Raw genomic sequence first — 57,671 nt, forward strand, 5'->3', positions numbered from 1 at the left:
GCTGCCCACGACAGCAGTCTGCGCTCAGATCCCGCCACCGGCGACCCCAGCGACCCCCATCGGTCCGGGCGGCTCCTGCGGGCCGTCGTAGCGGACGACGAGGACTGCGGCATCGTCGCGGTGTCCCGTCAGATCGGCCACTTTGACGACGGCGGAGGCCAGCACGTCGGGATCGGCGTCGAACCCCGCGCGCACCAGTTTGGCCACCTCGGCCAGACCGGACTCCATGGGGTAGTGCGGGCCCTCCACCACTCCGTCGGTGAGCAGCACGAGCACCCCTGCCTCTGTCAGACGCCGGTGGGTCACCGGATACCGCTCGCCCGACACGATGCCGAGCGGCGGCCCGCCGCGGTCGAGTGCAATGCCGTGACGGCCTCCGGCTGTGGCCCAGACCATCGGGACATGGCCGGCCCTGGAGACCGTCAGATCGCGGCTGACCGGGTCGAAACGAAGGAAACAGCACGTCGCGAAGAGGCCGCACCCCATGGCGATCAGCAGATCGTTGGCGCGGCCGAGTACCTCTCGGGTGTCGCTCGTCGTCTGCGCGAGGGCGCGCAGGCTGGTACGCACCTGCCCCATGAAGGCGATGGCCTCCACATCATGACCCTGCACATCGCCGACCGTGAGCCCCAGTGACCCGTCGTGCATGACGAAGGCGTCGTACCAGTCCCCGCCCACCTCCAGACCGCCTCGTGAGGGCGCGTACCGGGCGGCCAGGTGCAGCCCGGGCAACTCCGGCAGCCCGGGTGGGAGCATGTGGCGCTGCAGGGCCACGGCGAGCTCGACCCTGGCCCGCTGGTACTCGATCCGGTCCAGGGCCTGATCGACGAGCTGCCCGAGAGCGACCAGAAGTCCCTGCACGTCGTCGGGCTGCTCGGGACGGTGTCCGCGCATCACGGCTCCTGGCTCTCCCACAGCCTCCTCACCTCACGGTAGCCGCTGCTGCCGCATGCCTCCACAGGGGTGGACCGGCAGGCCGGGCGACGGATGTCGGCAACCGGGGCCCGTCGCGGTCCACCGGGCGCCTCCAAGGTGATCTCAGGGCCCGATCTCGAACTCAGGTGCCTTGAGGCTGTTGAGGCATGCGGTCTTCGGCGCGGCGGGGTTGTCGAAGAACGAGACGGTGATCTCCTGGGCGCACTTCGAGGTCGCGAACACCACGTGCGGCTCGTAGGGAACCGTGACGACCTTGGCCTTGCTCAGCGTACGGGCGACGTACGGCCCGTTGTCCGCCCCGGTCTGGGAGTCGAACCCGCCCGACAGGGCCAGGGTCGGGATGTCACCGCGCGTGACGTCCCGGATCGAGCGCGGCGCCGCCGGGACGTTCCAGACGTCGCAGTCCGGACGGAGGGAGGTGAGCTGCGGAGCCTGGGCCTGTACCGAGCGGGGGAAGGTCGGGAACGTTTCCTGTCCGCCCCGGAGCGCCTGCTCCTGGCTCTCGTACGGCGTCCACTCGCTGCAGAAGACGCCGTAGACGAGACCGTGCGCAATCCTTCCCATGGCCTGGGGACTGATCTTGCCGCCCGCCCACTGCCGGGCGATCCGCTGCGGCTTGCCGTGCGCCAGCTCGTCGAGGGCGGCGGGTACCTGGGGCGCCACGTGGGTGGCGGAGGTCATCCAGTTCACCAGGGCTCCGCCGTCCAGTACGACCTTCACCGGCTTGTCGCTGCCGGGGAGCGTGACCGTGGTGGTGACCGGCTTGGCTTCGAGCTCCCGGACGAGCCGGTCGAAGGTGGCCGACAGGTTCGGATAGCGCTTGTTGCACGCCGGCTGGTCCGCGCAGGCCTTGAACAGGCCGTCGAAGCCCTGCCGGGCGCTGCTCCAGGTCGCTGCCGACCCGGCCTTGGACGGCGGCAGTATGCCGTCGATGCCCACCGAGCGGAGCCCCTCGGGGTGCAGGCGCATGTAGACCAGCGCGAGGTGGGTGCCGTAGGAGATCCCGTACAGGTTCCACTGCTTGATGCCCAGCGCGGCGCGCAGGTCCTCGTAGTCGGCGGCGCTCTCGGTGTCGTTGTAGGCGCTGAGGTCCAGCCCGCGGCCCGCCAGTTGGTCGCGGCAGGCCTTCGTGGCCGCGACGTGCAGGCGTTCGGTGGACGGAGCGTCGTAGGCGAGGCCGACCGCGCGTGCGTTGAACTCGTCGATGTTGGGGCACAGGGCCGTCGGCTCGGCCGAGTACGTACCGCGCTGGGACATGAAGATCACGTCACGGTCGCGGTTCAGGCCGCCGTCGATCGCCATCTTCGCCTCGCCCACGGCGTCGTCGCCGGGTCCGCCCGCGAGCCACACGATGGGGTCGGGTTTCGGTTTGCCGGTCGCGGCGGGCACGATCGCGACACCGAGTTTGATCGTCCGACTGCCGGGTTTGGCGCGGTTCTCGGGCACGGTGAGCGTTCCGCAGCGGGCCTCTTCGAGCGCCTCGATCGGTTCCGGCGTCTTCGGGCAGGGGCCCGGTTCGAAGCGGGCGTCGCCCACCGTCCGTGCGGCCGTGCCGATCGGCGCCTCGGGGCCGGTACTGGTGTCGGTGCGGGACTGCGCCGCGGCGGGCGCTGCGAGCAGTCCGGTGACGAGGAGACCGGTCGCCATTCCGGCCGACGCGGCCTGCAGTCGTCGTACGGTGCGGCGACGACGGGGCGGTTGCTGGCGTGTCATCTGGCCTCCCGGTCACTTCGGTACGTGAGGGCCGGGTCGGTGCCGTAGGAGTAGACGAACGGCATGTCGTCGAACCATGTGGTCTCGTTCCTCTGCCGACATCGGCGGCTGCCCCGCCGGGCCGGGCCGGGCCGGGCCGGGCCGCAGCGGTTTGTACGGAACGCTCCCCCTCGACGCTACAAGGTGGGCCGTACGCGCGCACTCGGAGCGGGATCCCGGTCCGGGGAGGGCGTTCGCCCCGGACGGGCCGTCCGGCAGGGTGCCTTCGAGGCGGACGGGGAACGGGCGAATCGGGCTGTCCGGTCGGCGCCGGCACGCCGCCCGGATGCAGTGGATCGTCGACCCGGTCGACGAGGATCGGACCGCTCCCGGCATCGGGCCGGACGACCCCGTTGCCCTCCTACCTCGCCGGAGTCACCATGGCCCCAACCTGGGACCCGACTCGCCCACGCCGCCACCGGGCGTCGATCCTGCCGGTCCTGCTACCCATCGCGGTCCTGATCGTGGTGGCGGTGGCCGTGGGGTCGTGGCTGCAGTTCACCGAGCGGCAGGCCATCGACGCGGTCCACGCGGTCGGTTCCGGAGCCGCGGACCGGGTGGACGTGGAGGCCACCGTCCAACACGTCGACGCAGCGGCCAGAGAGCTGCTCCTGCGGGTCCGGGTCACCCCGCGCGGGACCCTCGGCGAGGGGGAGGGGATCGCCCCGGTGGCCGATCTCAGCCTCCAGACCTCCGCGGCGACCCTCGGCGACCTGGTGTTCAAGGCGCACGAGCGGCTCGCGACCAGGGACGTGCAGGTCGCCATCGCGGATGGCTCGATCAGTGACTACCCGTTCGACACCTACGAGACCGACATCGGCTTCTGGGCACAGCTGGGCGGCAAGGAGGTGCCGGTGCGGATGCTGTTCTCCAACAACGACACGCTCTTCTCGGTCTCCGCGACACCCGCGCCCTCCCGGCAAGAGGCCGTCGTGGGGCTGGGGCTGTCCCGATCGGGCAGCCTGCTCGTCTTCTCGGTCTTCATGATGGTCGTGATGTGGGCGCTGGCGGCGTCCGTGCTCCTCGGGACCTGGTACCTGACGACCCGCGGCGAGGGCCTGGTGTGGCCCGCACTCGCCTGGATGGCCGCCACGCTGTTCGCTCTCTCGGCGTTCCGCAACACCGCCCCCGGCACGCCCCCGATCGGCTGCGTGATCGACTGGTTCGCCTTCCTGTGGGCCGAAACCGTCATCGCCCTCTGCCTGATCGCCGTGGTCATCACCGGCGTCCGCACCGCTCTCCAACCGGACGACACCCCGCACCCCCTGTGAGGTCGCTGCGCCCACCATGCCCGGCGCCGGTGCCGTACTTCGGGGCCGCCACCCCCGCTACGGCGAGCCGGGAAGCCGGACCGTGACGAGGAGACCGCCGACGACGGCGAGGAACCCGGCGTAGCTGAGGGTGAGTTTCAGCCGGGCGCTGAGCCCTGGGCGTATATGCCTGCGTACTGCCGGGGCCGGTGTCGTCCCTGCCAGTGGTGATGGTGTCCGTACGGGTGTCGATCCGGTAGCCGACGCCGGGCACCGTGGCGATGATCCATGGCTCGCCCAGCCGTTTGCGCAGTGCGGAGACGGTGATGCGCACGGCGTCGGTGAGGGGGTCGGCGTTCTCGTCCCAGGCCGCGTTGCGGTGGCGTATGCGATTTCCGATACGCCACCGCTACACGGGATCCCCGGCCCGAGGAGGGCTCAGCGCTTGAGCGTGAACGTGAAGTCGCCGGAGAGCTTGCCGCTCAGCCGGACTGCCGAAACGAGCTTCCCCTCCGCGATCAGTCTCTCCGCCTCGGCCCGCGGAAGACCGCAGCCTTCAGCGATCAGTCGCACCGGCCGGACGGGGATCCGCGCCGCGAAGCGGACCGACACGTCGATCACCTCGCGGTCCAGGTGACCCGATCCGCCGGTGTCGAGGCGCCAGGCGTCGTCCCAGTCGAGGGCGATGCGGTTACGGCGCCGCACGACCGGATCTTGGAGGAGCTCGGCCGTCAGGCCAAGGTCGTTGTCGTGCAGCCGGTCCAGCAGTTCAGGTCGTACGGAGCGCACATTGACCCGCTCCAGGACCGTGAGCTTCGCCGTTTCCCCGCAACCGGTACAGAGTACGAGGAGCCAGGCGTCGAGGAGCTTGTGGTTTGCGTTGACGCGAAATTTGCCGTTCGCCCGGAAGCGCTCGGACGCGCACGTGTGGCAGCGGCGGCGAACGAGCGGCAGGCAGGTGGGTATGACAACCCAGTTGTCGAGCACAGAAATACACCGGTTCCAGTGAGAAGTCCGCAGCAAAAAGCAGCGCGGCGCAACAAGCGCGACGCGCGACGAATCAGCACTCGGGGGGTCTCACACGGTGTACAACGGGGCGTCCTTGCCTGGGCGACTTGGTCCGGCAGGACGGTAGTGGCATGCAGCGGCGCTGTTCCACTGGTTTTCCGGGGCACACGATCGGGTTGCCCGGTCGAACGCGTCGGAGCGCTTCGCGGGCCGTGGGGCGGGTGGGAGGCAGGATGCCGCCATGGACCGCCGACAGATCAGCTCCATCGCCCACACCGACCACCCCATCGCCGCTCCGCTGAGCGACGACTCCGTACGCACGCTCCTCGACCGGGCCCTGCCGCGCGGCGACGCCCGGCTCCTCGACCTCGGGTGCGGATCGGGCACCTGGCTGATGCGCGCACAAGCCGCTCGCGCGGACCTCCGTGCCGACGGTGTCGACAACGACGCAGCGGCCATCGCCGCCGCCGGTCGCGCCGTGGACGAAGCGGGGCTCGGTGGCCGGATCGCCTTCCACGCCCAGGACGCCGCGGAGTTCACTTCCCCGCACCGGTACGGCCTGGTTCTCAGCATCGGCGCCACACACGCCTTCGGCGGCCTCCTGCCCACTTTGAAGGCCGCCGACAGCCACCTCGCCCCGGGTGGAAGCCTGCTCCTCGGCGAGTGCTTCTGGGAACGCGAACCCGGCCGCAAGACCCTCGACGCCGGTTTCGCAGTCGATGACTACGACGACCTCGCGACGACGGTCGACCGCATCACGGCCGACGGCTGGGTGCCCGTCCACGGGCACGTCAGTACCCTCCAGGAGTGGGACGACTACGAGTGGTCCTGGACCGGATCGCTCTCCCGCTGGGCCCTCGACAATCCGGAGCACCCGGACCATGGCCAGGCCCTCGAGGCTGCGGCCGGACACCGCAAGGCCTGGCTCCACGGCTACCGGGGCACGCTCGGCTTCGTCACCCTGCTCCTGCGCCGCGCGACCCGGCTCTAGGCGGTGTCCGCCCCGAGGCCCGGCCGTGCGGTTCCTGGTGTCGCGCCTCTGTTCAGCCGTCGGTCCGCTGGTACAGCTTCCCGTCGCTCCAGATCCGGGCGACCCTGCCCCACTCGGCGGCGGAGGCCACGTCGGGGAAGAAGCCGTGCCCGTTGAGGTTGGCGCTCGTGTTGCACAGCACGGGGACGCCGCTGAGCCGTTGATAGGCGGACAGCAGGGTGAAGAGCAGGTCGTCGTCCGCCGGGCCGACCGTCTGGAGCCGCGCGGTGCCGTCCAGGTGGATGACCGCGGGGATCCGGTCCGCCCATTCCGCCCGTACCTCGTGGTCGAAGAGCATGTGCGGGTCCGGCGTGCCGGGTGCGAAGATCTCCGGTGCGTCGGCCTCGAGACAGATGGGGGCGACCGGCCGGTAGGGTTCGCGGTCCTTCACCCGGTTCAGCTCGTCCTTCATCGACGCGCTGACCGGGGCCGCCAGGATGCTGCGGCCGCCGAGTGCGCGAGGGCCGAGTTCGGCCCGTCCGTGCAGGACCACCACGGGCTCCCCGGACTCGTGGAGGATTGCGGCGAGTTCCTCCGGAGCGCACGGCGACGCCGACCAGCCGGCAGGCAGCTCGGGCGACGGTGTCAGCGCCGGGCCCAGCCGGGGGTTCCACGCGAGCGGGGCCAGGCCGTCGTGCTGCGCCCGGCCCAGAGCGGCCGCTCCGATGGCGGAACCCGAGTCGTTGGGGAACGGCGGGACCCATACGTCACGGAAGTCCGGCGCCTCGCGCAGCGCACTGTTCCACTTGATGTTGAGCGCGCAGCCGCCGGCGAAGCACAGGTTCCACGGGCCATCGCCCTTGCCGGCGGCCCGGACCTTGGCGGTGATCCGTTCGACGAGGAGGCCCTCGAAGAAGTCGTGCACGCTCGCCAGGACGTCCTCGTCGCTGATCCCGTTCTCCGACACGCGGGCGCGGACCGCGGAGAAGAACTCGTGCACGGGGGGCACGGACCGCTCGAAGAGACTGCCGTATCCGCCGACCGTCGCGCGGTACTCCACGGCGGCCGGCTCATCGCTCTCGAAGACCCGGTGGAACTCCTCCCGCAGAACCGTGATGACGCTCTCGTCCGCCCGGCCCAGCGCGATGTACGCCATGAGCTTGCCGGCGACCGAGAGGTCGTCGACCGTGGGTGACTGGACGGTTTTGCGGAAGGGCCCGAAGTGGTGTCCCGCGATGGCGTACGCATGGCCGAGGACGGGGAAGAGTCCGCCCAGGTTCTCCACGCCGCCGCGCGGGTCCGCCCAGTAGAGACGGGGGAAGAGTCCGCCGTCCCAGACCAGGACGAAGGAGCCTTCGTCGCGCTGGGCGAAGGGGCTGGACACGTAGGCGCTCGCCACGTGTCCCGCCGCGTGCGGGTAACTGGTGTACGGGTAGGTCTGGCCGTCCATCGGGAACGTGCCCGAGACGCTGGGGGAATCGAGCGCCGGGCATGCCGCCGACTCCCGGTAGGGGCCGACCACGATCTCCGTGGGCGCCCCCTGGTCGAGGAGGGCCACGGTTCCGGAGACGTCCCCGTCCCAGCCGTCGACGACCCACTGGTCGACGTCCTCCGGCTTGTAGCCGAAGTCGGAGAGGACTCCGGGGATCAGGCTGAAGTCGGCAACGGTGCTGTAGCGCAGGCCGTTCCCCAGCTTCTCCATCTCAACACTGAACACGAGACGGTCGTCGTCGAGCAGGGCGACGGCACCATCATGCGTGAGTTTCAACCCGCAGATTATCAACTGTGTCACTCCTTGGTCTGCTTGAGTCGGCACATGGGCGTGCTTCGGTCTCCGGACGGTTCGGAGGTGAGTCTCAACTGGTAGAGGCTGGATCTTCGGCCCGGACGGAAGAGAGCGCGCCATTCATCACGGGCCTCGCTGTCCGGGACTTCTCTGAACCCCAGCTTCCCGAACCATTCCCCGCCGTACCGGGTCAGGGCCAGCAGAGAGCCGTAGCCCAGGTCTCTGCCGATGGTCTCGGCCATACCGACCAGATGCCGGCCGATTCCCCTGCTCTGCCAGTCGACCGCGATGCACAGGTTGTAGACGACCAGGCTGCCCCCGAAGGGTGCCACCCCGGCGCAGCCGACCAGTCGGTCCCCTTCGCAGGCGACCACGAATTCCTGTGATGTTTGCGCCAGTTCGGCCAGCGGGCGGGCGACCAGCAGGCCCTGCTCGACGAACGGGGCGGAGAGCAGGGCGATCTGCTCCGCGTCCTCGGGGCGCGCGGGTCTTGCAACGAGCAGGTCCGGCGCGCTCAGGCGCCGGGAGGCGGTCTGCACGGACTCACGCACCCTCCGCACCACCCGGCGCGGCGGGCGGGCTGCCGGCTACGCCCAGCCCGAAGTGCTGCTCGGCCGACATCAGTTCGATCATGTTGACGTTGACACGGGCGGGCTGCGAGAGACACCAGGCCACCGCCTCGGCCACGTCGTCGGGGGTGAGCGGCTCGATTCCCCGGTAGAGCGCGTCGGCGCGCTCCTCGTCCCCGTCGTAGCGGACCTTGGCGAACTCGGTCTTCGCCATACCCGGCGCCACACAGCTCACCCTGACGCCCGTTCCCTGGAGGTCGACGCGCATGTTCAGCGACAGCTGGTGGACGAACGCCTTCGTGGCGGCATAGACGTTCCCGCCCATGTACGGGTAACTCGCCGCGATCGAGCCGATGTTCACCACGTGGCCGGACCCGCGGGAGACGAGCCGGGGAAGCACCAGGCCGCTGAGGTTCAACAGGCCGGAAATATTCGTGTCGATCATTTCGCGCCAGGAATCGTCACTGCCCGACTGAATGGGGTCGAACCCTCGTGAGAGGCCGGCGTTGTTGACGAGCACCGAGATGTCACGGAATTCCGGAGGCAGCTCGTCGAGGGCCCGGGCCAGCCCCTCTCGGTCACGGACATCGGCGACCACCGGCAGAATCGCTCCCGTGGAGTCCTCATCCGCCAAGACCTTCAGACGGTCCGCTCTACGAGCCAGGGCCACCACGGAGTATCCGTGCCGGCACAGCACCTGTGCAATTCTCCTGCCGAATCCCGATGATGCACCCGAGACGACGGCTACGCCACGCTTCTCCTGCGCCATGCACACACCCCCTCGGCTTCGTTGCGCTGTATCGCGACGAAGCCTTCACGCGTTCATCCCACACCCCCGTCAGGGGCGGGGTTCTGGACACCTGCTTCAGCGGCATCGGGGTCTCCTTGCACGCCGACCGGCCAGAGGTACGCCTCGTTACGTCGAAACACCCTCGCCGACAAGGCTCCAGGTCGACCGACCTCTTACCCGTAGATTCCTCGCCAGTGAATCACGGGCGGATGCGGCGGTGGAGGTTCTTCCATTTCACTTCCAGCCGATCGGAAGCGGAGCTCGAGGCAGACTCCACCGGGCTCGCGATATAACTAGTTGGGTGAAGGAGGTCGCGGAGAGACTGCCGTGATGCGACTGTATGGCATCCGTTGACATTCCAAGTCCACTCCGTGATAGGAATGTTGGCGAAGATGCAGGGGGCCGTGCATTTCGAATCGAGCCTCACTCGAGGGGCAGTACATGACGACGGTACCCCCGACCTCTCATACCGCGTCCACCGTTGAAGTCATTTCCGGTCGCCGAGTACGGACCGTTCGCGACGGCTGAACTCCACCTTCGACTGACAAGGGAAACAGTGTGCCTCCATTCAGAAGCGTCGCATTCACGTGTCCGGCTTAGCCCGGCCACTGCAGAACCGATGCTGCCCGACCGGACCCGCGCACGCGTGGGCCGAGCGCGCGTGGTCCTGAGATCCGCGCCCGGCCCCCGCCCCCTGCTGCGCACCGCCCCGCGGCCGGAAGTACACACCGCCGTGCTCGACATGCGGGGGCGGCTGTGATGCCGGAGCCCCTCGTGGAGTGGGACCCCCCGCGCAACGCGAAGGCAGTGCTGGTGTGCCTGCCCCACGCGGGTTCCGGAGCCTTTCAGTTCCGCACCTGGCAGGAACTGCTCGGCCCGGACATCGCGCTGCTGGCCGTACAGCTGCCGGGCCGCGAGAACCGGTGGCGCGAGGAGCCCGCGACCGGCATGACGGAGGTGCTCGACGAGCTGGCGCCGGCACTCGCCGCCCGGCTCGATCTGCCCTACTTCGTGTTCGGCCACAGCATGGGAGCGCTGGTGGGGTACGAGCTCGCCCGCGTCCTGGGCCGAGAGCACGGCCGGTGGCCCTGCGGATTCGTCGCCTCGGCCTGCCGGGCACCGGACGACCAGGGCGAGCCCTCCGGCTCATCTGGGCTGACCGACCGGCAGCTCGTCGCCGAACTGGTCGCGGAAGGCGTCGTGCCCGCGGCCGTGGGCGCCAACAGCCGCCTGGCCGCGGCGGTGGCGCGACCCCTGCGCGGCGACAACGCCATCTGCGACTCCTACACGCCCCCCGACGAGGACACTCTCCTGCCCTGCCCGCTCGGCGCATGGCGGGGGCAGGACGATGCGGGCGTGACGGACGACCACATCCGCAAGTGGCCCGCCTGGTCCGCCGGTGCCGCCGCCGTGCGGACCTTCCCCGGAGACCACTTCTACCACCTCGCCGATCCACACCGCGTGACCGCCGAACTGAGGGCGTTCGTCCTGGGTCTGCTGTCACCGCACGGCTGACCGGGGACGCTCCCGGGCGTCCCCCGACGGCAGAACCGCTCAGTACCCCTCAGTCCCCCTGACCGCCCCGGCCGCCCGGGACGGGACAACCCCGAAGGAATTCGCATTGCCAAGCAACAATCCGCTGCCCGAACTGGGGGATCCGGACCTCCGGTCGCCCCGGAGCTATCTTCGATGGCTGATCGGCAGGCAGTCGAGCACACTGTTCCTCGGGGTGTTGTGGGGCTGCCTGTGGATGGCCAGCATGGGCCTGACCCCCTTCGCCATCGGCCGGGCCATCGACGCCATGTCGGAGAAGGACACCGACCGGCTGCTGGTCTGGACCGGCGTCATCGTCGGGCTCGCCCTGGTGACCACCGCCGGCAGCGTCCTGCGCCACCGCTGTGACACGATCGGCCGGCTCAAGGCCAACTACCTGACGTTCCGTCTCGTGGCCGCGCACGCGGCACGCCTGGGCGCGACCCTGCCCAAGCGCATCTCCACCGGCGAGGTCGTGGCCATCGGCACGTCGGACATCTCCCGCATCGGCGCCCTGCCCGGAGCCCTCGCCCGCGGCATCGGCAGCGCGGTCACCGTCGTGCTCGTCGCCATGGTGCTGCTCTCCACCTCGGTCACCCTCGGCCTGCTCGTCCTCATCGGCGTCCCCGTCCTGCTCGCGGGCACGGGCCCGCTGCTCAGGCCGCTGCACAAGCGGATCGGCAGCTACCGTGACCTGCAGGGTGACTTGACGGACCGGGCCGGCGACATCGTGTCCGGTCTGCGCGTCCTGCGCGGCATCGGCGGCGAGGCCGCGTTCGGCGAGCGCTACCGCAAGGACTCCCAGCGGCTGCGGCAGGCGGGCGTCCACGTGGCGAAGGTCGAATCGGTGCTGCCCGCCGCCGAGGTCCTGCTCCCCGGGATCTTCGTCGTGGCGGTCGTCTGGATCGGTGCCCGCCTCGCCGTCGGAGGCAGTCTGTCCGCCGGTGAACTCGTCGCCGCCTACGGGTACGCCGCGTTCCTCATGCTGCCGATGCGCACCGCGACTTCGGCGGTGCAGTCGTTCGTCGGCGCCGATGTGGCGGCGCAGCGCGTCGTGCGGGTACTGGCCCTCGAGCCCGACGCCGCCTCCGACGTCGCACGGGCCGACCTCTCCGAGGCGCCCGACCTGTACGACGCGGCATCGGGGCTGCGGGTCCGGCCGGGGCTGATGACCGTGATCGCCGCCTCCACTCCGGAGGAGGGTGCCGAGATCGCCGAACGGCTCGGGCGCTACGCCCCGGGTGAGGTCACCGTGGGCGGCATACCACTGGACTCGCTGCCGCTGGAGCAGGTGCGCGACCTCGTCCTGGTGGCCCGCAACGACGACACCCTCTTCTCCGGTGTCCTGGCGGACGATCTGGGCGGACGCTCGGACCAGGTACGGGCCCAGGCCCTGCACAACGCCAACGCGGAGGACATCGTCGAGGCTCTGCCGGACGGTCTGTCCACCGTCGTCACCGCAGGGGGCTCCGCCTTCTCGGGCGGCCAGCAGCAGCGGCTCCGGCTGGCGCGCGCGCTGGCAGCGCAGCCCCAGGTCCTCGTCCTGGTCGATCCGACCAGTGCCGTGGACGCGCACACCGAATCGGTGATCGCCGAACGGCTCCACAGGTCCAGGGCGGAGCTCACGACCGTGGTCGTGAGCAACAGCCCGCTGCTGCTCGACCAGGCCGACGAGGTCGCCTACGTGGAGGACGGCAAGGTCGTCGCGACCGGCACGCACCGTGAACTCGCCACCGGTGCGTCCCAGTACGCCGCCGTCGTCATGCGGGAGGAGGCGTGACCGTCATCGTCCCCCGCCCTTCCGACAGCCGCCCTCAGAGGAGTGCCCAGTGAGTCTTCCGGTAGCCGACGCGAAGACGGTCCGCCGTCACGTACGGGGCCTGGTGCGCAGCCATACCGGCCTGCTGACCCGCACCGTGCTCTGGTTCGTCCTCGCCACGGTCTGCGGTCTGGTCGTGCCCGCCCTGCTCGGCCGTCTGGTCGGGCAGGTGGAGAAGGGCATCACCACCGACCAGGTGGACGTCACCGTGGCGACGATCGCCGGACTCCTCCTGCTCCAGGGCGTGTTCACCCGCACCGCCCGCCTCCAGGGGGCCCGGCTCGGTGAGCTGGTCCTGGCCGACATCCGCGAGGGGTTCGTGCGGCGGGTCCTGACCCTGCCCCTGCACACGGTGGAGAAGGCCGGGGCCGGCGATCTGCTGACCCGCAGCACCCGCGACGTGGATTCACTGTCCAACGCCGTGCGCATGGGGGCGCCGTCGATCCTGGTGGCGAGCCTCTCGGTGGTACTGACGCTGGTGGCGCTGGTCGTGACCAGCCCGATCATGGTCCTGCCGTGCCTCGTCGCCGTCCCGCTCATCGTCTGGTCGACCCGCTGGTACCTGGCACGTGCCCGGGAGGCCTACCTGGCCGAGGCGGCCGGCTACTCCGACCTCGCCCAGGGCCTCTCCGAGACGGTGACCGGCGCCCGCACCGTGGAGTCGCTGCACCGGTCCGGCTCGCGCATCCGCCGCACGGACGAGGACATCGAGCGGGCGAACGGCGCGGAGCGGCGGACGCTGTTCCTGCGCAGCGTCTGGTTCCCGCTGATGGACTTCGGCTACGTGCTGCCGGTCGCCGCCACCCTGCTGTTCGGCGGCCTCTTCTACATCGAGGGCTGGGTGAGCCTCGGTGAGGTGACCGCCGCGACCCTCTACACCCGGGCCGTGATCGACCCGCTGGACGAACTCCTCGGCTGGCTCGAAGAGCTGCAGGTCGGCGACGCCTCGCTGGCCCGCCTGATCGGCATCGAGGCCGAGGCCGGCCCGGCGGGCGACTCCGGCCGGCGGCCCGAGGGCGACCGGCTGGCCGCGGAGGACATCGCCTACGCCTACCGGGCCGGTCACGACGTGATCGAGGACGTCAGTCTCAGCGTCGGAGCCGGTGAGCGCATCGCCATCGTCGGCCCGTCCGGGGCCGGGAAGTCGACCCTCGGCCGTATCCTCGCGGGGATCCACGAGCCGCGTACCGGATCGGTCACGCTGGGCGGAGTGCCGCTCCGCGAACTGCCGTTGGAAGAACTGCGCCGCCACGTCGCACTGGTCACACAGGAACACCACGTGTTCCTCGGAACGGTGCGCGAGAACGTCGCACTGGCCGCGCCGGACGCCACGGACGAGCAGGTGACGGCGGCCCTGGCGGCCGTGGCCGCCGAGGCCTGGGTCCAGGCCCTTCCGGACGGTCTCGACACGGAGCTGGGCACCGACGAGAACCCCGTGTCGCCCGGCCAGGCACAGCAACTGGCCCTGGCCCGGCTCGTCCTGGCCGATCCGCACACCCTGGTACTTGACGAGGCCACCTCGCTGCTCGACCCGCGGGCCGCCCGCGACCTCGAGCGTTCGCTCGCCGGGGTGCTGCGCGGGCGCACCGTCATCGCCATCGCCCACCGGCTGCACACCGCCCATGACGCCGACCGTGTGGTCGTGATGGAGGCCGGCCGCATCACCGAGCAAGGGGCTCATGACGAGCTCGTCTCGGCGGGGGGCGCGTACGCCGGACTGTGGGAGTCCTGGCACGGGCGCGGCCCCTCGGCCTCTTCGAAATCCTCTGTTCCTTCCCCTTCTTCGGACCAGCCCGAACACTGAGCGCCAGGAGAGACCGTTGCAAGCTGAGCGCACGCGCATAGTCGACGCCGAAGCCATTGCCACCATCGTCACGAAGGTGGGGCTGGGGCAACTCTACGATCTGACGATCGACCGTTTGGAGACCGTTCTCGCCACCGGCCGCGACGCACCGGTGGAGATGAAGCAGCGGGACGGATTCCTCATCGAGACACCACATTTGGGACTGCTGGAGTGGATGCCCGCGCTCCGGCACGGCGCCACGGTGTCCATGAAGATGGTCGGCTACAACCCGCACAATCCGGTCAAGAACCAGCTGCCCACCATTTTGTCCACCCTGTGCTCCTTCGATGCGGACAGCGGCCACCTGCGGACGGTCATCGACGGAACCTTCGCCACCGCCATCCGTACGGGCGCAGCGTCCGCGCTGGCCAGCCGGGTGCTGGCGCGTCCGGACTCCGCGGTGCTCGGTCTCGTGGGCTGCGGCGCGCAGGCCGTGACACAACTGCACGCCCTGTCCCGGGTCTTCTCCTTCTCCGAGATCCTGGTGTGCGACGAGGACGTGCAGGCGGAGAACTCCTTCGCGGCCAGGTCCCGGCTGCCTGCCGGGGCCGTACGGATCGCGCCGCTGGCGGAGGTCGAGGAGCGGGCCGACGTGCTGTGCACCGCCACCTCGGTCGCGCCGTACGCGGGCCCGGTCATCCAGGGGACCAACCTCAAGCCCTGGGTGCACATCAACGCCATCGGCTCCGACATGCCGGGGAAGACCGAGCTGCCGCTGGAGCTGCTGCGCAAGGCGGTCGTCTGCCCCGACCACGTGGCGCAGGCGCGAGCCGAGGGCGACTGCCAGCAGCTCACTCCCGAGGAGATCGGGCCCTCGCTCACCGAGATCCTCCGGGACCCGGAGGCCCACCGGAAGCTGTCCCCGGTCACCACCGTGTACGACTCGACGGGCCTGGCGCTCCAGGACCTCGTCATGGTCGAGGTGTTCGAGGAGCTCGCACGGGACCTCGGCGTCGGTCACCACATCGCCATCGAGGCGACTGCCGACGACCCGCAGGACCCCTACTCGTTCCTGCCGGGGTCGGTCACCCGGTCCTGGGAGGGGCAGCAGGGGGCGCGGCGATGACCGCGGCGTCCCCTCCCCCGGGGCACGCCGGGCCGGTGGTGGACACCGGCGTGGCCACGGTCCTGGAGCTGATCGACCGCGAGGTGGCCGCGCACCCGGGGGCGCCCGCGGTGCGCGAGCCCGGCCGGGAGGTGACGTACGCGGAACTCGACCGTCTCGCGGACACCGTCGCGGGCCGGCTCGGGCGGGAGTTCGGCATCGCGCGCGGTGACACGGTACTCATCGCCGCGCGGGCGGGAGCCGACTTCACCGCGGCGGTCCTGGGCACGCTGCGAGCCGGGGCCGCCTATCTGCCGGTGGACACGACGTACCCGCCCGAGCGCATCGAGCAGATCCTGCGGGCGAGCAGCGCGGCACTGCTGGTCGCGGCCGATCCAGGGGCGCTGGACACCGGTGCCTCGGGGATGCGAGCGACCGCTCTGGCGGATCTGGTGGCACCGGATCCGGCGGGCGGCGCGGCGGCGGTCCGTCGGCCTCCTGCGCCGGAGGATCCCGCGTACGTCATCTTCTCCTCCGGATCCACCGGCAACCCCAAGGGCATCGTCCAGACCCACCGCTGCCTGGCCAACTTCATCTCCTGGCAGGTGGACGGCTCGGGGCTCGGGCGCGGGCGGCGGGTCCTCCAGGTGGCGCCGCTGACCTTCGACGTGTCGGTCCAGGAGATGTTCTACACGCTCGCCTCGGGCGGGTGCCTGCATGTGCCGGAGCCCCATGTGCGGCGCGATCCACGGGATCTGATCGACTTCGTCATCGACGAACGGATCGAGGTCGTGGACTTCCCGCAGTCGCTCATCGACGTGGTCATGACGCTGCCGACGAACCTCGAGCACGCCGCGGACCTGCGCCACATCATCAGCGCGGGCGAGACGGTCAAGGTCACGGAGGCGCTGGAGGGACTGCTGACGCGCCGGCCGGAGATCACCCTGCACAACCACTACGGGCCGGCCGAGAACCACATGGTGGCCAGCCACTCGATGAGCGGCGCGGCCGGCAATCTCGAACCGAGGCCGCCGGTCGGGTCACTGGTGTGGAACACCTACGTCTACGTCCTGGACGAGCACGGCGTGCCGGTGCCCGACGGGGAGGTCGGGGAGGTGTACATCGGCGGTGTGGGGGTGGCCCTGGGGTACACCGATCCCGAGCTGAGCCGCACCGCGTTCGTGCCCGATCCGTTCCGTCCGGGCAAGCGGCTGTACCGCACCCGGGACCGGGGGGTGTGGCGGGCCGACCAGACGCTCCAGTTGCTGGGCCGGATGGACGACCTGATCAAGATCCGGGGCAATGCCGTGGAACCCCGGGAGGTGGAGGCGCGCCTCACGGACTTCGCCGGGGTCAAGGACGCCGCGGCGTTCGCGGTGGTGCGGACCGGCGGGGCGGTGGAGCTGCACGCTGCTCTCACCGGTGATCCGCCGCCGGCCCCGGAACTGCGCCGGGCGCTGCTCGCGGTCCTGCCCGACTACATGGTGCCGGTGCGCTGGTGGCTGGTGGACGGCCTGCCCGTCTCACCCAACGGCAAGCTCGACCGCAAGGCCCTGCCCGGCGATGGGGCGCAGCCCCTGTCCCTGGTGCCTCACCAGGCGAACGCCTCGCGGTAGCCGCGCTTCTCGATGCAGTACGTCCGGAACGCCTTGGCCTTCTCGACCAGTGCGTTGTCCCCGGTGCGCACGGCGGCTTCGACGAACCAGTCGAACGCCGCCGTCGCATCGGCCTGGCGCGTGAAGTGGACCGCGGCGAACTTCCGGAAGGAGGCGCGCAGGTTGGTGTCGTTCATATCGGCGGCGGAGGACAGCAGCTCTGCCACGTCGGCGTCCGAGACCTCAGGACGCGAAATGATTCGGACGGGCAGCTCCGATTGGATTGCGTTCTTGATTTCGATGGGTGCGTCGGCATCCGAGAAATCAAGGCAGAGGGACAGTCTGGCGAGCGGTGAGACGCTCCGGGCCGAGTGCGGAACAGTGGTGTGGATTTTCCATACCTCGCCACGGCGGAGGTGGTAGACGATGTCGTTCTCGGAATGCAGGGAGTCCTCGTCCGTGCGCAGGGGTATCTGAAGCCTCGTGCCCGGCTCGGAGAATTCTAGAAAATCGACGTGTGGCGCGAGAATTCCGTCACTGAGGCTGAATACACGCACCCACTGAAGCCGCTCGAGAGGGAAGTTGTCGGTGACGAGCGACATGATCCCGGGAAGCTTCTTGCCCAGCTCAGTGAGGGTGAGCTGGCCATCGTAGGGCCGGAAGGCCGTGTCCTTGCCGCTTCCTCCGGAGTTCGCGAGAACATGCGCGGACCAGAATCCGAAGGAAAATGCGTCGTACTCGCCTCCGGCATCGTTTGAATCGATGACCGAAAGATCTTCGGCCAGGTCGTAGGAATCGATCGGAAGCGTGGCGAGCCTTTGCGATTTGAGCATGCGAGATCCCGTCGGTTGGTGAGTTCATCGTGGTGCCGGACGTCGATGATCGGCAATCATAACGACCGGAGGAAGTGAGGGCAATGGTCGACTGTAGGCATCGGATTCACGATTGACAAGACTCATTTCCCTTGCGCAGGATCTTAAGGTGCCGTCAAGTTCTTCAGAACCATCGAAGGTATTGGGTGAGCGTACAAAATGCTGAGTGACAATGCCCTGAGTGAATCCTGGCTCGCCCGGTTGGCGGCCGGCCGCGGAGTTCCGTTCCTGGATGTCGTTTCCCCGGACGCAGACGCGCCGGAGTACGTCCTGGAACCCGCGGTCACCGAGCGGCTGGACGCCCTGACGGGCGGCGACGCGACCGGCCTCCTGCTGCTGACCGTCGCGGCCACCCGGTTCGCACTGGCCGCGCTCGACGAGGAATCCCGGCACGTCATCCTGGTGCCGGTGCCCACCGCGTCGCCCGGGGCGGGCCCGGGGACCGGCACGGACACGGCGCCACACGAGCTCGCGCTCTGCGCTCCCCTCGACCGCGAGGCGCCGGCCTCGGCCTTCCTGATGGCGCTGCACGCCGAACTCGAATCCGCCCTGCCCCTCGCCTGGCGCGACCGTGAGGCGATCGCCTCCCGCCTGCAGCTCGCCGACGTGCCCGTGGGCCCTGCTCTCGGCCGGCTCGGCGTCGTGTGCGAGGAGGCGGGCGGCAAGCTGCTGCAGCCGGTCGGCCTGCGCCTGACCCTGCGTCGGGCCGACGGCCGGCTGACCCTGACCGCCGAGGCGGACGGCGAGGTGCCGGTGGCCGCGCCGGCCCTTCTGCGCTGCACGGCGGCCGCCCTCGCGGAACTCGGCCGCTCACCTCGGCGGCCGGTCGCGGAGCTGGACGTCCTCGGTCCCGCACAGCGCGCCGAACTCGAGCGGTGGTCGGGCCTGCCCGTCGCGGCCGACTTCGCCGACGCGACCCTCACCGGCATCGTCGACGACGCCGCGCACCGCTTCCCGGATCGCGAGGCGGTGTCCGACGACACCGTGGTGTGGAGCCACCGCGAGCTGGCGCTGCGCTCGTCGCGCGCCGCGCGTTCGCTCACCCTCGACCACGGTGTGAAGCCGGGCGACCGGGTCGCACTGCTGCTGCCCAAGAGCCCCGAACTCGTGCTGGCGGTACTGGCGGTACTGCGGGCGGGCGCCTCGATGGTTCCGCTCGACCCCTCGCACCCGCCGGAGCGGGTCGCCCGTCAGCTGCGCCTGAGCGGGGCCGTCTGCGTCATCTCCGCAGAGGACGAACTGCCCGGACACGTGGCCATCCCGGTGGTGTCCCCCCAGGCCCTGGCCACCGCCGACGGCCCCGGGGCGGTGGCCGGACCGGGTCCCGACGACGAAGCCATCCTCTTCTTCACCTCCGGATCGACCGGCCTCCCCCGCCCGGTGGCGCTCACCCACCGCCAGCTCGCCCACAAGACCCTCACCTCGGGGCGGCTGCTCGGTTTCGACGAGGAGAGCCGGTGCGCCCTGCTGTCGGCGGTGACCTCCGACGCCCTGACGTACCAGATCTTCACCACGCTCGCCGCGGGCGGCTGCGTGGTGGTCATGGGCTCACCCCAGACGCTCTCGCCCGCGGAGTTCTGGGCGGCGACGCGGCGCCTGCGCGTGAACGTCATCAACTGTGTTCCCTCCCTGCTCGCGGTGATGGCCGAAGGGCTGCCCGCCGGAGCCGCCGAAGAAGTCCGCATCTGCCTGCTGGGCGGCGACGAGATCCCGGCGGGGTTCCTGCCCCGGCTGGCGGACCGACTGCGCGTGGGCACCTTCGGCAACCTGTACGGGCCCACCGAGGCCACCATCGAGGCGACCACCTTCACCTGCCCCGGATCGGCCTTCCCCGAGTTGACCACCGTCCCGGTCGGCAGGCCCGCCGAGGGCTTCGGCGTGCTGGTGCTCACCCCCCACGGAGACCACGCACCGCCCGGCATCCCGGGCGAGATCCACGTGCTCGGCCCCGGCGTGGCCCGTGGCTACGCCGATGACGAACCGACCGGCCCCGGGCGGTTCTGCGAGCTCCCCGCGCACCCCGGCGTCCGGGTGTTCCGGACCGGCGACTTCGGCCGCTGGAACCGTCAGGGCGAGCTGGTCTTCCTGGGCCGCCGGGACAACCAGATCCAGATCCACGGCAACCGGGTCGAGCTCGGCGAGGTGGAGGCGTCCCTCAGCTCCGTCGCGGGCATCGTCGCCGCCACGGTCCTTCCCTTCACCGCCCCCTCGGGACCGCCGGCCGTCGTGGCCGTCTACACCTCGGACCGGGATCTCGAACCGGCCGACGTGCGCCGGCAATTGGAGCTGCGCCTGCCCGGCTACATGGTCCCGGGCCGCATCGTGCGACTCGACGAGCTGCCCGTCACCCTGCACGGCAAGATCGACCGCGTGGCCATCCTGGCCCATGTGGCGAGCCTGGACGGGCAGGTCTGGCAGCCTGACGACGAAGCCGACCGCACCGCCGCCCGGATCTGGGCCGATGTGCTCGGCGCCGCGCCGCGCGCGGGGGACGAGGACCTCTTCGCGGCGGGCGGCCACAGCCTCACCGCCGCCCTCCTCGCGGGCTGGCTCAGCGCGGCTGCCGACGGCGGTGTGATCACCGTCCGCGACGTGCTCATCGCCCGCACTCCCGAGGGGCTCGGCGCGCTGCTGCGCCGCGCCGCGGCCGAGGGGTGTGCGGATCCCGCCGTCGGGACACCGTGGCCCGAGACCCCGGACCCCGTCCCCGCGAGCAACGCCCAGCGCCGGATGTGGTTCCTCGAACAGTACGAGGGCGGGGAAGTCCGCCCGTACAACATGGTGGAAGCCTTCCGGCTGCCCGGCTCCCCCGAGGCGGCCGACGTGGCGGACGCGCTGGAGCGGACGGTGCGCAGGCACCAGGCGCTGCGCACCGTGTTCCGCACCGCCCCCGACGGCCTGCACCAGATCGTGCTGGCTCCCGACCGGGCCCGGCCCGAACTGCGGGTCCACCGGACGGGCACCGGGGGCGCCGACGATCTGCTGCGGCGCATCGCGGATGCGGAACAGCGCCACGTGTTCGACCCGGCCGAGGGTCCCCTGCTGCGCGCCCACTGGCTCGTCGAGGACGGGCGCCCCGGCGGCACACTCCTGCTGTCGATCCATCACAGCGTCTGCGACGGCTGGTCCTTCGCGGTGATCCTGCGCGACCTCCAGCGGTTCCTGAACGGCAGGGAACAGGTACCGGAGCCCACGCAGTACGGTGCGTACGCGCTCGGTCAGCAGGACCTCCCGGACGACTCACGGAGCAGCGCGTTCTGGCGGCGCACCCTGGACGGCGCGCCGAGCGTCGACCTGCCGCTCGACCGCCACCGGCCGACGGAGCGCAGCTCTGCGGCGGGCACCGTCCGGCTGACGCTCGGCGAAGGCACGACCCGGTCCGTGCAGGACCTGTGCCGGCAGCTCGGCACCACCTCGTTCACGGCGATGGTGGCCGCCGTCCGTGTCCTCCTGCTGCGCTGGAGCGGGGCTGACGACATCGTGCTCGGCACGGTCGTCTCGGGCCGCGACCGTCCCGAACTGGCCAACTCGGTGGGACTGTTCGTCAACACCGTGGCGCTGCGCACCCCGGTCGGGCCGGAGCTCGGTTTCACCGATGTGGTGGCGGCGGTGGCGGCGCACGCGCGGGAGGTCCGCGCCCATGAGGAGTACCCCTTCGAGCACCTCGTGGAGGCCATGGGGCGCGAGCGGATCACGGGACGCAATCCTCTCTTCGACGTGCTGGTCGAAGCCGCCGTCTCCGGTGCGGACCCGCTGGGCACCGAGGAGGGCCCGGCGGCCGAACACATCCGCCTGGACAGCGGCGCGGAGGGGTTCGACCTCGCCTTCAGCTTCAGCGAACCCGGCCCGGCCCGTCCGATCGAGGTGGCGGTCACCTACCGCGAGGACGTACTGGACGCGGCGACCGCGCACCGGCTCGCCGGTCAGCTGGACCACCTCCTGACCGCTCTGGCGGACGCCCCCGAGGCCCCCGTCGGCGCAGCCCCCCTGCTGCCCGGTGCACAGCGCGCCGCGCTCATCGCGGCCGGTACCGGGGAGAGCGCCTCTGCCGCGCGCACCGCGGGTACCCTCCTCGACCTCGTACGCGAGCAGGTGCAGCGCGCGCCCGAGGGCCGGGCCGTCGTCTGCGGCGACCGTGTCCTGACCTACCGCGCACTGGACCGCCGGGCCGATGCCCTGGCCGCCCGGATCGCCGCGGTGGCGCCGACCGGGCCCGACCGCGTGGTCGCGGTGCTGTGCGAGCGCTCCGAGTGGATGCCGGTCGCGTTGCTCGCCGTCCTCAAGACCGGTTCGGCGTTCCTTCCCCTCGATCCGCAGCAGTCACCGGCCCGGCTGGCGCGGGTGCTCCGCGACAGCGGCGCGGTCGCCGCCGTCACGTCGGCGGAGTTCACGCAGACCACGGCCGCCGAGGGCCTGCCCACGGTGACCGTCGGCGAAGCGGCCGAGGCCGCTGCGGTCCGGGACGAGCCACGGCCGCTCCACCCCGCCGGCCCCGCCGACCTCGCATACGTCGTGTACACCTCCGGCTCCACCGGAACACCCAAGGGCGTCATGGTGGAGCACCGCGGCATAGTCAACTCCGTCCGGTTCCGCATCGACCACTACGGTCTCGACGCCGACGGGGCGGTCCTCCAGGTCGATCCGATCCATGCCGACGCCGGCATCGCCGACGTGTTCAGCGCGCTCGGTTCGGGCGCGCCCATGGTGATCGTCACCCGGGAGCAACTGCTCACGCCGGAGGATGTGGCCGCGGTCATGCGGCAGCACCCGATCCGCCACGTGATGCTCGTGCCGAGTCTCTACCAGATGCTGCTCGACGAGGTCGGCCCGGCGTTCCGCGAGGTGCGCGAGGTCGTGCTCGGCGGGGAGCGGGTCACCCGGGCGCTCGCCGCCCGGCATGCCGAACTCCTTCCCGGCGTCCGGCTGTTCAACGAGTACGGCCCGGCCGAGGACAGTGTGGTGACCACGGTGGAGCCGGTGGACACCACAGGGGCCCCCCGCACGCCGGACATGCGGTCCGGAACGGCTTCCGGCGACGCCTCGATCGGCCGACCGCTGCCCGGCAAGTGGGTGGACCTGCTCGACGAGCGGGGCGGGCTGGTGCCCCTGGGGGCCCCGGGCGAACTGTGCATCGGCGGAGCGGGCCTGGCCCGCGGCTACCTCGGCGACGCGGGGCTGACGTCCGCCCGCTTCGTGACCAGCCGGGTACGCCCGGGAGAGCGCATGTACCGCACCGGCGACCTGGCCCGCCGACTGCCCGACGGCCGCCTGGAGTACCTGGGCCGGGCCGACGACCAGCTCAAGATCCGGGGTAACCGGGTCGAGCCGAACGAGGTGGCCGCGGTCCTCGCCGAAGCCCCCGGCCTGCGCAACGCCGCCGTGCTCCCGACGACCGGCGCCGAACCACGGCTGGTCGCCTACGTGGTCGGCGAGGCGGACCCGGCGGCGCTCCGCCGGCACCTCGCGGGGCGGCTGCCCGCCTACATGATGCCCGCCGCCTTCGTTCGCCTGCCCGCCCTCCCGGTGGCCGCGGGCGGCAAACTCGACCGCCGGGCGCTGCCCGCGCCCGACGAGGCCCTGGCCGCCGCGGAATCCCCCGCAGCGGCCCGGCCGTTCACCCCGGCCGAGCAGCGGGTCGCCGACGTGTGGACGCAGATTCTGGAGCGTCCCGTAACGGACCCGGACGCGAACCTGTTCGAGATGGGCGGCCACAGTCTGGCCGCCGCGCGCATCGCGCACGCCCTGCACGTCAAGGTGCACGCCGTCTTCACGTTCCCTTCCGTGGCAGCGCTCACCACGGCGCTGGAAGGGGAGTCGGCGAAGGCCGCAGCGGAGCGCGGCCCGGTCGCGGGGGCGTCCTCGGAGAGCGGGTTCCTGCCGCTGTCCCGGGCACAGCACCGCGTCTGGCTGACCTCGCGGTGGGCGGGCTCGGACACCTTCATCATCTCCGACCTCGTACGGCTGGGCCGCCGGATCGATGCCGGCGCGCTCCGCAGCGCCCTCGGTGCCGTCGTCGAGCGCCAGGACATGCTGCGCGCGCAGGTTCTGCCCCGGGGAACGGATGCGGAGCTGACCGTCCTGGACCGACTGCCGGACGGCGCACCGCTGGTCGTCGTGGATCTGCCCGGCGCGGACCCCTCGGGGCCGGAAGTCGCGGCCGCGCTGAACGACGCCCGACGGGTCAGCTTCGCCCTCGACAAGGCGCCGCTGTTCGAAGTGCGGCTGCTCGCGGGGCCCGTCGGCGGTGATCTGCTCACCGTCACCGCCCACCACCTGATCTACGACGGCGCGAGCGTCGACGTGCTGCTGGACGACCTGTTCACGGCGTACGAGCAGGCCGTCGCGGGCGAAGCGCCGCGACTGCCCCGGCTCCCGTACACCTACCAGGACTGGGTCCGTGAGGAGCAGGAGTGGCTGGCCGGGCCCGAGGCGGAGCGCGAGGTGGAGTTCTGGCGGGAGCAGCTGCGCGGCGTCGCGGAAGGGCCCGATCCGGTGGACCCGGCCCGCCGCCGCAGCCGCCGGGGCCGGACCGCACTGGTTCACCGGTCCCTTCCCGCTGCCGTGCTCCGCGGCGCCCCCGCGACCCCGTTCGCGCAGGTGGTCACCGCTTTCGCCGTCACCGTGCACCAGCGCACCCGGGCCACCGACCTCGTCGTCGGTTTCGCCGCGGGACTCCGCCACCGGCCCGAGGCCGACGCGCTGATCGGCTACCTGGTCAACGCGGTGCCCCTACGGGTCACGGTGGACGACGCGGTGACCGGGGGCGAGTTGCTGTCCCGGGTCCAGACCGGGATCTTCGAGGCCTACGACCACTCCCGGCTGCCGTTCGACGTGCTCGCGCAGCGGCTGGCGCTGCGCGCGGCGCCGGGCCGCAGCCTGCTGCTCGATCTGGGCGTGAGCTGGGAGAACGCGGGCCTGCGCCCCGAGAGCTACGTGGTCGAGGACCTGCTGGTGAACGATCTGCCCGCCACCAGTGACCTCTGGCTGTACGCACGCGTCAAGGGCGACGCACTGCACCTCGACCTCACCTACGACGACAACCTCCTCGACGAGGCGGAGGCCGGCGGCTATGTCGATCACGTCGCCGCGGTGCTGCGCACCTTGGCCACCGGCCAGTCCGCGCCGCCCGCCGGCCCCCCGTCACCGACCCTGCCCCCGACCCCGGAGCCGTCCGCACCCGGCTCTGTTTGGAGCGACACACACTATGACTTCTGACACCGCCCGCAGCCGTACGGGATGGGGCGACCATGCCTGAACCCGACCTGACGCAGCGGCTGTGCAAGCTGTTCGCCGCGGCACTTGAACTGGACGACGTCACTGCGGACACCGACTTCTTCGTCGCCGGCGGACACAGTCTGTCCGCGCTGGAGCTCGCCGTGGCCGTGGAAATGGCCATCGGCGTGCGGGTCCGCGTGCGGGACATCTTCGACGCCGCCTCGCCCGAACTGCTCGCGGCCCGGCTGGCCGGCCTCGTCCCCGGAGCCGTGGAACCGTCCGAGCCGGCCGCCTCGCGGCAACGGCCCGCCGCTGCCCTCCCCGGAGCCGAAGTCGCCGAAGCCACGCGCTGGCTGTGGCTCGAACGGCAGCGCGGGGACGGCGACTCCGCGGCCTACACGGTGCCCTGCCTGCTGGACGGCGAGGGTGCCGTGGACGTCGACAGGCTGGCGGCGGCGCTGGACGGCCTCACGCGGCGCCACCCGGCGCTGCGGACCGTCTTCGTCGAGGCCCAGGGCGAACCGCGGGCGGTGGTCACCGACGACGTGCCGCCGTTGGAGGTCGTCGACCTGCGCGGGCACGACCAGGACGACACCCGGTTCGACACCTTGGTGGAAGAGCGCCTCGCGGTGCCGTTCGACCCGTCGACCGGCCCGCTCGTACGGACCACGCTGTTCCTGCGCCCCGACGCCCGGTGGTCGTTCCTGCTGCTCGCGGACCACCTCGTGTGCGACGGACGCAGCCTGGAGATCCTCGCCACGCAACTCGTGGCGGCCTACGCGGACCCGGCTGCGGCCGGGCCGCCCGAGGACCGGCCCGCTCACCGCTCGTCCGATCAGGAGGCCGCGCTCGACCACTGGCGTCGCGTGCTCCTCCCCCCTCCGGCGCCGCTGCCCCTCCCGGTGCGCGGTCCGCGGACGCAGCCGGCCGGCATCGCCACCGGCATCGCCGTGCGGGAGATCGGTCCGGACGTGATGCGCCGGCTGACGGACCTGGGCCGGCGGCACCACGCGGGCCTGTTCGTGCCGCTGGCCGCCGCCGTCGCCCGTACCCTGGCCGGGATCACGGGCAGCACGGACATCTGTCTGGGCACCCCCGTGGACCGGCGGGCCCGGCTCGGTGCGAACGACGCGGTCGGCTTCCACGTCGCGACCGTCCCGCTGCGACTGCAGGTCCGGGACGAGGATTCGGCGGACCACCTCGTCGATCAGGTCGCACAGCGCACGGTGGACGCGGTGGACCACAGCGGAGTGGCCTTCGACACGCTCGTGGCGGCGCTCGCTCCACCGCGGTCCCCCGGACGGATGCCGTTCTTCGACGTGTGGGTGGCCCTGTATCCCCGCATCGACACCGGACCGTGTCAGCCGGGCGGGATCGCCCTGCGCGGCGGGCCGGTCCCCCGGCGCGTCGGCATGTTCGAGCTGTCCTTCCAGTTCGTGGAACACGCGGACGGCATGCGGCTGTGGCTCCAGTACGACACCGCACGCTACGCCGCGGACACCGCCGAGCGGATGGCCCGGCGGCTCGTCGACGAAGTGGCGCGCCTCCTGCGGGACCCCGCGGAGCCCGGACCCGAAGCGGCGCTGACGCACCGTGCCTTCAGCGGCTTCCGGTTCGACGCCTGAACCGACCAGTTGCCCCTGCACATGAGGAGATGAACCATGACGACGTCCATCAGGCCCCGGACCGGGACGGAGCTGCGGCTGACCGCGGCCGAGGCCCGGCAGGTGTCCGAACTGACACTGCGCCTGGCCGGGCAGTACCTCGCCGCCGACGACGAACGGCTGCTCCAGGACCTGCCGTTGCTCGCCGGCGAACTGCCCGTCCGGGTCCGGCGCTTTCTGCGTGCCTTCTCCCTCGACCAGGCACGCGGTTTCTGCGTGGTCAACGGCCATCTCGTGGACGACGAGCGCATCGGGCCCACGCCCGCGCACTGGAAGGACGAGACCCGGATCCACCGCGAACTGCCCGAGGAGATCCTCGTCCTCCTCTACGGTTCGCTGCTCGGCGAACCGTTCGGCTGGGCCAGCCAGCAGGACGGGCACTTGGTCAACGACGTGTTCCCGATCCGCCAGTACGAGCGCGAGCTGCTCGGTACGGGCAGCAAGACACCGCTGACCCTGCACACCGAGGACGCCTTCCATCCCTACCGCGCCGACTACATCATCCTGTCGGCACTGCGCAACCCGGACGCCGTACCGGTGACCGTCGCGGAGGCGGACTTCTCGGTACTGCCGCAGGACGTCCTCGACGTCCTGTTCCAGAGCCGGTTCCGCATCGTTCCCGACAAGTCGCACCTGCCGGAGAACAACACGGTGCGCACCGACGAGGACCGGCTGGTCTTCGAGAACATCGCGCGCCTCATCGACGGGCTCGGCCTGGTGCCCATGCTCACCGGCTCCCGGTCCCACCCTCTGCTGTGCTTCGACGCGACGCACATGTCGGCGCCGGAGGAGGACACCGAGGCCGTACGGGCCTTCGCGGCGGCGGCGGAGCTGCTCGACGCCGGCCTGGCCGACTGCCCGCTCGAGGCCGGCAGTTGTGTCTTCATGAACAACCACCGGGTGGTGCACAGCCGTAGTGCCTTCCAGGCGCGCTACGACGGCACGGACCGCTGGCTCAAGCGGGTCAACGTCACCCACGACCTCCGCAAGTCCCGTGCCATGCGCCGGTCCGTCGGCTCCCGCCTGATCGGCTAGCCGACGACCGCACACCGCAACGCCACGCACTGTGCCCGGGGCAGGAATGCCCCGGGCACAGTGCGTGGCGTCTCCGCGCGGCTACGCCTCGTGGTCCGGCGTGGCCTTCCGGATCAGTGCGGAGACCTCGCGGACCGTGGGGGTGTCGAAGAAGTCACCCAGGTCGATGCTCACGCCCAGCTGCTTCTCGATGGCGTCGATCACGGAGATCGCGAGCAGGCTGTGCCCGCCCTCGTCGAAGAAGTCCCCGTCGGGATCGATCGGGCCGGAGGCGAGGACCTCCTCGAAGATGGCCCCGACCTTCGCCTCCAGATCGTCGCCTCCCGCTCCCGTCCGCGACGGGGAGGACTCGGGTGCCGCGGCGGCTCCGGTCTCGGCGAGGCGCACCAGGGCACCCCGGTCGATCTTGCCGCTCACCATCCGGGGCAGCTCGTCGATCAGCGTGATGAAGGTCGGCACCATCGCGGGCGGCAGTGCGGCATTGGCCCGTGCCCTGACCTCCTCCACCGTGGTGTCCACGGCTTCCAGCCAGGCCGCCAGCGCCGGAGCGCCGTCGGGGCCGCTGACCACGGCGACCGCCGTCTGGCGAACTCCCGGCAGCAGTCCCAGCACGCTCTCCACTTCACCGGGCTCCACCCGGTGGCCGCGTATCTTCACCTGGTCGTCGGCCCGCCCGGTGAACTCCAGCATTCCGTCCGGGCGCCACCAGACGAGGTCCCCCGTGCGGTAGCTCCGCCCTCCGGGCGCCTCGGCATCGGCCACGAACGCCGCCGCCGTCAGCTCCGGCCGGTTGCGGTATCCGTCCGCGAGGCCGTGTCCCGCCAGCCTGAGCTCTCCGACGAATCCGATCGGCAGGGCCCGGCCGTCGCCGCCGGTCACCTTGGCGACGGTGTTGCCGATGGGCCACCCGATCGGGAGGCCGGGTCCGGCGGCCGTGCCGTGGTCGAACGCGGTCGCGCCCACCGAGCTCTCCGTCGGGCCGTACTCGTTGATCAGCCTGACTCCGGGCAGCAGTTCGTGGTGGCGGTGCACCAGATCGGGCGTCGTGGCCTCGCCGGCGACCGTGACGGCGCGCAGTGAGGCCGCGGCAGGCGGGAGTTCGCCCAGCAGGACCCGGTAGAGGCTCGGGACGGTCGTGAGGTGGGTGATGCGGTGCTGCTGCGCCAGCTCGGCCAGCTGACGCGGCAGCAGCTGGTGCGTGTCCGCGAGGACGAGGCGCCCGCCGGAGGCCAGCACCGGGAACAGGTCGGCGACCGAGCTGTCGAAGGCCAGCGACGGCAGCTGCAGCAGCCTGGTGTCGAGGTCCAGCCCGTGGTTGCCCCGCTTCCAGTGCACGTAGCTGGCGATGGCACGGTGCCGGATCTCCACGCCCTTGGGCCTGCCGGTCGACCCCGAGGTGTACACCACGTACGCGAGGTCGTCCGGGAGCGGCCCGGGCCGGTCGGTCCCGGGCTCGGCGGCGGGGCCGACGACCGCGGCCTCGATGTCGATCACCGGGGTGGTGAGGCCGACGGGCAGCCCGCCCTGCAGGTCGGGCGCGGCGAGGACGGCTGCGCATTCGGCGTCGTCGAGGATCTCGGCCAGCCTCGCGGCCGGTGACCTGGGGTCGAGCGGCACGTAGGCCGCGCCCGCGAGCAGGGTGCCGGTGATCGCCGGCACGGCGTGGATCGTCTTGCCGGTGAGCACGCCCACCCGGTGTCCCCGTCCGATGCCCGCCGCCTGCAGACGAGCGGCCACGGCCTGCGCGGCCTGCCAGAACTCGCGGTACGTCAGGGACTCGGCACCGGCGACGACTGCCGTACGGTCCGGGTACGCACGGACCGCTTCCTCGATCGGCGCCGTCAACGTCGTGGTGACGCCCTGCGGTTCGAAGCCGCGTCGGCCGAGCGCAATGGCCGCCGCGGCATCGTCGGCTGCGGCCGGCGGCAGCGCGGCGGCGGGGCCGTGCGGATCGACGAATCCGGCCAGGACACGGGACACCGACCGCAGCAGGACGTCCAGGAACCAGGCCTCGGCGCGTTCCGGTCCGGACTCGGCCACGAGTTCGCGTACGCCGTCCGCACCGGACTCGGTCAGTCTCAGCTCGATGGCGTCCTGCTGGGACGCAAGGCCGGCGAGGCCGGCACCGACCCGGGCCGAGCGGACCATCACCGCGCCGGCGAGCGCCGCCTCGTCGGTCACCACGGGCGCCGACCGCAGTGACGAGTCGGCGGCCCGGACCAGATCGCCGACGGTGGAGGGGGCGGCGAGCCCGATCCCGGCAAGCACCGGCCCGGCCGGGCCGGACACGGCCACCACCGGCTCGTCGGTGTGCTCCGCCGCGCCGACCACCACTGCCGTCGCCGCGGTGAGGGCGACCAGTTCTTCCAGGGGGCGCCCGCCGGAGACCTTGGCCAGGCCGTCGACGGCTGCCGTGGTCAGCGCAAGCCTGGCGTGGGCCCGCGCTGACTGCGCGGCGCCCGTGCGTCGGGGGCGGATCGTGGTGGCGGGCACCACAGTGTCGGATGTCATGGACACATTCCCTTGCTCGGGGACGAATGAAGACAACTGCCCGTTGGCCAAGCGGCGTTCTCCACGGCGTGTGAGCCGCCATGGGTTCGAACACCGCATCGGGCACGTGCGGGCACACCCGTCACCGAGGTGGGACGCGAACGGACCGCGCACCGCCGGGCCGTGGCCCAGCCGGTACGCGGTCACCGCTGACACCACAGGGGGTGCCCATGCACTTGTCGGGTCGGAGTACCGGGCGGCCCGCAACCCGGGCGCCCGGTACTCCGGCCTGGCCGTTGCCTCGCGTCAGCCGCGCTTCGCGATCATGTTGGCCATGCCTTCCTTGCCCTGCGTCTTCAGGGCCTTGAGGCGATCCTGGCGCAGGCGGGCATCGCTCCGCGAGGCGATCCACTGGTTCTCGCGCAGCAGCTTGTGGTAGCTGTCCAGGCGGCGCTGCTGCAGCATGCCGTCCTCGATGGCCTCGCGTACCGCACAGCCGGGTTCCGCGACGTGATCGCAGTCCCGGAACCGGCAGTCCTCGGCGAGCTGCTCGATCTCCGAGAACGTCTGCTGCAGGCCGTCGGCGGCGTCGTACAGGCCCACGCCGCGGATACCGGGAGTGTCGATCAGCACACCGCCGCCCGGCAGGGGCATCAGCTCACGGGTCGTCGTGGTGTGGCGGCCCTTGCCGTCGCTCCTGGTCTGCTGGGTCTCCATCACGGAGCGGCCCAGCAGCACGTTGGCGATGGTGGACTTGCCCGCGCCCGACTGTCCGACCAGGACGCTCGTCCCCGTCAGAACGGCCGCGAGGATGTCCATGCCGTCGTCGGTGGTGGCGCTGACGACCAGGACGTCCACCCCGGGCGAGGCCTGCTCGACCGTCTCCCGGACGCTGTCCGCGTCCTCCGCGAGGTCGGACTTGGTGAGGATCATCACCGGCTGCGCTCCGCTCTCCCACGCGAGGGCGAGGAACCGCTCGATCCGGCCGAGGTCCGGCTCCGTGTCCAGGGCCACGACGACACCGATGGTGTCGATGTTGGCGGCGAGCACCTGGCCCTCGGAGCGCTGGGAGGCGCTGGAGCGGACCATCGCCGTGCGACGCGGCAGCAGCGCCTGGACGTAGGTGCCGGCCGCGCCGACCCGGACCGCCGCCCAGTCGCCCGTGCAGGGCATCTTCGTCGGGTCGGGGTCCGCGACCGGACCGGTGTCGGCATGGACGACGGTCACCTCGGAGTCGCCGTCGGCGATCACGACGTCGCAACGGCCCCGGTCGACACGGATGACCCGACCGGGCACCCACGAGGCGTCGGCAACGGAGGCGAATTGGTCGTCGAGCTCAGGGGACCATCCATAGGCCTCGAGCGGCCGCGGGTAGATCGAATCAGCCGAAGTCGATGAGTGACGCAACGCGATGAGCCCTTCGGGAGGCGTTTCCGGCCGGTGCACGCAAATCGGGTTGCACCGGCTCCTGGACAAGGGGCGGTGGGGTGTGGGCTGCTCTCGGGCGCCGCTGCGGCGGTGGTGACATGAAAGTCGCCGACCCCGGCTGACTCCGACGCACCGGGCATTCAATGCATTTGACGCTACGACAGCTCCGAGCGGCCCGCAATACCGCTCAAGCGTCAGTGGATTGAGACTCCAGATCAGAGAACGGAGGGGTATCGAGGAGACGGTGCTCGCCCACTCACCCGGGATCCCGGGTGAGTGGGCGGTGGTCTAGCGTCCGGCGGACGCCGAGGTGCGGTACAGGGCCCGCATCTCCTTTTCCAGCGCGTTGAGCTCGTCCAGCCTCGGCCGGCTCCTGGGCGCGAACAGCCCGTCCTGCTCCCAGCGTTCCGGGTCCAGGCTCAGTGCCGAGACGTTGAGCCAGCCGCGCGAGCGGATCTCTTCGAGGCGCTCGGGAAGGGCGTCCTCGAGGGCGAGGTAGAAGACGACGTGGGCCAGCTCCTCGATGCGGTCCAGACCGTCGCGCACGCTCGTGAGCACCGTGCCGAAGGCGGGTACCTCGTCACCCGGCAGGTTCTGCTCGAAGAGCCGGGCGAGCGTCGGCACGTCGTCGTAGTAGTCGATGTAGTCGAATTCGAAGACGCCGCGGTAGTTGCGCGCCCAGGCCTGGAAGAGGTTCATGATGGTGCCCTGGGTCGCCACCGCGTGCGCGCCGAGGGCGCTGAGCGTCGTGCTCGCCGACTCGTCCAGGAAGGTCTTCCCGTAGAACTGCGGGTCGGAGAAGGACCATCCGACGTAGTAGTCCCAGATCGTCTTCAACGACATGATCACGGCGTTGTCGTGGAAGGCGTAGGAGCCCTGGATGTTCATGGTGAGCCCCTCGGCGAGCGAGAGGAACCAGCGGTTGGCGTACCGCACGAAGCCCTCGTCGAAGGACTCCTTCACGTCGCGGCCGACCATCTCGGTCACGAAGCTGTTGGCGTAGCCGATCAGGTTCGACCCCACGGAGTAGTAGGGGTCGGCGAAGACCGCGGCGTCGCCGACGCACGCCCAGCGGTCCTGCGAGAAGACCTGCTGCGAGGAGTGGCTGTAGTTCTTCAGTACGCGGAAATCGAGGACCGGCAGCTCGCGGATGGCGGGGTCGAAGCCCGGAACGCGCTCCGCGACGAAGTCGATGGCCTTCTCGATCCGGTTGAACTTGGTGACCGGGTGGAGCTCGTCGGACACGACGATGCCCACGCTGGTGTGGTTGGGGGCCAGCGGGATGGCCCACACCCAGCCGCCCTCGAACATGAAGTGGTTGGTCGACTGCCAGCGCGGTTCGGTGATGCGGTCGTGCCAGCCGGTGTGCTCCGCGCCGACCGCCTCGTCGGTGTCGAGCCGGCCTTCGAGCCGGAACCAGACCGAGTTGTGGGGCTTGGGGTACCTCTTGGTGAGGTCGAGCTTGCGCTGCAGCAGCCGGTGCCGGCCCGTGGCGTCGACGACCCACCGGCAGGTGACGCTGGTCGGCTGCGCGCCGTCCTCGTCGACGGCCTGGTACGTCACCCGGTGCGGGGCGTCCTGCTCGCCGAGCTCGATGTCGAGCACCTTGACGCCCTGCGTCAGCTCCGCACCGGCATCCGTCGCCACCACGCGCAGGTGCTCCTCCAGGGAGCCGCGGTTGAGCTGGTAGGACTTCGCCGGGAGGAAGCGGTTGACGCCGAACTCGGCTTCCTCGTGGAGGCCCGAGCCGCCGCCGTAGAAGTACCGGAGCCCCAGCTTCTCCAGGTGCTGTTCCTCCAGGTAGTCGTACAGGCCGATGACGTGGTGGAAGTAGTACGCGCCCACCTCGACCGAGGACTCGCCGACCTTGTGTGCGGACAGCGGGATCGGTGAGCGCTCGCGCTCGCAGACGAGGACGGAGAGCTCGGGCTGCGCGTCCTTGAGCTGCTTGGCCAGGCAGAGCCCGGCGAGGCCGCCGCCCGCGATGACCACGTCGTAGTCGACACCGCCGAACACGGAGTCAGTACCGCTTTGCCTGCTCACTTTGTACCCACCTTGTCGTTCTGTCGGTTCTCGATGTTGAGGGCCAGGCTCCGGACGGTCCGGTCCGTGTAGGGGTCCGAGACGTCGAGCTGGACCCCGATCCGCATCTCCACGCGGGAGAGCAGGTCCATCACGCTGAGGGAGTCCCCGCCGAGGGCCACGAAGTCGTCGTCCAGGCCGATGCGCAGGGGCGCGAACAGCTCCCGCCAGATCTCCAGGAGCGCGGCCTCGGCCTCTGTCGTCGGCTCCGGGCCCGCCGCTCCCTGGCCGACGGCATCCTCGTACAGGGCCACCAGGGCCGTGTTGTCGACCTTGCCGTGGCGGGTGAGCGGCACGCTGTCGACCGGGATGATCGCCGAAGGGACCATGTACTCCGGCAGGTTCTCCTGGGCCAGGGCGTGCAGCCGGTCGACGTCCTCGACGGAGGGCCCCTGGACGAAGGCGATCAGGAGCGGCGTATCGGAGTCGGTGGCGTGGCGCAGCAGGTGGACGTGGCCGACCGCGGCGTCCTGCGAGAGGACCTGGGCCACGTGGCCCAACTCGATGCGGCGGCCCCGGATCTTCACCTGGCCGTCCCGGCGCTCGATGAACTCGAGGTCGCCGTTCCCGTGCTGCCGGACGATGTCGCCGGTGCGGTAGACGCGCTTGCCGGCGATCGAGGGCGAGTCCGGCGTGAAGAACCGCTCCGCGGTCAGCGCGGGATCGCCCAGGTAGCCCCGGGCCAGGCCCGCGCCGGCCAGGTGGAGCTCCCCGATTCCGCCCGGCGCCACGGGCGCGCCGTCCTCGTCCAGGACGAACGCCTCGGTGTGCTCGATCGGCTTGCCGATGAGCACACGCTCGTCGGTGGCCGCGAGGCGGTGGACAGTGGAGCAGACCGCATTTTCGGAGGGTCCGTACTCGTTGTACAGATGCACCTCCGGGATACGCAGGAAATGCTCCTGGGTCAGACTCGAGGCGAACCATTCACCGGCGATCGTGACGCACCGCAGGGACTTCACCTGCTGCGCTTCCATGCCTTCCAGGAGGCGCTTGTACAGCATGGGGGTGATCAGGAAATGGGTGACGTTCCGGTGCTCCATCAGACCGGTCAGATAACGCCGGTCCGTGATGCGGTCCCGGCGCGGCAAAACCAGACGCGCACCGGAGGTGAGGGCGGAGAAGGTGTCCACCACAGCGCTGTCGAAAGACGGCCGCGGAATGGCCAGAGTCACGTCTTCCGGACCGAACCCGTAATAGGAATTGCGCCAGGTCAGCGTGTTGACGATCGCGCGGTGTTCGACGGCCACGCCCTTGGGGGTCCCGGTCGTTCCCGATGTGTACACCACATAGGCGAGGTCGGACGGCGTGGCCACCGGCTCGGGGTCGGAGTCCGCCGTATCGAGGGCGCCGCCCATGACGTCCAGAACGAAGAGCTCGCCGTCGAAGAACATCGCACCGGCGGCCGCCGACGACTCGATCACCATGGCCCTGGGTGCCACGTTCTCGACGATCCGCTGGGTCACCGCGGGCGGGTTGTCGGGGTCCAGGGGGACATAGGCACCGCCGGCCTTGAGGGTGGCCAGCATGGCGATGATCACGTCCGGCGGGTTCCGGACCAGAATCGCCACCCGGTCGTCGGGGCGGACTCCGCCGGTGTCCCGTAGGTGGTGGGCCAGCCTGTTTGCCCGGCGGTTCAGCTCGCCGTAGCTCAAAAATTCGCCTTCGAATTCCAGGGCAATATGACCCGGCAATCTTCTGGCGCATTCCTCAAAAAGGGAAGTCAGGGTCTTCGGATCGCCATGGTTCACAAACAAACGCCCCCTGCCGAATTCTTGTCAGTTCTCGATACGAATAGCCTAACCGCCGCCGATAGAAGGGCCCTCTATTGGCGCTCGAGGCGCGGACGAGTGCGCCGGTCTTCGCGGCCCGCTCCGGCTACGGAAAGAAGTGACCGCTCTGGCCTACGGCTTCGCCGGGTCTACGGCGGGCCAGGTGCGCTCGGCCCGGTCGCGCAGGAGCTCGGCGGTGATGCCGCGTTCGGCGCTCAGTTGGGTGAGGACGCCGGCCTGCTGGACCTGTTCGGCTTCGGGGTCGTACTCGGAGCCGGTGAGGTGCTTGAGCCAGGGTTCGAGGCCCATGGCGTAGGCGTAGACGTGACGGGCGCCCAGCTGCTGGGCGAGCTCGTCGGCCTGGGCGGCGTTGCTGCCCTTGAGCCGGCGCCCGGTGTTGTGCTCACGGGAGAGCTTCCCCTCCAGCATCGGCCCGTACAGCCACTTCAGAGGGGCTCCGACGCACTCGAGGCCGATGAAGAGCGCGTCGAGAGGAGTCTCGGTGAGGCCGGGGATGTTGGTGAACAGCGCGGGCTCGAGCGGCGTGATGTCGGTGGCGAAGAGGAACCTGCGGCCGCCGGCCTGGACGAGGGGCACCATCTTGGTGCGGATGTCGAGGTCGGCGTGCTCGCCCACGAAGGGGAGGGCGGTGACTTCGACGTGGTCGGCCACGCGGTGGGTCTCGAGTTCGGCCAGCTCCTGGACGTTGGAGAAGCCGAGGGCCTGGAGCATGGTCTTGAGGCTGGGATCGGGCAGCGATCCGCCGGAGGCGCGGGGAACGATGATCGTGCCGATGCGGGTGCGGAGTTGGAGCAGGGTCTCGAGCGAGAAGTGGTCGGAGTGGAAATGGCTGATGACGACGGCATCGATGTGCCGGGGGAGGTCTTCGAGGGTGTAGTGCTCGTAGCCGTCGTCGGTGTAGCCGATGAGCGGGTCGAGGAGTACGGACGTGGTCCCGGTCTCGATCAGCACGGTTGCGTGATTGATGTACCGCGTCCGGACGTCTCCGGGCGGGGGCGGGGTGTGCTGTGCCGGCGGCGCTTCGTGGAACAGCTCGGTGAACGCCGGGAGGTCGGCATCGGCGACGCCGAGGCGTTCCGCGAGGTGCGGGACGTCGACGGGGTCGAGGCGCGCCGCGAACAGTTCGTCCCACAGCGGGGAGTCGAAGGGCAGATCGATGTCCAGGCGGTCGGGGCGCGGGAGGACGGGGCTGCTGTACACGAAGGGCTGGGGGCTCGCTGCGGCGGTGAGAGAGACGCACTGGCCGTGGCGCTCGTACGCCGGCGAGCTGTACATCAGCGCTTCGAAGAAGCGGAAGTTGGGGCGATGGGCCGTGTCGTAGACGAGTTCCACCCGCCCGCGGAGGGAGTGGGGGACCAGAGGATAGAGGGGTTCCATCGGCCCGCCGAGTGCCTTCTCCCGTAGCAGGGCCCGGAGTTCGGTTATGTCGTCGGCGAGCTGGAGCTTGGCCTGGCCTTCCTTGACCATGGTCTCGCGGGCCGCCTGGACTTCATCGTGGGTGGCGCCTTCGGGGTCGAGGAAGGGCGCGCCGTAGCGGTGCGGGTCCGCGATGACCGCATCGTGGAGGTGAGGCGCCTTCAAGTAGCTGTCCACGATGGGCAGCAGACGGTCCCTCAGGTTGAGTGCGCCGGTGTGGGGCGCCAGGAGATAGGGCCACGCGTACCAGCGGTGCAGCAGGGGCTGGGCAACCACGGACGGGCGAAGGTAGAGCTTCTGGTGTGCCGGCACGACAATTCCCTCACTGTCGATGATGTCGGTGGGTGGGTTCGCGGCTTGCGCATGCGTACACACGTCAACGGGAGGCTCGGGGCTGTCCGGCCGGGTCCCGGAGGAGACGTGGGTGCGGCGGGGTCTCGGAGCGGTCGCGTCAGTCCCTTTGCCTCGCATATTCGTTCATGTCTATCACGAACAACAGTTCATGAATCCGACAATTTAGCAGTCGCGTTATCTGACTATCACGCTGCTCATGCGTCTCTCAATTTGATTCCGAGAGCGACTCAAGGGGAACTCGAGGTGACGTGGATTACCTGGAGCCGGACCCTGACCTGGCCCAATTCGGTGGGCCCTGGCAGAGAATCATCGGGCTGCGGCAGACGTGATTGCGGGGTGGTATTTCAGCCGACGTCATTTGCCCTGGCCTCACCCGGGTGGAGGTCGGCGATCCGCCGCACCGTCAGTCCGGGCAGATGGGCGACCGGGCAGCCCATGTCCCGGGCCACCGCCGGCGGCAGAGCGCCGATGGAGGCCGGCTGGTCGACCACGACGAGCACGGTCCCGTCCCTGGCCGAGCCTCCCGGCCTAGGAGACCGGGCGCCCCATTGCGGGGCCGCCGAAACGGGAAAGGGGGGATCCCGTGGATCCCCCCTCCGTGCGGCACCCGGGTCAGGACGGCAGCCAGGCCCGCCAGGTGGCCTCGTTCTCCTTCACCCAGCGGCCCGCCGCCTCCTGCGGCGACAGCTTCTGATCCGCGATCATCAGGGCGACGTCGTTCTGCATCTCGGTCGTCCACCGGAACTTCTTCAGGAAGGCGGCGGCATCGCCCCCGCCGTCCGCGAAGCGGGCGTTGAGGAACTTCTGCAGCGGCGTGTGCGGGTACGCGCAGGCCACCTTCTCCGGGTCGGCGTCACAGCCCTCCTGGTAGGCGGGCAGTTCCACCTCCGTCATCGGGACCTTCTCGAACAGCCACTGGGGCTTGTACCAGTAACTCAGGAACGGCTTCTTCTCCTTGGCGAACTGCCTGATCTGCGTGATCTGCGCCGCCTCCGAGCCCGCGAACACGACCTGGTAGTCGAGGCCCAGGCTGTTCACGAGTGCCTTGTCGTTCGTCACGTAGGACGGGGAGCCGTCCAGCAACTGGCCCTTGCCGCCGCTCTCCGCGGTACGGAACTGGTCGGCGTACTTGTTCAGGTTCTTCCAGTCGGTGACGTCCGGGTGTTCCTCGGCGAAGTACGTCGGCACGAACCAGCCGATGTGGCCGGTCACCCCGAGATCGCCACCCCGCTTGATCGTCCCCTTGTCGTCGACGTACCGCTTCTCCTGCTCCGGGTGGCCCCAGTCCTCCAGGATGGCGTCCACCCGGCCCTGGCTGAGCGCGTCCCAGGCGGGTACCTCGTCGATCTGGACGGTGTCCACCCGGTAGCGGAGCTCGTGCTCCAGCAGGTACTGGGCGACGGCGACGTTGGCCTGCGCGCCCACCCACGACTGCACGGACAGCGTCACCGTGCGGGAGCCCTTCGCGTCGGCGTACGGGGAGGCCTGGCGGGTCATGTCGGCGGCGCCGCAGCCCGTGAGGGCCGTCAGGGCGACGGCGAGGCCGGCCGCGAGTGCGGCGGATCGTGTGCGAGCCATGTCAGGCCCCCTTTCCGGCGAGGTCGCGGCGCTGTGTCGGCTGGGTGACGCGGTCGAGCATCAGGCCGAGGCAGACGATCGCCGCGCCGGCGACCAGACCGGTCGCCAGGTCGCCCTGGGCGAGACCGAAGACCGCGTCGTAGCCGAGCGCGCCGCCGCCCACGAGGCCGCCGATGACGACCACGGCGAGGACCAGCACCACGCCCTGGTTGACGGCCAGCAGCAGCGCGGGCCGTGCCAGCGGCAGCTGGACCTGGAACAGCTGCTGCCGCCCGGTCGCGCCCATCGAGCGCGAGGACTCCAGAGCGGCCGGATCCACCGCGCGCACGCCCTGGGCCGTGATCCGCACCACCGCGGGCAGCGCGTAGACCACGGCGGCCGCGACCGCCGGGGCGCGGCCCACACCGAACAGGGCGACCACGGGAATCAGGTACACGAACTGCGGCATCGTCTGGAAGACGTCGAGGACCGGGCGCAGCACACGCCCCAGGCGGGTGCTGCGTGCCGCGGCGACCCCGAGGGCGAAGCCGAGCAGCAGCGTCACGGCGACGGCGGCCAGCACCTGGGACAGCGTGTCGAGCGCCGGGTCCCAGACACCCAGGACGCCGATCGCGGCCATCGCCAGGACGGCGGTCGCGGCGGTGCGCCAGGTGCCGATGAGCAGGGCGAGTGCGCCGACGGCCAGCAGGACCGCCCACCAGGGCAGCCACTGCAGTGCGTCGCGCAGGGGGTTCAGGACCCACGTGGTGAAGTGCCCCGCCCAGTCGGCGGTGCCGCCGACGAGGGGCACGCCGGAATAGAGGTGGGCGGTCATCCAGTCGACCGCCCCGTTGACGGGCTCCGCGATGTCCAGCGTCCACCCGGCGGGCCAGGAGAGTCCGTCGACGAGGCGGCCGCCGACGGCGACCGCGGCGGTCAGCAGGGCGGCGACGTTCCGGACGAGCCCGCTCCGGGGGGTCACAGGGGCGCCGATCCGCTCCCCCGCCGCGGCGGTGACCCGGTCCAGGACGATGGCGAGCAGCACGATCGGCACGCCGGCGGCGAGCGCGGCGCCGACGTCGACGGAGGCCAGCGCCTGGTAGACGCGGTCGCCGAGACCGCCCGCGCCGATGACGGACGCGATCACGGCCATCCCCAGGGCCATCATGATCGACTGGTTGACACCGAGCAGCAGTTCCTTGCGGGCCAGCGGCAGCCGGGCCGTCAGCAGCCGCTGCCTGCCGGTGGCGCCGAGGGAGGTGGCGGCCTCCACGACCCCGGCGTCCGCGCCGCGCAGCCCGAGCGCGGTGAGACGGGCCATGGGCGGGGCCGCGTAGACGACGGTCGCGAGGACGGCCGCGGGCACTCCGATGCCGAAGACCAGGACGACGGGCAGGAGGTACGCGAAGGCCGGCAGGACCTGCATGGTGTCCAGCACGGGCCGCAGGATGCGGTGCATACGGTCCGACAGGCCGGCGGCCAGCCCGAGGAGACCGCCGAGCAGCACGGACGCGGCGACGGCGACCACCATCAGGGCGAGCGTCTGCATGGTGGGCACCCACATGCCGAGCAGTCCGCACACGGCGAAGGCGGCGACGGAGGTCAGCGCGAGCCGGACTCCCGCGACGCGCCAGGCCAGCAACCCGGCGGCGGCGGTGACGCCGGCCCAGCCGAGGGCGAGCAGCACCAGGTACACCGCGCGGACGGAGACGACCACGACGTTGCTGACGTGCCCGAGGAAGTAGAGGAAGAGGGGGTGTCCGTCGCGGTTGTCGATGATCCAGTCACTGGTGCGCTTGAGCGGTCCCGACAGGTCGACGGAGAGCGACGCCGGCCAGTTTCCGGCGCCCAGGAGTACGGATCCGAGGACGAGCGCGAGGGCCGCGCCGACGCCGATCAGCCGTCCGCGGTGGCGCGCGAGCGCGCGCAGCACACCGGCTCCGGCGTCGGTCGCGGAGCCCGGAGAAGCAGGGGTGACGGTGGCGGTCATCGGCCCCACCGCCCGGCGTCGGCCGGCACGGCGCCGGCGCCGGTCGTGCCGCACGGAGGCGGCCAGGTCGTATGGGCGTACATCAGGCCGCCGCCTTTCCGGTCGCGGCCGGTACCCCGGCGACGACACCGAGGAGTCCCGCGTGGTCGACCACGCCGAGGCACCTGCCGTCCTCGACGACCCGCGCGTTCGCGCCCGTACGGACGACGGCCTGGATGGCCTCGTGGACCGTGGCGTCCGGGGCGAGCGCGGGGCCGGCCTGGGATTCGCCGGCGAGGGCGGGGCGCATCGCCGAGCGGACGGTCAGCACCTGCTCGCGCGGCACGTCCCGGACGAAGTCCCTGACGTAGTCGTCGGCGGGGGCGCCCACGATCTCCTCCGGCGTGCCGAGCTGCACGATCCGGCCGTCGCGCATCAGCGCGATGCGGTCGCCGAGCTTCAGCGCCTCGCTCAGGTCGTGCGTGATGAAGACCATCGTGCGTCCCTCCTCCCGGTGCAGGCGTACGACCTCCTCCTGCATGTCGCGGCGGATGAGCGGGTCCAGCGCGCTGAACGGCTCGTCGAACAGCAGGACTTCGGGGTCCACGGCGAGTGCGCGGGCCAGCCCGACCCGCTGCTGCTGGCCGCCGGACAACTGGCCCGGCCTGCGGTGCTCCATGCCGTCCAGGCCGACCTTGGCGACGAACTCCGCCGCCCGCTCACGCCGTTCGCCGCGGCCCACGCCCTGGATCTCCAGCCCGTAGGCGATGTTGTCGAGCACCGTCCGGTGGGGCAGCAGCCCGAAGTGCTGGAAGACCATTGCCGCCCGGTGCCGGCGCAGCTCGCGGAGCCGGCCGGTGTCCATGGACAGCACGTCCTCGCCGTCGATGGCGATCGTGCCCGAGGTGGGTTCGATGAGCCGGGTGAGGCAGCGAACGAGCGTCGACTTGCCCGAGCCCGACAGGCCCATGACGACGAAGACCTCGCCCTTGCGGACGTCGAAGGAGACGTCGCGGACCGCGGCGGTGCAGCCGGTGCGCTCGCGCAGCCCGGCGGCGCCGAGGGCGGCGAGCTCGCGGTCGGCGGGCACGCGGTCGGCCTTCGGACCGAAGACCTTCCACAGGTCACGTACGGAGAAGACGGGTTCCGCCGGGGTCTGCGGCGCGGTCGTGGTGTCCGGAAGGGTCGTGGTGTGCGGCGCAGTGCTCATCGGATGGTTCCTCCCAGCAGGTCGGCGCATTTCTCTCCGACCATGAGCACGCCGATCATCGGGTTGACGGCGGTCATGGTCGGGAAGACGGACGCGTCGGCGATCCGGATGCCGTCGAGGCCCCGGATCCTCAGGTCGGGTGCGACGACGGCGAGTTCGTCGTCGGCGGCCCCCATCCGGCAGGTGCCGGCCGGGTGGTAGACGGTGTGGGCGACCTGGCGTGCGTACGCGCTGAGTTCCTCGTCGGAGGTCACCTCGGGACCGGGGCACACCTCGCGCTTCAGCCATCCGGCCAGGGGTTCGCTCGCCGCGATCTGCCGGGCGATACGGATGCCGTCGACGAGGGTGCGGCCGTCGTAGTCGTCCTCGTCGGTGAAGTACCGGAAGTCGAGGGCGGGCTTGTCCTCGGGGTCGGCGCTCGTCAGATAGAGCCGGCCACGGCTGCGCGGCTTGGGGATGTTCGGGGTCATCGACACGCCGTGCGCGGGCCGTTCGTAGCCCAGGCGCTCCGGATTGTCGGTGAAGGGGATCTGGTAGAAGTGGAACATCAGGTCCGGGCCCTCGGCCTCCGGGTCCCGGCGGACGAACAGCCCGGCGTCGGAGTCCATCGCGGAGTTCTCCGGGATCGGGCCGTGCGTCTCCCACACGATGACCGACTCGGGGTGGTCGAGCAGGTTCTCCCCGACGCCCGGCAGGTCGTGCACGACGGGGATGCCGAGCTTCTCCAGGTCGGCGCGCGGCCCGATGCCGGAGTGCAGCAGCAGGCGCGGGGTGTCCACGGCCCCCGCGCACACCAGGACCTCGCGCCGGGCGCGTACGACGTGCTCCGCGCCCTCCTGGGTACGGATGTGCACGCCGGTGGCGCGGGTCCCCTCCAGCTCCAGCCGGAACGCCCAGGTCTCCAGGGCGATGTGCAGGTTCGGCCGGTCCAGGAACGGGTGCAGGTAGGCGACGGAAGCGGACGACCGCTTGTTGTCCTCCGGGTGGTAGGCGAGGTCGAAGAAGCCGGCGCCCTCGTGGAAGGGCCGTCTGTTGAACCCCTCGACGTGCGGAACACCGAGCGAGGTCTGCGCCGCGTCGACGAAGTCCCGGGCGATCGCGTTCCTGTCCGCCTCGCCGACGGGGACGATGTTGTTGCGCAGCCGGGCGAAGTAGGGATCCATGGCTGCCGCGTCCCACCCCTCGGCGCCGGCCTGCGCCCACTCGTCCCAGTCGGAGGGAAGGGGTTTGAACGCGATGAGGGTGTTGTGCGAGGAACAGCCGCCCAGCACCCGCGCACGGCTGTGGCGGATGTGCGAGTTGCCCCGGGGCTGCTCGGTGGTGGGGTAGTCGTAGTCGAGCTCGCCGCCGAGCAGGCCCATCCAGCGGCGCAGGGTGAGGACGTCGTCGCGGCCGAGGTCGCTGGGGCCGCCCTCGATGACGGCGACGCTGACGTCCGGGTCCTCGGTCAGCCGGGAGGCGATCACGGAACCCGCGGTGCCGCCGCCGACGACGACGTAGTCGTACACATGCCGGTCGTACGCGTCGTGGTCGTTCATGCGCGGTCCTTCGCCGTCGTGCCCGCGAACCAGCGCACGGGGCGCGGGGCGAGGTTCTGGTAGATGTGCTTGGCCTCGCGGTATTCGGCGAAACCGCCGGGGCCCAGTTCACGGCCGATGCCGGACTTCCCGAAGCCGCCCCATTCCGCCTGTGGCAGGTAGGGGTGGAAGTCGTTGATCCAGACGGTTCCGTGGCGCAGCCGGGCGGCGACCCGCCGGGCACGCTGTTCGTCGGAGGTCCACACCGCTCCGGCGAGGCCGTACTCGGTGTCGTTGGCGAGGGCGACGGCCTCTTCCTCGGTACGGAAGGTCTCGACGGTCAGGACGGGGCCGAAGACCTCTTCGCGTACGACCCGCATCCCGCGGTGGCACCGGTCGAGGACCGTGGGCCGGAAGAAGTAGCCGGGACCGGCCGGCTGCCCGCCGCCCGCGCGCAGGACCGCGCCCTCGGCGAGGGCGGAGGCCACGTACTCCTCGGTCCTCGCCAACTGGGCCGCGGAGACCAGCGGTCCGCACTCGACGCCCGCGTCGGTGCCGCGTCCCAGCCGGATCAGTTCGGCCCGGCGGGCGAGTTCGGCGACGAAACGCTCGCGCAGCGGCTCCTCGACGATGAGGCGCGAGCCGGCCGAGCAGACCTGGCCGCTGTGGATGAAGGCGGCGTTGAGCGCCTGGTCGACGGCGGTGTCGAACCCCTCAGGGGTCGAACATGCGTCGGCGAACACGACGTTGGGGTTCTTGCCGCCCAGTTCGAGGGCGACCTTCTTCACGCTGTCGGCTGCCGCCCTGGCGACCTTCGTACCGCTGACGAGACCGCCCGTGAACGAGACGAGGTCGACATCGGGGTGCTCGGCGAGCCGGGCGCCGACGGTGCCGCCGGGACCGGTGACGATGTTGGCCGCCCCGAGCGGCAGTCCGGCCTCCAGGAGCAGTTCGATCAGCACGACGGTGGTCAGCGGGGTGATCTCGCTGGGCTTGATCACGAACGTGTTGCCGGCGGCGAGTGCGGGCGCGATCTTCCAGCTGGCCTGGAGCAGCGGGTAGTTCCATGGCGTGATCAGGGCGCAGACGCCGACCGGCTCGTGGACGACGACACTGCGGATCTCGTCCGAACCGGCGTCGACGACCCGTCCGCCGTCCTCGCTCGCCACGAGGTCGGCGAAGTAGAGGAACGCATCGCGGACGCAGTCGACGTCGACGCGGCCCTCTTCCAGCGTCTTGCCCGCGTCCTGGCTCTCCAGGGCGCCGATCCGCTCGCGGTCGCGCTCCAGCAGGGTGGCGACCCGCCGCAGCAGGGCGGCCCGCTCGGCGACCGGCGTACGCGGCCACGCGCCGTCGTCGAACGCCGCCCGTGCCGCGGCCACGGCGTCGTCGGTGTCCTGGACACCGCCCTCCGCCACGACCGCGAACGGGGTCGCGTCGACGGGGTCGATGATCTCGCGGGTGGCGCCGGACAGGGCTGCGCGCCATTCTCCGCCCACATGGATGGTCTGTTGTGCTCCGGTCACGTTACGTACGGCCTTTCGCTTCTTTCGAATCCCCCTGCCGGTTGCACCAGCAGTCCGGCCGCCTGCCCGGGCACCCGAGATCCATGCGCAAAACGTTGCGGAGAGTGTTCTGCTTCACTCGCGAAGGCGTTACAAATAAGGACATATGACTCAGATCTCTTGAGTGGAAAACCAGGGGTGCGTACGCCGTGGAGCCGGCAGGCCCGTATCCGGCGCCGCGGCCCGGTTCCAGCGCATACGGGACCAGGGAAGGGCCAGCCGGCTCTGGTCGGAGACCTCCTGCGGGACGAGGTCCGCGATCCGCGCGGCATCGCGGTGGCGGGCGTAGACGGTGTCGACGTAGCGGTGGCCGGTGTCGGCGGCGATGAACAGGACCGTCCGCTCGGGCGAGCGTCCGCGTTCGTGACGGGCGGCGAGGTAGCCGGCTCCGGTCGACAGGCCCGCGAAGACCGCGTGCCGGCGCAGCAGGTCGACGCTGCCGGCCAGCGCCGCGTCGAAGGAGATCCAGTGCAGGGTGTCGTACATCTCGTGGGAGACGTTCCCGAAGGGGATGGAGCTGCCGATCCCGGCGATGATGATCTCGGGGTCGGAGACGTGTTCGGCGCCGAAGGTGAGGCTGCCGTACGGCTGGACGCCGACGAGTTCGACGTCGGCGGGGCCGGCGGCGGCCCCGCGCAGATAGCGGGCGAGAGCTCCCGTGGACGCCCCCGAGCCGACCCCGCCGACCACGGTGAGCCCGGTCACGTCGCCCGTCTCCTGCCGGATCCGGTCGGCGATCGCGCGGTAGCCGAGGTAGTGGACGTCGTCGTGGTACTGCCGCATCCAGTGGTACTCGGGGTGTGCGGCGAGGATCTCCCGGATCCGCACCACGCGCCGCTTCTGGTCGAGCTTGAGGTCGCTGCACGGTTGCATCTGCTCCAGCGTCGCCCCGAGTACGGCGAGCTGGGTGCGCAGCGTGTGGTCCACCGTCGTCGAGCCGACGATGTGGCAGCGCATGCCGAAACGGTGGCAGGCCAGGGCGAGGGCGTACGCGTAGATGCCGCTGGAGCTGTCCAGCAGGGTGTCCCCGCGGCGCACCGCGCCGGTGTCCAGCAGGTGGCGCACCGCCGCGAGGGCGGAGACCACCTTCATCGTTTCAAAGCGCAGGCAGACGAGCCGGTCGTCGAGACGTATCAGGTCCGGACGGCCGATCGCCTCCGCGATGTGCTGGTCCATGCAGGATCTCCTGGGTGGTGGTGAAGGTCGTGAAGGTCCGGGTGGCGGGGATGCCGTGGGCGTCGAGGGCGCGCAGACAGCTGCGCACGCGGTGCCGCAGGCCCGGTGCGGCCGGGTCGAACAGCACTCCCGCCACCGAGCCGCTGTGCGCGATCTGTACGCCGACCGCCCCGGACCGCCGGGAGATGCCGGTCAGCGCATCGAACTCCGGGTGGTGCAGCGTCCGTTGGCCGCGCCGGGCGCTGGCCGTGGCGACCTCGCCGAGCAGTTGGGCGTCCCCGGTGGCCACCGCCCGCCGCAGCAGCGTGCGCAGCCGCTCGAAAGCCCGTACGTCGGCCTCGGAGGCCTCCCTGACGGGCAGGGAGAGGGTGTCCACGGGCGCGCCCCCGCCGAGGGCACAGCCCACGACGACCAGCGGCGGCATGGCCGGGCCGAGGACCTCCAGCACCCGGCCCTCCCGCTGGGCGAAGAGCACCGGCCGGCCGTCCAGCATCAGCGGATCGCAGGCCAGTTCCGCGTGGACGGCCAGCCGGGCCACGGTGTCGGGGGCCAGCCACAGCCCGTACGAGTCCGCGACCGCGCGTACGGTGGCGATCACGTCGCTGGTGGAGCTGCCCATGCCCAGGCCCACCGGTATCTCTCCGGTGAGCAGCAACTCCCCGCCGCAGGGAGGCTGTCCGGTCCGCTCGGCGCACTCCGCCACCGCGAGGGCCGCGGCCCGTACGGCCTTCGTACGGCCGGCGGGTACGGCGGTGAGCGCCTCCGGCGCCGTAGCGGGCCGGCGGACGAACTCGGCGTGGCTTCCCGGGCCGGCCATGGGGAGGGTGACCAGGCCCGCGCACCTGCGGCCGTCGTCGTCGAGGAAGACGCCCTGGAGGATCTCGCCGTGGTGGCAGGGGGCGTCCCCGGTGCCGGTGGACATCACGCGCGGCTCACCGTCCGGTAGCGGTACAGAACCGTCTCCTCGGCGCTGAACTGGGAGAAGGGGAACGGCTCCGCGGACAGTGCGGTCACGCCCGAGCCGAGGAAGGCGCGGGCGACGGCGCTGCCGGTCTGCGCGTAGACGACCAGCGGGATGCCGCGGGTACGGCAGCGCTCCAGGATGGTGTCGAACGAGCCGTTGCTCAGGGTCATTCCGGTGGCCACGACGGCCTCGGCTCGCTCCAGCACCTCGTGCATGTCGTCGGTGACGGGGTCGCCCCACTGGGTGGCCTTGAGGTTGAAGTCGCAGGGCAGGGGTTCGCCGCCGCGCTCGCGGATCGCCGCGACCAGCGGGTTGACGACGCCGATGAGGCCGACCCGGGCGCCCTCCTCGATGTCGAGCAGTCCGGCGATGGCCGCGTCGCGGGCCTTCGCCCGGACCTCCGGGGTACCGGTGGGGAGGGTCACGGGCTCGGCGTCTCCTGCCGCTCCGGCCACGCGGTGCGGGCGGGTCTCGGAGAGGTAGGCGTCGAGGGCGGCGATCCGAAGCGGGCGCGGGGCCTCGCGCAGCAGGACGTCGAGCGGGGTGCCGGAGGAGTCGTGGCAGACCGACGGGGCGATCTCGCCCGCCTCGAAGGCACAGGCGCCGAAGGAGCCGCCGAGGCGGACCAGTACGTACTGGTTGAGGTAGGTGGTGTCGCCGCCGGCCAGGCGGGTGCCGTGATGGATCCAGAACACGCTCGTGGCGACGAGCTCGCAGGGGAGCGGGCCGTGTTCACCGGCCAGGACGGCCTCGATGAGCCCGTCGACGGAGGTCACGGGCGTAGGGGTGGGGGTTGAGGTCGTGCGGTGCATGGGCTTCCTTCTTCACAGGGCGGGTCGGAGTGCGGGGGCGTCGAGCGGCCCGCGGTAGGTGACCGCGGGGTGGCCCAGGGGGTCGGTGGTGAGTTCGGCGTCGACCTCGAAGACCTCGGCGAGCCACTCGGCGGTGAGAACGGCGGCGGGGGTGCCGGAGGCGATCAGGCGGCCGTGGTGCAGGAGCATCAGCCGGTCGCAGTACCGGGCGGCGAGCGACAGGTCGTGCAGCGCGACCAGGACCGTCCGGCCGGTGCCGGCCAGCAGCTCCATCAGTTCCAACTGGTGTCTGACATCGAGGTGGTTCGTCGGCTCGTCGAGCAGGAGCCCGTACGGCTGCTGGGCCAGCGCGCGGGCGATGTGGGCGCGCTGCCGCTCGCCGCCCGACAGGGCGTTCCAGGAGCGGCCGGCGAGTGTGGTGAGTCCGACGCGTTCCAGCGCGGCGGCGACCACCGCCCGGTCGGTGGCGTCCGGCCTGCGCCAGCGGTCCCGGAACGGGGTCCGGCCCAGGCCCACGACGTCGGCGACCGGCAGATCGCTGTCCGCGCCCGGGTCCTGTCCGACGAAGGCGACATGACGGGCGATCCGCCGCGCACTCCAGTGGCGTACGGACTCTCCGTCGTACCGGACCGTGCCCGCGTCGGGGGCCCGCAGACCGGCCAGGCAGCGCAGCAGCGAGGACTTGCCCGAGCCGTTGGGCCCGAGCAGCCCGACCGTCTCGCCGGGGGCGATGTCCGCGCTGACCTCGCGTACGACCGGCGTGCCCGCCACCGACCAGCTCAGCCCCTCGGCGGTGATCCTCACAGTTCACCCCGCCGGCGCAGCACGAGGAGGAAGAGCGGTACGCCGAGCAGGGCGGTGATCACGCCGACGGGAACCTCTCGCGGTGCGAAGGCGATCCGTGCCAGCGCGTCCGTCCAGACCAGGAACACCGCGCCCGCCAGCGCCGCGTACGGAAGCAGCAGGCGGTGCAGCGGGCCGACGAGGAACCGGACCCCGTGCGGGACGATCAGCCCCACGAAACCGATCGCGCCGACGGTGGCCACGGCGACCGCGGTCAGCACGGCCGTGACCACGAGCAGCAGCATCCTCGTGTGCCGTACGCCGATCCCGAGCGACGCGGCCGTGTCGGTGCCGAACGCGAGCCCGTCCAGGGAGTTCGAGCAGAGCCACGCCACCAGCAGCCCCAGCGGGGTGACGATCGCGCAGACCACGACGGTGTTCCAGCGGGCCGGCGCCATCGAGCCCAGCAGCCAGTGGGTGACGGCCCGCGTGGTGTCCGCGTCCGCCGAGGCCATCAGGACCAGCGAGGTGACTGCGGTGAACAGCTGGCCGACCACCACGCCGGTGAGGACGATTCGGACGGAATCCAGTCCGGTGCGGCGCAGCAACAGCAGGAGCAGGCCGAAGGAGAGCAGCGCGCCGGCGAGTGCGCCGCCGGTGACCCCGAGCGTGCTCGCGCCGATCCCGAGGACGACGACGGTGACGGCTCCCGTCGACGCGCCGGAGGAGACTCCGAGCAGGTAGGGGTCGGCGAGTGCATTGCGGGTGACCGCCTGGAGCACCGTGCCGCACACGGCGAGCGAGGCGCCGACGAGGGTGGCCATCAGCACGCGGGGTAGCCGCAGGTCCCAGATGAGCGAGTCCACCAGCGGGGGCAACGGCACCACGTCCAGGCCGAGGTGGGAGCCGAGGACCCGGGTGAGGCCGGCCCAGCCGACGTCGGCGGTGCCGGTGCGCACGGCAGTCGCCACCGAGCCCGCGAGGGCGCCTGCGGCAAGGAGCAGGAGGACCACGTGGGCCGCCGCGGACCGGCCGGGCCGGCAGGTGGCGGAGCCCCCCGTCACCACCCGCCCGCGGGCCGCCGGAAGCAGGAGATCCGCCCGGTCCGTCCGGGTGTCCGGGTCAGCGGACATAGCCGAGGTCCTTCATGCCGTTCGCCAGCAGCCCGAGGGCGTGTACGGAGCGCACGGACGGGTCCAGCTCGATGCCGGGCACCTCGAGGATCTTGTTGTCGCGGACGGCGGCCAGCTTCGAGATCACCGGGTGCCGTGTCATCGCGGCACGCTTCTCGGCCGCACTGTCTCCGGGACGGCCGCGCTCGGACAGGTCGCCGATCACGATGAAGTCCGGATCTCGCCGGGCGACTTCCTCCCAGGAGACCTCCGGCCAGTCCTCGTCGGTGTCGTCGAAGGCGTTCTCCGCGCCGACGATCCGGCTCATCTCACTGGGCAGGCCGGTCCTGCCCGCCACGTACGGCATGCCGTTGAAGACGGAGTAGAGGTAGACGACGGTCGGCCGGTCGCCTCCCTGGGCGGCCTTGGCGGCGTTCTCCCCGGCCCGGGCGACCGCCGCACGCTGGCCGGCCACGAGTTTCCCGGCCCGCTCCTCGGCGCCGAAGAGCTTGCCCAGGTTCTCGTAGTCGGAGAAGAGCAGCTCGAAGGGGGTTTTGCCGGCCGGGTTCTGCTGCGGGCAGTCCACGGCGCTGATGAAGGTGGGGACCTTGAGGGCGTCCAGTTCCTCGCGGGTGCCGGCGCGGTCCTCGGTGTAGAGGTCCGTGGAACCGGCGACGACGAAGTCGGGCGTGGCGGCTCTCAGTTGCTCACCGGTGGCGATCTTCGGGGCGATGACCGGGACCTTTGCGTACGCGGCCTCGTACGGCGCGGGGATCTTCGTCTTGAGGTTGGCGGTCCCCGCCATCCGGTCCTGGAGGCCGAGTTCGAGCAGCGTCTCGGTCGAGGTCTGGTCCAGGGCGACGGTCCGCTGCGGCGGCTCGGCGAAGGACACCCGTCGGCCGCAGCTGGTGACGGAAGCCCCCTCGGCGCTGTTCCGGGCCCCGGGCCTGGCGTCCGCCCGGGAGCCGTCCCCGGCTGCCGTGGAGCAGCCCGCGGTGGCGAGGGCGAGGGTCAGGGCGATGCCGAGGCGGGCGGGATGGCGCATGGGTTCTCCGGTCTGGGAGGGAGGGGTGGGTGGGTGGGTGTTGTCGTGCACCGGGCAGGAGTGCCACGTTCGAGAGTACTGTAATGGTATTCATTTTCATTAACGACCTCGGGGTGCGGTTCGCCGAGCCGCTCCCCCGCCCCCCAAGGAGCACCCACACCGTGGCGACCACACCCGCGCCGACAGCGGCCAAGACCGATGCCCCGCCCCCGCGTTCCGTCCTCCTGGACCCCGCGTTCCTGCGTCTGTGGGCGGGCACCACCGCCTCCGGCCTCGCGACCTGGGCCCTGCCCTTCGTCCTCGGGCTCGCCGTCCTGCACCGCGACCTCGGCGCCGCCGGCCTGGGCCTGGTCCTCGCCGCGCGCACCGCCGGCTTCCTCGCCGCCGTCACCGTCGGCGGCGTGCTGGCCGACCGGCACTCCCGCCGCGCGGTCGTCCTCTGGTCCGCCCTGGCGGCGGCGGTCGCCGCGCCCCTCCTCGCCGCCGGACTCGGGCGCTCGCTCGTGCTGATGACGGCCGCCGCCGCCCTCGCCGGCGCCGGACAGGGCGCCTGCCGCCCCGCGTTCCAGGCACTCACCGCCGAGACCGTCGAGCCCGGGCGCCGTCAGCAGGCCAACGCCGCCATGACCATGGCGGTACGCAGCTCCACCCTCGCCGGACCCGCCCTGACCGCCCTGCTCGCGGCCTTCCTCGACGTCGGGACGCTGCTGCTCGGCATCGGCCTGCTCTGGCTGGTCGCCGCGCTCGTCCCGGGCAAGGGCGCCGACACGACCGGGTCGGCCGCGGAACCCACCCCGCGCGCCGGTTTCCGCGCCGAATTCCTGGAGGGCATACGCGAGGCACGGCGCCATCCCTGGTTCCTCGCCGGACTCGGCGCCCTCGTCGCCGTCATCGCCCTCGGCTACTCCGCCACCAGCGTCGCGCTGCCCCTGATCAGCCGGGACCGCTACGGCACCGAGTGGGTGCTGGCCGCGGCCATGACCGCGTACACCCTGGGCGCGCTCGTCGGCGCCCTGGTCATCGCCCGTCGGCGGCCCCGCTCACCGGGCTGGGCCGCCCTCGCCGGGCTGGCCGCGTACGGCTTCGCCCCGCTGAGCCTGATGCTGCCCGTGCACCCGGTCGTGGTCGTCACCGCGTACGCCGTCGCCGGGATCGGCATCGAGCTGTTCAACGTGCCCTGGTTCACGGCCACCCAGCGCGAGGTCGCCCCGGACAAGCTGGCCCGCGTCTCCTCCCTGGACTTCCTCGTGTCGTACGGCCTGGCACCCGTCGGGCTCGCGCTGATCGCACCCGCCATCGGCGTCTTCGGGGTCACTGCCGTACTCGCCGCGTGCGCCGCCGCCTGCTTCCTCGTCCCGGCCGCGGCTGCGCTGGTACCCACCGCCCGCCACTTCGGGCGTACGGCCCCGGCCATGACGGACTGACCGCCGGCACCCGCGGCGCGCCCCGCCCCGGCCGGTCCGTCCTCACCCGGCCGGGGCACCCGTCGATGCCGCATCTGGCAAGCTGCGCTCCATGACCGCGCAGCAACCACTCGACTTCGCGCAGATCACCCGCCCCCGGGAACTGACTGCCGAACTCCGGGAACAGCTCGTCGACTGCTGGGTACGGGTGATCAACGCCGGAGGCGCCGTCATCCCCCGGGGGCTCCCCATGCCGCCGGTGAGCACCGGCCAGGCCGACCCGGCCCTGGGCCTGCTCGTCGCCGAGCTCGAGCCGCACCGCGCCCGGATGCTGATCGCCACCGTCGGCGGGAGGCTCGCCGGGTGGCTGATTCTGCGCCGTGACCCGCACCCCCTCGTCGCGCACTGCGGCGCCGTCAACCACGTCATGGCCCACCCCGAGTTCCGCGGCCGCGGCATCGGTACCGCCCTGATGCACCGGGTGCACGATCTCGCCCGGCAGGAGATGGGGCTGGAGCAGTTGCACATCGCCGTCCGGGCCGGGCTGGGGCTCGAGGAGTTCTACGCCCGTCTGGGCTGGCGCGAGATCGGGCGCTGGCCCGGCGGCCTGCGGGTTGCGCCCGGCGACGACCGTGACGAGATCCTCATGTACCTCGCCCTCCGAGCCGTCTGAGCCGTCTGAGCCGTCTGAGCCCGCCAAGTGCTCTGGCGCGCCCCGTCACGTTTCGGTCATCTCCCTCCATCACGCGTCCGAACCCGGCCAGCAGGGCAGGAACAGGGCCGCGAGGTAAATCGTCGTACGATCGGAGCGCGGGAGGAGCAGCTGCGATGGACACCGGCCCCCTGTACCTGGAACCGCGGTTGGCACCGCGGCTCGCTGCGCTGCTCGGCTCGGCCCCGTTCCTGCACATGCTCGTGGACGCCCTCGGCTCGCCCCTGAACGTCCTCGTGCCCGACCAGATGGCGGAGAACACCGAGGGCTTCCGCTCCGTCTACCGCCGCCACCGCCTCGGCGGGCACGTCTTCTTCGCCCACAAGGCGAACCGTGCCCGGTCTCTGGTCCGGCGGCTCACCACCGCGGACGCCGCCGTGGACGTGGCCTCCCTCGGCGAGCTCCGGCACGCCCTCGGCGACGGCTTCACCGCGGACCGCATCATGGCGACCGGTCCCAAGGATCCGGCGTTCCTCTGGCTCGCCGCGCGGTCGGGGGTCACCGTGAACGCCGACGGCCCCGGCGAGCTGGAGTCCTTGGCGGCACTCGTCCGGCGCCACGACCTGCCTCGTGCGCGCGTCCTGCTCCGCCTCTGCGAGTTCGAGACCTCGGGAGCCAGGATGCTGTCCCGCAGGAGCCGGTTCGGTACGTCCGTGAAGGCACTGGGCCCGCTGCTGGACCTCCTCGAACGCCACCGGGACTCCCTCGATCCGGTCGGCGTCGCGTACCACCTCGACACCACGAGCCCGGACGAGAAGGCCATCGCCCTCGAAGGCTGCCTGCGCGCCATGGACGACCTGCGATTACGGGGATTCCAGCCGCGCGCCGTGGACATCGGCGGCGGCTTCGGCGTCAGCTACCTCGCGCACGCCGGCCAGTGGGACCGCTACACGAGCGAGCTCACGGCCGCGGTGATGGGCCGCCGCCCGCCCCTTGCGTGGGGCGGCCACGGCTACGGTCTGCACTCCGAGGGCGGTACGCTCCGCGGCGCCCTGAGCCTGTACCCCGCCCACCGCCCGGTCGCCGGCGCCGCCTACCTCGACGCGCTCTTGTCACAGCCCGCCCCCACACTGGGCCGGCCGCTGGGCACCCTGCTGCTGGAGAGCCTCTGCGACCTGTACACGGAGCCGGGCCGGGCCCTCGCCGACCAGTGCGGGCTGTCTCTGGCCCGGGTCCTGGAGGTGCGGCACCGGGACGCGGGCCCTGCGTTCGTACGCCTCGCCATGAACGCGAGCGACGTCAGCCTGGAGGACCACGGGATCCTCATGGACCCCGTGGTCGTGCCCCGCGACGGCGCACCCGCCGGCCCGCAGGAGCCGGTCGGCGTCCACCTCATGGGCAACCTCTGTCTGGAAGCCGACCTGATCACCCGCAGAACGGTGTTCCTGCCGCGGCTGCCGAGGCCTGGAGACCTGCTCGGCTTCGCCAACACCGCCGGGTACTGCATGGACTTCAGTGCCACCCGCGCACAACAGCAGCCGGTGGCCCGCAAGGTGGCCGTCCGTCAGGAACGTCAGGAAGGACAGGACGGACACGAAGCGCAGGAGGGAGGCGCCTGGCGCTGGTGTCTGGACGAGGAGTACTGGCCGATCTAGGAGTACTGGCCGATCGAGGAGTACTGGCCGATCACCGATTCGGGGGGACAGTCATGAGGTACGACAGCATCACCGAGGCCATCGGCAACACCCCGCTGGTCCGTATCGATCCGGCCGTACACGGCCTGCGCCACATCGACGTCTACGCGAAGCTCGAGATGCTCAACCCCTTCGGTTCCGTCAAGGACCGGGCCGCCTGGAACATGGCCCGGTCCGGCCTGCCCGGCGCCCGGGAGCGCGGCGCGACGGTCGTCGAGCTGTCCAGCGGCAACACGGCCAAGGCCCTGGCCGTCATCGCGGGCATGCACGGGCTGTCGTTCAAGAGCGTCACCAACCGGATGCGCATACCCGAGGTCAAGGACCTGCTCCTGCTGCTGGGCGCCGAGATCGAGGAGCTGCCGGGCCGCAGCGAATGCCTGGACCCGACGGACACCGAGGACCCGCTGACCCTCTTCCACCAGAGGCTGAACCAGTCCGGCAGTGCCCACCTGCACACCGACCAGTACTTCAACGCGCTGAACACCGAGGCGCACGAGTCGGGTACGGGCCCGGAGATCGTGGCGGACCTGGACGGCCGGGCCCCGGACTGGTTCCTCGCCTGCGTCGGCACGGCGGGTTCCTCCACGGGCGTGGCACGGGCGTTGCGCGCCCATGATCCGGCCGTACGGGTGATCGGACTGGTGGGCGAGAAGTCGGACTTCATCCCCGGCATCCGCAACGTCGACGAGGTCCACGAGGTCGGCCTCTTCGACCCGGCCACGTACGACACGATCGAGTCGGTCAGCGCCGACGACGCCATCGACGGCATGCTGACCCTGGTCCGGCGCTGCGGGATCCTCGCCGGACCCACGGGCGGCGCCGCGTACCGGGGAACGGTCCGCCATCTGAAGCCGATCGACGCAGAGTTGACGGAGACGGACCGCAGGAGCGCGGTCTTCATCGTCTGCGACCGGGTGGAGAGCTATCTCGGCTACGTCAAACAGCGTCGCCCCGAGTTGCTGGGCCGCCCGCCCGCACGGAACTCCGTGACCGCTCTGACCGACACCGAGGTACGGGCGGCCCAGGTCATCGAGGTGGCCGACGCCCAGAAGTGGCTCGCAGCCGAGCGACCACTGGTGATCGACCTGCGCAGTTCCTTCGCCTACGCCGCGCTGCACATCGACGGATCGGTGAACATCGTCGACGAGCTCTTCGACGAACTCGTCCGGGGTGGGATGCCGTTCAGCACACGCCGGCCCGTCCTGCTGGCGTGCCCGGTGGGCGAGCAGTCGGCGCGCTACGCCGCCCTGCTGACCCGGATGGGCCATCCCGACGTACGCAGCCTCGCAGGAGGGATCATCGCGTGGCGGGACGCGGGCGCGCCGCTGGTGCGTGACTGACATGGCCGACGCCGACGCTCTCGAGGAACTGCGTTCCTGGCAGCGCCCGTTGCGCGCCCAGTTCCCGATCATCGTGGCGAACCCGGGGCTGGCCTACCTGGACAGCGCGGCGACCGCGCAGAAGCCGCAGGCCGTACTGGACGCCGTGCAGCACTACCTCACCACCTCCAACGCCAACGCGGGCCGCGGCTCGTACCCCTGGGCCAATGCGACGACGGCCGCGGTGGAGCGGGCCCGCGGCCGGGTCAAGGAGTTCCTGGGAGACCCCGAACAGGACCGGTCGTCGGTGCACTTCACCAGCGGGGCCTCCGAGGGGCTGCGGACCGTCGCCCTGGACTGGCTGGCGGGCCGGCTCACCGACGGGGACGAGATCGTCGTCCCGTTCGCCGACCACGAGGCGAACCTGTCGCCGTGGCTGGAAGTACGGGAGGTGCTGGCCCGGCAGGGCGTACGGATCCGGGTCCGGGAGCTGCCCTACCAGGACGGTTCCGGCGACTACGACCCGGCGGCACTCGCCGCCTCGGCCGGACCCCGCACCCGTTTCGTCGCGGCCACCCATGTGCACCACGTCTACGGCGCCGACATGAACGTGCACCGGATCCGCCGGGTGATCGGGCCGGACGTCCCGATCTGCCTCGACGCCGCGCAGAGCATCGGCCACCTGCCGTTCTCCGTTGCCGGACTCGACGTGGACTTCGTGGTGTTCTCCGGGCACAAGGCCCTGGCCCTGCCGGGCACCGGCGCGGTCTGGGCCCGTGGCCGACGGGGGCCGGAGTTCCGGCCGGGCGGCTGGGCCGGCACCCCGAACACCGTCGGCATCGCAAGCCTGACCGCCGCGCTCGACTGGCTCGACGCGGCCGGCACGGACCGGATCGAGGCGTGGACGGTGGCGCTGGCGGCCCGGTTGACGGACGGCCTGAGCGGGCTGGACGCGTACGAGGTGCTCGGCTGCCGCTCCAGCCTGGCGGCCGGTGCCGAAGTGCAGCGGCGGCGGAGCATCGTGGCGTTCCGGCACCGCGAGATCGAATCCCGCGATCTCGGGTTCATCCTCTACAGCCACGGATTCATGGTCCGCTCCGACGGACACTGCCAGGCGGGCGCCGAGGTGAAGGACGGATCGGTGCGGGTGAGCCTGCACGTGTACAACACGGCAGAGGAGATCGAAGCGTTGCTCACCACCCTCGCCAATCTGCAATGATTTTCATGTGGAGTTCAGGGCCGTGAGAACGGCAGAGGCGCGAGCGGACAGAAACATGAACGTGCACACGGTGGCGGCCGGCCGGTGGGTGGAACGCTGGGAGCGGCAGCAGCAGCGCTACGCAGTCGACCGCGAGGAGCGGTTCACCGTCATCTCCGACGTGGTCGAACGCGTGACGGCGGGCTGCGCGGCTCCCCTGCTCGTCGACCTGGGATGCGGGCCGGGGTCACTGGCGGCGCGCATGGCGGAGCGGATGCCCGCGGCCGAGGTCGTGGGCGTCGACGCCGATCCGCTGCTGCTGGAACTGGGGCGGGCGCACCACGGAGCGGCCCTGCGCTTCGCCGAGGCCTCGATCGGGGAGCCGGGCTGGCTCGACAGGCTCGCGCTGGACCGCCCGGTGGACGCCGCCGTCTCGACGACGGCCCTGCACTA

39 protein-coding genes and 2 pseudogenes (1 of these 41 running past the window's edge) are annotated in these 57,671 nt (G+C 71.3%); 16 read left to right on the forward strand and 25 right to left on the reverse strand.

The genetic code is table 11. The annotated features are described in order from the left end of the window. Positions 1-24: 24 nt before the first annotated feature. Together ACZ5WG_RS06560 and ACZ5WG_RS06565 are read right to left on the reverse strand one after the other, a co-directional pair. On the reverse strand, positions 25-894 hold the full coding sequence (locus ACZ5WG_RS06560; protein ID WP_468721115.1) for a PP2C family protein-serine/threonine phosphatase: 870 nt from the start codon (positions 892-894) through the stop codon (positions 25-27). A gap of 144 nt (positions 895-1,038) precedes the next feature. Beyond that, a complete protein-coding gene (locus ACZ5WG_RS06565; protein ID WP_468721117.1) occupies positions 1,039-2,649 on the reverse strand; it encodes an alpha/beta fold hydrolase in 1,611 nt (536 codons plus the stop codon). A gap of 419 nt (positions 2,650-3,068) precedes the next feature. On the opposite strand from ACZ5WG_RS06565, the gene ACZ5WG_RS06570 reads away from it, so the two are divergent. Beyond that, positions 3,069-3,959: a DUF4436 family protein gene (locus ACZ5WG_RS06570; protein WP_468721118.1), complete on the forward strand. Its 891-nt coding sequence runs from the start codon at positions 3,069-3,071 to the stop codon at positions 3,957-3,959. A 184-nt stretch (positions 3,960-4,143) separates the two neighbouring features. Here the strand turns inward: ACZ5WG_RS06570 and ACZ5WG_RS06575 are convergent. Together ACZ5WG_RS06575 and ACZ5WG_RS06580 are read right to left on the reverse strand one after the other, a co-directional pair. After that, positions 4,144-4,308, reverse strand: a pseudogene (locus tag ACZ5WG_RS06575) (winged helix-turn-helix domain-containing protein); the annotation flags it as partial. 68 nt (positions 4,309-4,376) lie between these two features. Continuing rightward, positions 4,377-4,925, reverse strand: coding sequence for a DUF1062 domain-containing protein (locus tag ACZ5WG_RS06580; RefSeq protein WP_468721120.1), 549 nt, complete (start codon positions 4,923-4,925; stop codon positions 4,377-4,379). Between the two features lie 262 nt (positions 4,926-5,187). Here ACZ5WG_RS06580 and ACZ5WG_RS06585 point away from each other — a divergent pair, with 262 nt between their 5' ends. Then, positions 5,188-5,937 carry an SAM-dependent methyltransferase gene (locus ACZ5WG_RS06585; protein WP_468721121.1) on the forward strand — a complete coding sequence of 250 codons (750 nt, stop codon included), beginning with the start codon at positions 5,188-5,190 and terminating at the stop codon, positions 5,935-5,937. 52 nt (positions 5,938-5,989) lie between these two features. Here the strand turns inward: ACZ5WG_RS06585 and ACZ5WG_RS06590 are convergent, their stop codons facing one another. From ACZ5WG_RS06590 to ACZ5WG_RS06600, 3 genes are read right to left on the reverse strand one after another with little or no spacing between them, the layout of a single operon-like run. Next, positions 5,990-7,684: a carbamoyltransferase N-terminal domain-containing protein gene (locus ACZ5WG_RS06590; protein WP_468721122.1), complete on the reverse strand. Its 1,695-nt coding sequence runs from the start codon at positions 7,682-7,684 to the stop codon at positions 5,990-5,992. 20 nt (positions 7,685-7,704) lie between these two features. After that, on the reverse strand, positions 7,705-8,253 hold the full coding sequence (locus tag ACZ5WG_RS06595; RefSeq protein ID WP_468721124.1) for a GNAT family N-acetyltransferase: 549 nt from the start codon (positions 8,251-8,253) through the stop codon (positions 7,705-7,707). Further along, positions 8,246-9,040, reverse strand: coding sequence for an SDR family NAD(P)-dependent oxidoreductase (locus ACZ5WG_RS06600; RefSeq protein WP_468721125.1), 795 nt, complete (start codon positions 9,038-9,040; stop codon positions 8,246-8,248). The genes ACZ5WG_RS06595 and ACZ5WG_RS06600 overlap by 8 nt, the downstream gene beginning before the upstream one ends. 780 nt (positions 9,041-9,820) lie before the next feature. Here ACZ5WG_RS06600 and ACZ5WG_RS06605 point away from each other — a divergent pair. The 5 genes from ACZ5WG_RS06605 to ACZ5WG_RS06625 all read left to right on the forward strand — a co-directional run bounded on the left by ACZ5WG_RS06605 (position 9,821) and on the right by ACZ5WG_RS06625 (position 16,917). Next, positions 9,821-10,576, forward strand: a complete 756-nt coding sequence (locus tag ACZ5WG_RS06605) for a thioesterase II family protein (protein WP_468721127.1) — start codon at positions 9,821-9,823, stop codon at positions 10,574-10,576. A 106-nt stretch (positions 10,577-10,682) separates the two neighbouring features. Further along, on the forward strand, positions 10,683-12,374 hold the full coding sequence (locus ACZ5WG_RS06610) for an ABC transporter transmembrane domain-containing protein (protein ID WP_468721128.1): 1,692 nt from the start codon (positions 10,683-10,685) through the stop codon (positions 12,372-12,374). 49 nt (positions 12,375-12,423) lie between these two features. Then, positions 12,424-14,217: an ABC transporter ATP-binding protein gene (locus ACZ5WG_RS06615; RefSeq protein WP_468721129.1), complete on the forward strand. Its 1,794-nt coding sequence runs from the start codon at positions 12,424-12,426 to the stop codon at positions 14,215-14,217. Between the two features lie 16 nt (positions 14,218-14,233). Beyond that, positions 14,234-15,322, forward strand: coding sequence for an ornithine cyclodeaminase family protein (locus ACZ5WG_RS06620; protein ID WP_468721131.1), 1,089 nt, complete (start codon positions 14,234-14,236; stop codon positions 15,320-15,322). Next, on the forward strand, positions 15,319-16,917 hold the full coding sequence (locus ACZ5WG_RS06625; protein WP_468721132.1) for an amino acid adenylation domain-containing protein: 1,599 nt from the start codon (positions 15,319-15,321) through the stop codon (positions 16,915-16,917). Before ACZ5WG_RS06620 ends, ACZ5WG_RS06625 begins: the two co-directional genes overlap by 4 nt. Here the strand turns inward: ACZ5WG_RS06625 and ACZ5WG_RS06630 are convergent. Next, entirely contained in the window at positions 16,893-17,729 is an 837-nt protein-coding gene (locus ACZ5WG_RS06630; RefSeq protein ID WP_468721133.1) for a putative nonproteinogenic amino acid hydroxylase, read from the reverse strand. The genes ACZ5WG_RS06625 and ACZ5WG_RS06630 overlap by 25 nt on opposite strands. Before the next feature lie 198 nt (positions 17,730-17,927). Here ACZ5WG_RS06630 and ACZ5WG_RS06635 point away from each other — a divergent pair, with 198 nt between their 5' ends. From ACZ5WG_RS06635 to vioC, 3 genes are read left to right on the forward strand one after another with little or no spacing between them, the layout of a single operon-like run. Beyond that, positions 17,928-24,983 (forward strand): amino acid adenylation domain-containing protein, encoded by a 7,056-nt coding sequence (locus ACZ5WG_RS06635; protein ID WP_468721134.1) that lies wholly within the window; start codon positions 17,928-17,930, stop codon positions 24,981-24,983. Positions 24,984-25,015: 32 nt separating this feature from the next. Then, positions 25,016-26,608, forward strand: a complete 1,593-nt coding sequence (locus ACZ5WG_RS06640) for a condensation domain-containing protein (RefSeq protein WP_468721136.1) — start codon at positions 25,016-25,018, stop codon at positions 26,606-26,608. Between the two features lie 36 nt (positions 26,609-26,644). Further along, positions 26,645-27,682, forward strand: coding sequence for an arginine beta-hydroxylase, Fe(II)/alpha-ketoglutarate-dependent (gene vioC, locus ACZ5WG_RS06645; RefSeq protein ID WP_468721138.1), 1,038 nt, complete (start codon positions 26,645-26,647; stop codon positions 27,680-27,682). A gap of 81 nt (positions 27,683-27,763) precedes the next feature. On the opposite strand, the gene ACZ5WG_RS06650 is transcribed toward vioC, so the two are convergent. From ACZ5WG_RS06650 to ACZ5WG_RS06730, 17 genes and pseudogenes are all read right to left on the reverse strand, one after another. Further along, entirely contained in the window at positions 27,764-30,193 is a 2,430-nt protein-coding gene (locus ACZ5WG_RS06650) for a non-ribosomal peptide synthetase (RefSeq protein ID WP_468721140.1), read from the reverse strand. A 285-nt stretch (positions 30,194-30,478) separates the two neighbouring features. Continuing rightward, entirely contained in the window at positions 30,479-31,579 is a 1,101-nt protein-coding gene (rsgA, locus tag ACZ5WG_RS06655) for a ribosome small subunit-dependent GTPase A (protein ID WP_468721141.1), read from the reverse strand. A 309-nt stretch (positions 31,580-31,888) separates the two neighbouring features. Then, complete coding sequence (locus tag ACZ5WG_RS06660; RefSeq protein ID WP_468721143.1) at positions 31,889-33,643, reverse strand: NAD(P)/FAD-dependent oxidoreductase; 1,755 nt, start codon at positions 33,641-33,643, stop codon at positions 31,889-31,891. Continuing rightward, complete coding sequence (locus ACZ5WG_RS06665; protein WP_468721144.1) at positions 33,640-35,430, reverse strand: non-ribosomal peptide synthetase; 1,791 nt, start codon at positions 35,428-35,430, stop codon at positions 33,640-33,642. The genes ACZ5WG_RS06660 and ACZ5WG_RS06665 overlap by 4 nt, the downstream gene beginning before the upstream one ends. A 153-nt stretch (positions 35,431-35,583) precedes the next feature. After that, positions 35,584-37,200, reverse strand: a complete 1,617-nt coding sequence (locus ACZ5WG_RS06670) for an MBL fold metallo-hydrolase (RefSeq protein ID WP_468721146.1) — start codon at positions 37,198-37,200, stop codon at positions 35,584-35,586. 398 nt (positions 37,201-37,598) lie between these two features. Continuing rightward, positions 37,599-37,748, reverse strand: a pseudogene (locus ACZ5WG_RS06675) (IS110 family transposase); the annotation flags it as partial. 106 nt (positions 37,749-37,854) lie between these two features. Next, positions 37,855-38,820, reverse strand: coding sequence for an ABC transporter substrate-binding protein (locus tag ACZ5WG_RS06680; protein ID WP_468721148.1), 966 nt, complete (start codon positions 38,818-38,820; stop codon positions 37,855-37,857). 1 nt (position 38,821) lies between these two features. After that, positions 38,822-40,789 (reverse strand): ABC transporter permease subunit, encoded by a 1,968-nt coding sequence (locus ACZ5WG_RS06685; protein ID WP_468721149.1) that lies wholly within the window; start codon positions 40,787-40,789, stop codon positions 38,822-38,824. Positions 40,790-40,871: 82 nt separating this feature from the next. Continuing rightward, positions 40,872-41,978, reverse strand: coding sequence for a quaternary amine ABC transporter ATP-binding protein (locus ACZ5WG_RS06690; RefSeq protein ID WP_468721151.1), 1,107 nt, complete (start codon positions 41,976-41,978; stop codon positions 40,872-40,874). Then, on the reverse strand, positions 41,975-43,516 hold the full coding sequence (locus tag ACZ5WG_RS06695; RefSeq protein ID WP_468721153.1) for a GMC family oxidoreductase: 1,542 nt from the start codon (positions 43,514-43,516) through the stop codon (positions 41,975-41,977). The genes ACZ5WG_RS06690 and ACZ5WG_RS06695 overlap by 4 nt, the downstream gene beginning before the upstream one ends. Next, a complete protein-coding gene (locus tag ACZ5WG_RS06700; RefSeq protein ID WP_468721154.1) occupies positions 43,513-45,021 on the reverse strand; it encodes an aldehyde dehydrogenase family protein in 1,509 nt (502 codons plus the stop codon). Before ACZ5WG_RS06700 ends, ACZ5WG_RS06695 begins: the two co-directional genes overlap by 4 nt. Positions 45,022-45,171: 150 nt before the next feature. Beyond that, a complete protein-coding gene (locus tag ACZ5WG_RS06705) occupies positions 45,172-46,236 on the reverse strand; it encodes a pyridoxal-phosphate dependent enzyme (RefSeq protein WP_468721156.1) in 1,065 nt (354 codons plus the stop codon). Then, positions 46,157-47,158, reverse strand: a complete 1,002-nt coding sequence (locus ACZ5WG_RS06710) for a GHMP family kinase ATP-binding protein (protein ID WP_468721157.1) — start codon at positions 47,156-47,158, stop codon at positions 46,157-46,159. Before ACZ5WG_RS06710 ends, ACZ5WG_RS06705 begins: the two co-directional genes overlap by 80 nt. Then, on the reverse strand, positions 47,158-48,012 hold the full coding sequence (locus tag ACZ5WG_RS06715; protein WP_468721158.1) for a Rossmann-like domain-containing protein: 855 nt from the start codon (positions 48,010-48,012) through the stop codon (positions 47,158-47,160). The genes ACZ5WG_RS06710 and ACZ5WG_RS06715 overlap by 1 nt, the downstream gene beginning before the upstream one ends. A gap of 12 nt (positions 48,013-48,024) precedes the next feature. Next, positions 48,025-48,816, reverse strand: coding sequence for an ABC transporter ATP-binding protein (locus ACZ5WG_RS06720; RefSeq protein ID WP_468721160.1), 792 nt, complete (start codon positions 48,814-48,816; stop codon positions 48,025-48,027). Next, positions 48,813-49,928 carry a FecCD family ABC transporter permease gene (locus ACZ5WG_RS06725; RefSeq protein ID WP_468721161.1) on the reverse strand — a complete coding sequence of 372 codons (1,116 nt, stop codon included), beginning with the start codon at positions 49,926-49,928 and terminating at the stop codon, positions 48,813-48,815. Before ACZ5WG_RS06725 ends, ACZ5WG_RS06720 begins: the two co-directional genes overlap by 4 nt. After that, the gene (locus ACZ5WG_RS06730) at positions 49,918-50,952 is read right to left on the reverse strand and encodes an ABC transporter substrate-binding protein (protein WP_468721163.1); all 1,035 of its coding nucleotides are present in this window, start codon (positions 50,950-50,952) and stop codon (positions 49,918-49,920) included. Before ACZ5WG_RS06730 ends, ACZ5WG_RS06725 begins: the two co-directional genes overlap by 11 nt. A gap of 239 nt (positions 50,953-51,191) precedes the next feature. Here ACZ5WG_RS06730 and ACZ5WG_RS06735 point away from each other — a divergent pair, with 239 nt between their 5' ends. From ACZ5WG_RS06735 to ACZ5WG_RS06760, 6 genes are all read left to right on the forward strand, one after another. Then, positions 51,192-52,376 carry an MFS transporter gene (locus tag ACZ5WG_RS06735; RefSeq protein ID WP_468721467.1) on the forward strand — a complete coding sequence of 395 codons (1,185 nt, stop codon included), beginning with the start codon at positions 51,192-51,194 and terminating at the stop codon, positions 52,374-52,376. A gap of 91 nt (positions 52,377-52,467) precedes the next feature. Continuing rightward, positions 52,468-53,028, forward strand: a complete 561-nt coding sequence (locus ACZ5WG_RS06740; protein WP_468721164.1) for a GNAT family N-acetyltransferase — start codon at positions 52,468-52,470, stop codon at positions 53,026-53,028. A gap of 155 nt (positions 53,029-53,183) precedes the next feature. Beyond that, a complete protein-coding gene (locus ACZ5WG_RS06745; protein ID WP_468721165.1) occupies positions 53,184-54,662 on the forward strand; it encodes a Y4yA family PLP-dependent enzyme in 1,479 nt (492 codons plus the stop codon). A 53-nt stretch (positions 54,663-54,715) separates the two neighbouring features. Next, a complete protein-coding gene (locus tag ACZ5WG_RS06750; RefSeq protein ID WP_468721167.1) occupies positions 54,716-56,041 on the forward strand; it encodes a pyridoxal-phosphate dependent enzyme in 1,326 nt (441 codons plus the stop codon). A 1-nt stretch (position 56,042) separates the two neighbouring features. Then, positions 56,043-57,239, forward strand: a complete 1,197-nt coding sequence (locus tag ACZ5WG_RS06755; protein ID WP_468721168.1) for an aminotransferase class V-fold PLP-dependent enzyme — start codon at positions 56,043-56,045, stop codon at positions 57,237-57,239. A 55-nt stretch (positions 57,240-57,294) separates the two neighbouring features. After that, a protein-coding gene (locus ACZ5WG_RS06760) for a class I SAM-dependent methyltransferase (RefSeq protein ID WP_468721170.1) crosses the window boundary here: on the forward strand, positions 57,295-57,671 show its 5' end (the start). Its footprint extends 379 nt past the window's final position; 377 of the gene's 756 nt are visible here — the first part of the coding sequence; it begins with the start codon at positions 57,295-57,297; its stop codon lies off the right edge, out of view.

The organism is Streptomyces sp. NPDC032745 (genome assembly GCF_055579465.1).

Coding starts and splice junctions, on each gene's coding strand:
- ACZ5WG_RS06560 (WP_468721115.1), bottom strand. CDS start 894: ATGCGCGGACACCGTCCCGAGCAGCCCGACGACGTGCAGGGACTTCTG.
- ACZ5WG_RS06565 (WP_468721117.1), bottom strand. CDS start 2,649: ATGACACGCCAGCAACCGCCCCGTCGTCGCCGCACCGTACGACGACTG.
- ACZ5WG_RS06570 (WP_468721118.1), top strand. CDS start 3,069: ATGGCCCCAACCTGGGACCCGACTCGCCCACGCCGCCACCGGGCGTCG.
- ACZ5WG_RS06585 (WP_468721121.1), top strand. CDS start 5,188: ATGGACCGCCGACAGATCAGCTCCATCGCCCACACCGACCACCCCATC.
- ACZ5WG_RS06600 (WP_468721125.1), bottom strand. CDS start 9,040: ATGGCGCAGGAGAAGCGTGGCGTAGCCGTCGTCTCGGGTGCATCATCG.
- ACZ5WG_RS06605 (WP_468721127.1), top strand. CDS start 9,821: ATGCCGGAGCCCCTCGTGGAGTGGGACCCCCCGCGCAACGCGAAGGCA.
- ACZ5WG_RS06625 (WP_468721132.1), top strand. CDS start 15,319: ATGACCGCGGCGTCCCCTCCCCCGGGGCACGCCGGGCCGGTGGTGGAC.
- ACZ5WG_RS06630 (WP_468721133.1), bottom strand. CDS start 17,729: ATGCTCAAATCGCAAAGGCTCGCCACGCTTCCGATCGATTCCTACGAC.
- ACZ5WG_RS06635 (WP_468721134.1), top strand. CDS start 17,928: ATGCTGAGTGACAATGCCCTGAGTGAATCCTGGCTCGCCCGGTTGGCG.
- ACZ5WG_RS06640 (WP_468721136.1), top strand. CDS start 25,016: ATGCCTGAACCCGACCTGACGCAGCGGCTGTGCAAGCTGTTCGCCGCG.
- vioC (WP_468721138.1), top strand. CDS start 26,645: ATGACGACGTCCATCAGGCCCCGGACCGGGACGGAGCTGCGGCTGACC.
- ACZ5WG_RS06650 (WP_468721140.1), bottom strand. CDS start 30,193: ATGACATCCGACACTGTGGTGCCCGCCACCACGATCCGCCCCCGACGC.
- ACZ5WG_RS06680 (WP_468721148.1), bottom strand. CDS start 38,820: ATGGCTCGCACACGATCCGCCGCACTCGCGGCCGGCCTCGCCGTCGCC.
- ACZ5WG_RS06685 (WP_468721149.1), bottom strand. CDS start 40,789: ATGACCGCCACCGTCACCCCTGCTTCTCCGGGCTCCGCGACCGACGCC.
- ACZ5WG_RS06690 (WP_468721151.1), bottom strand. CDS start 41,978: ATGAGCACTGCGCCGCACACCACGACCCTTCCGGACACCACGACCGCG.
- ACZ5WG_RS06695 (WP_468721153.1), bottom strand. CDS start 43,516: ATGAACGACCACGACGCGTACGACCGGCATGTGTACGACTACGTCGTC.
- ACZ5WG_RS06705 (WP_468721156.1), bottom strand. CDS start 46,236: ATGGACCAGCACATCGCGGAGGCGATCGGCCGTCCGGACCTGATACGT.
- ACZ5WG_RS06710 (WP_468721157.1), bottom strand. CDS start 47,158: ATGTCCACCGGCACCGGGGACGCCCCCTGCCACCACGGCGAGATCCTC.
- ACZ5WG_RS06715 (WP_468721158.1), bottom strand. CDS start 48,012: ATGCACCGCACGACCTCAACCCCCACCCCTACGCCCGTGACCTCCGTC.
- ACZ5WG_RS06725 (WP_468721161.1), bottom strand. CDS start 49,928: ATGTCCGCTGACCCGGACACCCGGACGGACCGGGCGGATCTCCTGCTT.
- ACZ5WG_RS06730 (WP_468721163.1), bottom strand. CDS start 50,952: ATGCGCCATCCCGCCCGCCTCGGCATCGCCCTGACCCTCGCCCTCGCC.
- ACZ5WG_RS06740 (WP_468721164.1), top strand. CDS start 52,468: ATGACCGCGCAGCAACCACTCGACTTCGCGCAGATCACCCGCCCCCGG.
- ACZ5WG_RS06745 (WP_468721165.1), top strand. CDS start 53,184: ATGGACACCGGCCCCCTGTACCTGGAACCGCGGTTGGCACCGCGGCTC.
- ACZ5WG_RS06750 (WP_468721167.1), top strand. CDS start 54,716: ATGAGGTACGACAGCATCACCGAGGCCATCGGCAACACCCCGCTGGTC.
- ACZ5WG_RS06755 (WP_468721168.1), top strand. CDS start 56,043: ATGGCCGACGCCGACGCTCTCGAGGAACTGCGTTCCTGGCAGCGCCCG.